The following is a 57,671-nucleotide window of genomic DNA, read 5'->3' on the forward strand; positions in this document are numbered from 1 at the left end:
GTAAGGAAGTACACTTGAATTTCTTGTCATGATGCGTAGGATCACAATAGTAACTAAAGGCTATTTTCGCATTGATTATTGTTCATCTTACTAATAAACGCAATACCACTATAGTTTTGCAGCATCTTTTTTTAAAAATAATGAAAATAATCACATAAGAGTTCTTTTTCTATAGGTATAAATAACAACTAAGAAGTTAGCATGTCATAGTTTCCTCTTACAATATATTAATTATCTTATTGATAGCTTAATGGTGATAATACGACAAGTGCCATTTCTGAAAATTATTCTATTGCTTTTTCTGTGCTGCTACTTTTCGTTCATTCGTTGTAGCGGTGTCCTGTAAATCTTTTCATCCTACCTATCCTATCCCAATTAATCTTCCCCTTAAATATCTTCGAACTGTTTCACTAAGTGGATTTTTTCAAGCCTTGCACTCATTCAATAATAAGTCCTTTTATCATTACTATGAGTTCAGATTAACGTTGTTATCTCTTGCACAAAGATCAAATGATACACTAGCTATTTATAATAAAACCTCCTGAATATGTATCCGCACTTCATAAACATAACGTAGAGTATGTATGACATTTTCAAGAAATTTTATACTTATAATGAAATTAGGTGGAATAAAGGGTAAATTTACCCAGTTTTAAAACGACAAAAAATAGTATATTCGACTTTTATCGCCATTTTTATGGGGGTAATTTGTCGTTTTTTTAGACATTCCGTATAGACATGCAATACAAAGCTGTTATAATGAAATCATGTTATTTATTTGGTAATTTATCCTACAAATTTTAAATAGGATTTTCCAGATTAACCAATAAACTATGTGCGTTACTACATTATTCAACACAGAATAGAGGGGTTAAAATGAAGCTATTTTCTAATACGGTTAATGCTTTAGAGTCGGGGTTGAATTATTCATCTTTAAAAGAAAAAGCAATTTCAACTAATATTGCTAACGTTGACACTCCGTATTATAAAGCTAAATCTGTTAGTTTTAAACTGAATCTAGAAAATGCGATGGAGGAGTTTCAAGGCAACGCAACAAATGCTAGACACTTTAATATCTCCTCGTCTTCTGGACAACATCCAATGTCAGTTTCAAGCCGGGGTGATTTAATCTTTAACCACAATGAGAATAACGTAGATATAGACAAAGAAATGACCCTGTTAGCTGAAAATCAAATCTATTTTTATGCTTTATCAGATTTAATTAACGGAAAGTTTGCATCATTAAAATCGGTTATAAAAGGGGGTAGGTAATACATGTCTATTTTTCAAAGTATGAATACAACTGCTTCAGCACTGACTGTACAACGGCTTAGGATGGATGTCATTTCATCGAATATGGCAAATGTAGATACGACACGCGGGAAATTAGTAGATGGTGAATGGCAACCCTATAAAAGAAAAATGGTTTATATAGAAGAAAATGGTGGTCAATTCTCATCATTTTTAAATAAGGCGATGAATAATGAAGATATTAGCAGTGGTGTAAAAGCTACAAAGATTATTGAAGACGAGACGCCGTTTCGATTGGTTTATGACCCTGAACATCCAGATGCAAATACTGAAGGCTATGTTGAGCTACCAAATGTTGACCCGTTGAAGGAAATGGTCGATTTAATGAGCGCAACTAGATCTTATGAAGCAAATGTTACTGTTATGAATGCTTCTAAAGGGATGCTAATGAAGGCATTAGAAATAGGAAAGTAGGTGAATAATAATGATTAGTGCAACCCCAATTGTAAGTACTGCTGTCACACCTGAACAAAACATGAAGACAACCATCACACCTGCTCAAGCACAACAAAACTTCTCTACTATGTTGAAAAGTGCTATTAATCGGGTAAATGATGCTCAAATTGCTTCAAATAATGCAATTGAAAGCCTTGTAAACGGTGAAAATGTTGATTTGCATACAGTAATGATTACAGCTGAAAAAGCGAGCATAACTTTACAAACGTCTCTCGAAATACGAAATAAAGCAGTAGAAGCATATCAGGAAATTATGCGAATGCAAGTGTAAAATACAAATACATAATATTCTTAACCGTTAAATGGATAGAAGACTGATGATGTAAAACAATAACGGTTATTTACTCAACCGAGAATTCGCTAGAATAACCGGAGGAAAATGATGAACGAGACAATGAATAAATATAAAGAGAAATTATCACAATTTTGGAATGCAAGATCAAAAACCCAAAAGGGTGGTATGATCGGAGCCATTGCTCTTTTTGGAATAGTAATTGTAATTATATTATTTTTAGCTAATAACACAAGTCTTCAACCGCTGTATGTAAACTTGTCACCACAAGAGACTGGGCAGATTAAAGCAACATTAGACTCTAGAGGGATAGAATCAACAGTTGCTGACAATGGAACATCAATATTGGTACCTACAGAGATTGTCGATACGCTAATGGTTGAATTAGCAGCAGAGGGAATCCCTGAAAGTGGCAGCTTTGACTATGGTGATTTCGGTAATAATTCAGGTTTAGGAACAACTGAAAACGAATTTAATATGTTGAAGCTAGATGCTACTCAAAATGAATTGGCAAGGTTAATTGAAGGCATCGATGGTGTAGATGACGCCAAAGTGATGATTAATCTTCCACAACCAACATTATTTGTGAATGAGGTTGGAGAGGAAGCATCTGCATCTATTGTACTACAAACAAAACTAGGATATAAGTTCGATCAGGAAAACGTGAGAGCGCTTTATCACTTAGTTTCAAAAAGTGTACCAAACCTTCCTACTGATAATATCGTCATAATGAACCAAAATTTTGAGTATTTTGACCTAAATAAAGAAAATAATTTTTCTGATGGTGCAATTATCGCTAATCAATTGGAGATTAAACGGGAAGTTGAGCGTGATATTCAACGGCAAGTTCAGCAAATGCTAGGCATGATGATGGGGCAAGATAAAGTAGTTGTTTCTGTGACAGCTGACCTAGACTTTACTAAAGAAAATCGGATAGAAAACAGGGTTGAAGCTACGACAGATGATAATGAAGGAATTGCAATCAGTGCAAAAACCATTAGAGAAACGTATTCTGGAGAAGGTGCTCAAGCTGGGGGGATACCGGCTGGTGATAATGACCTTACTACCTTACAAAGTTCAGCTAATAATGAGAATGCCGGTGAATATGAACGTATTGAAGAAACAATTAACAGTGAAGTAGACCGAATAACTAAAGAAATAGTTGAAAGTCCGTATAAGGTAAGAGATCTTGGTATTCAAGTAATGGTTGAGCCCCCAGTAGCTAGTGGTGATACTACTGCTGTGCCAAAAGATGACATTCAAGATATACTAAGCTCAATCGTACGTACTTCAATCGTATTAGATGACGGTGACAAATTGACAGTTGATGATGCGAAAGATAAAGTAGTCGTTCACATTGCTCAATTTAATGGTAAACCTGTATTTAGTGCGCCATCTAAACCGTTAATTCCGCCTTGGATTTACATCGTTGGAGCGATATTATTAGCAATCATTATCTTACTTGTCGCTTTATTACTATATAACAGATCACGAGCTACAGAGGAAATTGATATGACGGACCAATCAAAGATTTTCCTTCCAGATGTTAATGATGAGAAAGAAACTGAAACGAATGTGAGAAGAAAACAGTTAGAAAAGATGGCAAAAGACAAACCAGATGATTTTGCAAAGCTATTAAGATCTTGGTTAGCTGAAGATTAGGAGGAAAAAAGATGGCTAATAAAGAAGGAAAAACAATACTAACAGGAAAACAAAAGGCTGCCATTCTTTTAATCTCTCTTGGTCCAGATGTATCAGCATCTATTTACAAGCATTTATCAGAAGAAGAAATTGAGAGGCTAACATTAGAGATTTCTAATGTGAAAAAGGTCGATTCTAAAGCCAAAGAGAAAATTATGGAGGAATTTCATAACATCGCCCTTGCGCAAGATTATATAGCACAAGGGGGAATTGGCTATGCAAAGACAATCCTTGAGAAAGCATTAGGGAGTGAGCAAGCAGCGATTATTATTAATCGCTTAACATCCTCCTTACAAGTTAGACCTTTTGATTTTGTCAGGAAAGCCGATCCTAGTCAAATATTGAATTATATTCAGGAAGAGCATCCGCAAACAATTGCGTTAGTCTTATCCTACTTAGATCCTGCACAAGCAGGACTAATATTGTCAGAATTACCACAAGAGTTACAAACAGAGGTGGCAAGAAGAATTGCATTAATGGAAGGTACATCTCCTGAGATTATAAATGAAGTTGAACAAGTATTGGAAAGGAAGCTTTCGGCAACCGTTACACAAGACTATAATCAAACCGGTGGGATTGAGTCTGTAGTTGATGTATTGAATGGTGTTGATAGAAGCACTGAGAGAACGATACTTGATGCATTAGAAATACAGGACCCAGAGCTAGCAGAAGAAATTAAAAAGAGAATGTTTGTCTTTGAAGATATTGTTACTCTTGATAACCGTGCAATACAGAGAGTAATCAGAGAGGTTCAAAATGATGATCTCATTCTTGCTCTTAAAGTATCTAGTGAAGAGGTCAAAGACGTTGTATTTAGAAATATGTCTAAACGTATGGTTGAATCCTTTAAGGAAGATATGGAATATATGGGACCTGTTCGCTTACGTGATGTTGAGGAAGCCCAAACCAAAATTGTTGAAGTTATTCGTAGACTAGAAGAAACAGGAGAAATCATTGTGGCTCGTGGTGGAGGAGATGATATTATTGTCTAACGTCATAAAAGCACCATTTACTTCAGTCACTTCTAGAGACAAAAAGGTGATAGGACTCCAAACTTTTTCAAATGAAGGAGGAGCCGACAATGTTAGCAATGATTCGGAAAAACAGCTAGCTCAACACCTGATAACTGATGCGAAACAAGAAGCGAAAGAATTGCTGGAGAATGCCAATAAACAACTTAAGCAAGTAAATGAAGAAATTGAACAAACAAAACAAGCATGGCTAAAAGAAAAACAACAGCTAGAAGCTGAGGCGAAAGAGACTGGCTATAAGGCAGGTTTTCAGTCTGGTGAAGAAGCTGGCTACACCGAGTATAGTGAAAAATTGAGTGAAGCAAAACACATAGTCAGTTTAACAAAAAAAGATTACCATGAAATCTTGGATTCAGCTGAGGAAAAAATGCTGCTTATCGGCATAAAAGTAGCTGAACGGATCCTGGGAGAAACTCTAGACGGAGACGAAGGGCAATTCGTACATATTGTTAAGCGAGCCTTAAAAGAAGTAAAGGAACATACTGATATTAAAATATATGTTCACCCATCACAATATGACCTTGTTATAAGTCGCAAAAATGAGTTGCTCGATCTTTTAAACCATATGACTGAATTATATATCTACCCAGACGAGGATAGAAAAGAAACTGGCTGTATTATAGAATCATCATTTGGCAAAATTGATGCAAGTGTAGATAGCCAGTTAGAAGAAATAAAGGCTAAACTAATTGAACTTTTAGTAGAGGAATGATAGTAGTTGAAATTAGCTAGCTTAATGAATGACATCCATTCAATAGACACATATAAACGATATGGGAAAGTAACAAGAGTTGTAGGTTTAATGATCGAGTCTAAAGGTCCCGAAAGCTCAATAGGGGACGTATGTTACATATACGTTGATTCAAACAAGAACAATAAAATCATGGCAGAGGTTGTTGGGTTTCGGGATGAATTTGTAATACTAATGCCTTATATGGGTGTTAGTAGTATATCGTCAGGCAGTGTTGTAGAAACAACGAAAAATCCACTACAAATAAAAGTAGGTTCAGCATTAATAGGGAAGGTGCTAAATTCGTTAGGACATCCTTTAAATGGTGGGGAGCTACCAAAAGGATTAGCGACGGTTAAGACGGAAAAGGCTCCTCCAAACCCAATGGAGAGACCGCCTATTGACGAAGAAATAGAAGTCGGTGTTCGCATGATAGATGGCCTGTTAACAGTTGGGAAAGGGCAACGTGTTGGCATTTTCGCTGGATCAGGTGTTGGGAAAAGTACATTGATGGGCATGACTGCCCGATATACTAGCGCAGATTTAAACATCATCGCGTTGATTGGTGAACGTGGAAGAGAGGTTCGTGAATTCATCGAAAGAGATCTTGGAGAAGAGGGTCTAAAGCGATCAATCGTTATTGTAGCAACTTCCGATCAGCCTGCCTTAATGAGAATAAAAGGCGCTTATACAGCTACAACGATTGCCGAATATTTTCGAGATCAAGGGCTAAATGTTATGTTAATGATGGATTCAGTTACTAGAGTCGCGATGGCACAAAGAGAAGTTGGCTTAGCTACTGGTGAGCCACCAACGACTAAGGGGTATACCCCGTCCGTATTTGCAATACTTCCAAAGTTATTAGAGAGAACTGGTACAAATCAACTCGGTTCTATTACATCCTTTTATTCTGTATTAGTTGACGGAGATGATATGAACGAGCCAATTGCGGATGCGGTCAGAGGAATCTTGGATGGCCACTTCGTGTTAGATCGTAATCTTGCGAATAAAGGACAATTTCCTGCTATTAACTTATTAAAAAGCGTAAGTCGTGTGATGAACCAGATAGCACCAAACGAACAAATAGTAGCTGCAGAAAAATTTAGAGAACTTCTATCAACATATATGAATTCCGAAGATTTAATTAATATTGGAGCATATAAAAGGGGTTCATCAAAGAATATAGATGAAGCCATTCGTTTTTATCCGAAACTTGTTGATTACTTGAAGCAGAATACAAATGATAAGATTAATAGCAAGGATAGTGTATCGTCATTACTTCGTTTAATAGAGACAGGTGAATAAAAATACAATGACATATTCTTATAAATTTCATCAAATATTATCGCTTAAGGAACATGAGAAAGAGGCTGTTCTTGTTGAGTATAATAAATCAATTGAGAATTTTGAAATAGTAGGTAAGAAATTATATGAATTGTTAAAGCAAAAGGAAGAACGTCAGGCTGGGCAATCTGAAAAAATAACGAGAGGATCGTCCATTGAGGATATCCAAAAATATCAACGCTTCATGTTAAAAATCGATCAAGATATTAACAATTTGCAACAGTTAGTTGCTGAAGCACGTGCCCAAATGCAAGCAAAAGAAAAGTTGCTCCTTGAGGCTAATATTGAAATGAAAAAATATGAAAGAATGAAAGAAATTGACTATGAAAACTTCGTTATGACTAATAAATGTAACGAAAATAAATTAATGAATGAAATTTCGGTGCAGCAATTTTTAAGAACGAGGGTGAATACAGAGTGAAAAAGAAAAAAGAACTCAGTAAGTTCCGAAGGTTTCTATTCATAATAGTTATCCCGTTCGCATTAGCTTTTAGCATTGTGCTCATCATCATCAGTTTGAAGGGCGGTAATGTCTTTGAAGATACAAAGCAATACGCTGCACAAATACCATTCATTGCTAATGTTGTAAGCACAACGGGTACAACGGATCCTGATATGAATGAGAACCAAGATACAATTATAGAACAAAAAGCCACTATAGCTGATTTGGAAGCGAAAATTGAAAACCATCAGGCTGAGGTAGATGATCATATAGCTACAATCGCAAAACAAGAAGATCAGATAAATGAGTTAAAAGCAGAATTAAACAATTTAAATGTGAAAAAGAATGATGAGAAAAAAGATGATTTAATCGTCAGTCCATATGAGAATATGACAGCAAAAAACGCTGCCGCAATTATGCAAAAGATGGATGATGGCTATGTGATAGACATATTGGCGTCAATGGAAATGGAAAAAAGAGCAGCAGTCTTAGAAAAAATGGAGCCTAAATCTGCAGCGGAGTTTACACAGCTACTAGCAGAAGAATTTAATGGTGAGTAAAAATTCAGTCATTACATGAGAGGAGGTGAAAACGATGAGTGTACAACTATTACAGCCAGTTTCTGTTAGTCAAAAGAAGGCTAAAGACAATTTTCTGGATACAACACCAAACGACTCTGGTTTTAAAGAAAAACTATCAGGAGCGATGTCAAGTAAAGATCAAGGCAATAGTACTAACGTAACAAAAGAGGATCAAGACAAAGGTGTTAACGTTAACGGAAATAATAATAGTGTAGTTCAACATAATGAAAAAGCTCATGTTGCCCAGGAAATGAAAGAGCAGGACATTGATTATATTAATGAACAACTTGATCAGTTATTAGCAGCAGATGTAAGCGAATTATCTAATGAAGAACTTCTATTATTAATTGATAATATGGCCAATAATTTAACCATCCGCCAAGATTTATTACTAACTCTTCAAGGACAAGGTAAATTATCGGAGGATATTCTTACAGCTATAGAACGTGTTGCTAATTCGCTGAAAAATGATGGTACAGTATCCCAACAATTACTCATGAAAGTTGTAGAGAATTTGAAGAATTTAACAAATCAACTACAGGGCGCGTCAGGTCGTAACAATGATAGTTTATCGACCTTGAAGCAACTATTAAATTCACTAGTAAATGCATCTTCTGAAATGGTGAAGGAACAAAACAAAACGAGTAATCATGACGTGAAAACAAATGGCCGTCAGCAATTTTTTATCGGTGCAGATAATCGATTAAATATTGAGCTCACGAAGGGTAATTCGACCGTCCCTGCTTCACAAAACAATAATCTATTATTATCTGGAATGACCTTGAAGCAACCGATAGAAGCTATAACACAACCTGTAGTGAATGTTGACATTCCACAAGGGCAAATGGATAAAATTCAACAATTTGTCTTATTTGTCGGGCAACCAGATAAAGGTGCTAATCAAGAGCAATTTATTAAAGATTTTCAGAACATATTAGCAAAAGGTAATCTATCATTTTTAAATGGGAATAAAACATTACAAATTAAACTATTCCCAGAGCATCTCGGTTCATTAAGAATTGAATTACAACAGACCGAAGCTGGTATGCTAGCTAGAATTATTACGTCTTCAACTGCTGCTAAAGAATTAATAGAGTCTCAATTATTTAACTTAAAGCAATCGTTTCAGGCTCAAAATATTCAAGTAGATAAACTAGTCATTTCTGATCAACTAGAACAACAATTTATGAGATTCCTTAACCGTGATCAAAATGACCAACAGAGACAAAATCAAAGCGAGCAAGATGACCAAAATGATAATCAAGCAAATGATGAACCATTATCTTTTGAAGAAGTTTTACTTAATCTACAAGTATAGGTAAAGGTGATGAATATGGCTACTACAATTCCAGCAGATTATTATTTATCCTCATATCAAAATGAAGAGAGAAATACAGGGTCTGATATATTAGGAAAAGACGATTTTCTAAAAATTTTAATGACACAATTGCAAAATCAAGACCCACTTAATCCAATGCAGGATAAGGATTTTATTGCCCAAATGGCAACGTTTTCTTCATTAGAGCAAATGATGGCTATGTCAGAATCGATGGAACTTATGCTACAACAGAGCATACAATCCAATCTTGTTAGTTACAATCAATTTGTCGGTAAAGATGTAACGTATCATAAAGAAGTGATAGATGAGGATGGTTCAACGATTGTTGAAGGGACAGGAGTTATTAGTTCAATTCAATATATTAACGGTGAAGTTTATTTTGAGCTAGAAGATGGTTCAACTTTGGAATTAGGTAATATTTCTGGAATTAACCATACTACTACAGACAATCACATATTACAAGGTAGTGAATTAATAGGGAAGTCAGTTATGTGGCAAAGAGATGATGGGACTGAAATGTCAGCGACAGTTCTTTCTGTTTTGTTTAACAATGGACAAACGACATACCAGCTTGATGATGCAGATGGAACTACTATTTCTGCTTCACAAATTCTCAAAATTTCTGCATAAACGTGAAAATTTGTCCCTCTTAATAATCGGAGGTGAATAATTGACACAACGTATCATTCATGCTTATCAACAGCATCAAATTAGTCCTAAAAATAACCATGTTTCAACAACTAAGCAACCAGCTTCAGCTGATTTTAAAACACAATTCGGTCTTGCACTAGCATCTACTAATGAACTCAAAATTAGTAAACATGCGAGCCAGCGAATAATGGAGCGCAATATTACGATTGATAATCGGCAATGGAACAAGATAAGTGAAAAAGTTGCCGAAGCGAAACAAATGGGTATCCAAGATTCACTCGTATTATTAAATAATGCTGCATTAATTGTCAGTGCAAAAAATAACACAGTAGTTACAGCGATGGATAGAAAAGAAGCAACAACGCAAATATTTTCGAATATAAACGGAACAATCATTATTGATTGATTGGCTGGACCATATGGAGGCCAAGGTTACGGAATGACAGATGTAACCGCATAGAAAGGAGATCGTATATATGCTACGTTCGATGTATTCAGGAATTTCAGGAATGAAAAACTTCCAAACGAAGCTAGATGTAATCGGTAATAATATCGCAAATGTTAACACTTTCGGCTTTAAAAAAGGTCGTGCCATGTTTAAAGACCTCGTCAGCCAGCAAGTAGCTGGTGCTTCAGCACCATCAGGTGGACGAGGAGGAACAAACCCTAAACAAGTAGGCTTAGGTGCGCAATTGGCATCCATTGATACGATTCATACGCAAGGAAGTCTACAAACAACAAATCGAACTTTGGATTTGTCGATATCTGGGGATGGTTATTTTGTCGTAACAGATGGTACAAATAACTATTTTACGCGCGCCGGTAATTTTTATTTAGATGTAAATGGAGATATTGTTAATGGTGATGGGCTATATTTAGTAGCTACAGGAACAGGTACAAATTCTAACCTAAATATCCCTGATGATGCTTCTGAATTTAGTATTGGTCAGGATGGAACTGTTTCCTACACAGATTCAACCGGGTTAAACACAGCTGGAACCATCCAAATAGCGAAATTCTCTAATAATGGTGGGCTTCAAAAGGTAGGTAATAACTTATTTACTGAAACAATTAATTCAGGTGCCGCTGCTATAGACGTGCCTGGAGTGAACGGTACGGGAACTATCGAACCTGGTACGCTAGAAATGTCCAATGTTGATCTTTCTGAGGAATTTACAGAAATGATCGTTGCTCAGCGTGGATTCCAAGCGAACACTCGAATTATTACAACATCTGATGAAATTTTACAAGAACTTGTTAACCTAAAACGTTAAATTTAAAAAAGGGGAAAGGGCAAATAGAATTCTGCATATCTAGTTAATGCATAGCTTGCTGTTAATCTTGAAGGTGAATTCTATTTGCCCATATTTGAAAATATGATTGCACTCACCAGGCTAAATGGAAAAACATATATGTTAAATGCGATTTACATTGAGCAGGTTGAAGCATTTCCTGATACGACGATTACTTTAACAAATGGGAAAAAATTTGTTGTTAAAGAAGACGTAGATGATGTTGTACAACAAATTGAACAGTATTATACAAAGATAAATATAATTGGGACTCATCGAGAGACGGAAGGTGAGGAAAGTGAATAAAAATAGATTATATACACTTATGATAATAATGCTTGCAACCTTTACGATCGTAGGTTTAATATTGCTAATCGTTTTGCTTGATATAGGAGATAAAGATGTAGAAGCAGCTCCTACTATTGATGAAATAATAGATAACTCTATGGATATGGATGACATTACCACCAATCTACTTGATGAAGGCTTTATCCGTGTCTCCTTTAAAATAGAAACTGATAGTAAAGGTTCGAAAAAAGAACTGCAGAAACGCGATTTTCAAGTGCGTAATATTATAATCCAAGAGATTTCTGAAATGAAAGCGGAGCAATTCAGTGGTAAAGAAGGCAAAATATATCTTGAGGAGAAATTAATGAACAAAATCAATGAGTTAATGCAAGATGGAAATGTAAATAGAGTTTACATTACCTCCTTTCTTCTTCAATAACTCTTTATCAATTGGTGGAGTCAGATCGAAGATGGAGGTGAACAAATTTGTCAAGTGAAGTGTTATCCCAAAGTGAAATTGATGCTTTATTGTCTGCAATATCAACAGGCGAGATGAATGCGGAGGAGTTAAAAAAGGAAGAATCCGAAAAGAAAGTAAAAGTTTATGATTTTAAAAGAGCTTTACGCTTCTCCAAAGATCAAATTCGTAGTTTAACCCGAATTCACGAAAATCTAGCAAGATTATTTACAAATTATTTTTCAGCACAGTTACGTACATATATTCAAATTACAGTCGCGTCTGCAGATCAAGTCCCATATGAGGAGTTTATCCGTTCAATACCTAAGATGACTGTGTTGAACGTGTTTGAGGTACCTCCTTTAGAAGGTAGAATCTTGATGGAAGTGAACCCGAATATCGCATACTCGATGTTAGATCGCGTGTTAGGTGGAAGTGGACATAATTTTAATAAGGTAGATCGATTAACCGAAATTGAGACAACGATCATGTCTAACCTTTTTGAAAAATCTGTAGATAATTTAAAGGAAGCATGGAGTAATATTGTTGAAATGGAGCCTGCATTAGTTAATTTTGAAGTGAATCCTCAATTTTTACAAATGGTTTCACCAAATGAAACAGTAGTGGTCATTTCGATGAATACCCAAATTGGCGATACGACTGGAATGATAAATATTTGTATTCCACACGTCGTCTTAGAACCGATCATCCGGAAATTATCTGTTCATTACTGGATGCAAAAAGGTGAGAAAGAACGAGAGCCTCAAGAGATTGAAGCACTAAAAGAGCGGATTAAATTGACTGAGGTTCCTATTACCGCTGAGCTTGGTACTTCAGAAATTCCAATAGAAGACTTCTTGCATCTTGATGTTGGTGATGTCATTCAATTAAATCAAAAGATAGATCAACCTTTAACTATAAAAGTGAATGATTTGCCAAAATTCACTGGACAACCTGGAAAAGTTGGTAAAACACAAGCAGTCCAGTTGATAGATCATGTGAGAGGGGGAAATGAATATGTTAAATGATGATATGCTATCACAAGACGAAATAGATGCACTGCTAGGTGGGACTGATGATGAGAGCAGTGACAGCCAGAACCAAGGTCATGCAGCAGAGGAGTTTTTGTCTGATTTTGAAAAAGACGCGTTAGGTGAAATAGGAAATATTTCCTTTGGTAGTTCAGCGACTGTACTCTCCACCTTATTAAATCAAAAGGTGGAAATTACAACACCTTTAGTATCCGTTGTATTAAAAAGTAGATTAAAAGATGAATTTCCTCACCCATATGTAGCGGTACAAGTTAATTATACAGAAGGATTTTCTGGCTCGAATTTATTAGTAATTAGACAAAGTGATGCGGCGATTATTGCTGATATTATGCTCGGAGGAGATGGAAAGAACCCTCCTGAAGGTAAGCTTGGAGAGATCCAAATAAGTGCTGTACAAGAAGCTATGAATCAAATGATGGGTTCAGCAGCTACATCCATGTCGACAGTATTTAACAAAAAAGTCGATATTTCTCCACCGAGTATTGATATACTTGATATTAAGGAAGGTGAAGGAACAGAAAGAATTCCCGAAGTTGATAGCTTAATAAAAGTATCATTTAGATTAAAAGTAGGGGATTTAATCGATTCCAATATTATGCAACTTTTACCGAAAACTTTTGGAAAAGATTTAGCGGAAGATTTACTTTTCTCAGAAGATAGTAATCAGATGGCAGTGGAAGGCTCTCATAAGGAACTAGCTATGAATTCAAAGGAAGAGATACCAGTTCAACATGCTATGGATGAAGTTGCAGCTACTTCATTGTTAGAAAGAGAAGTAGGTCATGAAGTAAACCATGGCTCAGCCCCACAATATATAGGAACAGGTGTAAGTAAATCATCAAGAATGGCAACACCTAATATTCAACCAGCCGAATTTTCTAACTTTGAAAGGACACCTATGACCACAGTTGAATCAAACAATCTTGATATGTTATTAGATATTCCTTTAAAAGTCACTGTTGAGTTAGGGCGCACAAAACAAAATGTAAAAGATGTTTTAGAGCTATCATCTGGTTCAATTATTGAACTTGATAAATTAGCGGGAGAGCCAGTTGATATTTTAGTAAATAATAAGAAAATTGCCCAAGGTGAAGTAGTCGTAATAGAAGAAAACTTCGGGGTTAGGGTAACAGATATTATAAGTCAATCAGATCGTGTCAAAAAATTGCGTTAAGAAGCATGGAGGTATTATAAAATATGAGTCATAAGATTTTGATCGTAGATGATGCGGCATTTATGAGAATGATGATTAAAGATATATTAACGAAAAATGGATTTGATGTTGTTGGCGAAGCTGCCGATGGTGTTCAAGCAATTGAAAAATATAAAGAATTCCAACCAGATTTAGTCACTTTAGATATTACTATGCCTGAATTGGATGGGATTTCAGTGTTGAAAGAAATTCGTAAAATAAACCCAAATGCAAAAATAGTGATGTGTTCAGCAATGGGACAACAGGCGATGGTCATAGATGCTATTCAAGCTGGAGCGAAAGATTTTATCGTTAAACCATTCCAAGCAGAACGTGTTATTGAAGCAATTAATAAAACGTTAAATTAAAATGAGGTTTCCATCTTGCAAGCAAAAAAAATATTATTAATAGCAATTTTATATACCATTATCTTTGCTCCGCTACAATCTTTGATTGTTTATGCGGAGCAGTCATCACCAATGAGTGTAACAGATTATTTTGACGAAGATAGTAATTTAGAAGACGGTAACAATGAAGATGAGGTAGGTCCACTTGTAGAAAATCAAAATACGGTGGGCTTATGGGATGTTACAAAAATGATTTTTGCCACCATTTTTGTGATTCTACTTATCTATTTGTTAATTAAATTTGTCAATAAAAAAAGTAGTGCTCAAAGCAATTTTAAATATGTCGAGAATTTAGGTGGAACTGGCTTAGGTTCTAATCGCTCCGTTCAGCTCATTAAAGTCGGTAAGCGTATTTTAGTTGTTGGCGTAGGTGAAGATATTCAATTATTACGAGAAATTGACAATGAGCATGAAGTACAACAAATCGTAGATGATCATCATAATAAGCTAAATCAAATGGTGCAGCCAGCACATTTAGTGAAGAAGCTTTTATCGTCTCGCGATAAAAAGCAACATCATAATGATGAAAATTTCGCTAGTGTGCTCAAATCACAGTTGGATGAGCTTTCTGAAGAAAGAAAACATCTTCTACATGAGCAAGATAAAGAAAGGGACTAGTTTGAATGAATGAGATTGCAGAGCTTTTTAATACGAGTGATCCCCAAAATGTATCAACGACAGTCAAACTATTACTATTATTGACGGTCCTTTCTTTAGCTCCAAGTATTTTAATATTAATGACGAGCTTTACTAGAGTAGTAGTTGTGTTATCGTTTGTTAGGACATCGTTAGGGACACAACAAATGCCCCCAAACCAAGTAATAGTAGGGTTGTCTCTATTTTTAACCTTTTTTATTATGGCGCCAACTTTTCAAGAGGTAAATGAACAAGCCTTGACACCTTTATTTAACGAAGAAATTAACATAGAAGAAGCTTATGAACGAGCGAGTATACCTATGAAAGAATATATGAGTAATCATACGCGACAAAAAGATTTAGCGCTATTTTTACAATATGGAGAATATGAGAGCCCATCATCAATTGAAGACATTCCGATGACAGCACTTGTCCCGGCATTTGCGATCAGTGAATTGAAAACAGCATTTCAAATTGGCTTTATGATTTTTGTACCTTTTTTAGTTATTGATATGGTAGTCGCTAGTGTTTTAATGTCCATGGGGATGATGATGCTACCACCAGTTATGATTGCCTTACCATTTAAAATACTATTGTTTGTACTAGTTGATGGCTGGAATCTTGTTATTAAATCACTATTAACAAGCTTTGGTTAGGAGACAAGTTATGGATGCTCAAACTGTTATATCACTTGCCCAATCAGGTGTTTACACTGTACTGATAGTAAGTGGTCCTCTGCTATTATTAGCTTTAGGTGTAGGCTTGGCTGTTAGTATTTTTCAGGCTACTACACAAATACAAGAACAAACATTGGCGTTTATTCCGAAGATTGTTGCTGTTTTTATAGGGTTGGTTGTATTTGGTCCCTGGATGTTATCTAGGATGATCAGTTATACATATGAAATCTTTAATAATTTGCATAAGTTTGTGGGTTAGTTATGAATGATATGATTGCTTTATTTCCAATGTTCTTATTAATATTTATTAGAATTTCAGCCTTTTTTGTAACGATACCCATTTTTTCTTATCGAAATATACCAAATACGCTAAAAATTGGATTATCTTTTTTTTTAGCGTGGATCATGGTATTTACAATAGATCCATATACCATTCCAATAGATGTATTGTTTATTGCTATGATTCTAAAAGAGGCTTTAATAGGTATACTAATAGGATTTACAGCTTATATTATATTCTCTGCTATCCAGACGGCTGGAGGTTTTATTGATTTTCAGATGGGTTTTGCGATTGCCAACGTTATTGATCCCCAAACTGGAGCTCAAAGCCCTCTCATGGGGCAGTATTTATATACATTTGCGTTACTGTTCTTACTTTCAGTAGATGCCCATCATTTATTACTTGACGGGATTTTCAATAGCTATCAATTTATACCAATCGATCAAACGTGGGTTTCTTTTGGGGACAGTAGATTCAGTGCATTTTTGATTCAAACGATGAGTTATATGTTTATTATAGCTTTTCAAATGGCCCTACCTATCGTTGGCTCACTTTTTCTAGTAGATATTGCATTAGGAATTATGGCAAGAACGATGCCTCAGCTAAATATTTTTGTCGTTGGTATTCCTATCAAAATTATCGTGAGCTTTGTGATGCTAATTGTCATAATGGCATCTTTTATTTATTTAGTAAGGGACTTATTCGAGAATGTATTGGTCACTTTGAGAACCTTGATGAGAATTTTAGGAGGCGTGTAATTTGTCTTTTTTACGATTAGATCTTCAGTTTTTTGCTGGGGAAAAAACAGAAAAAGCGACTCCAAAAAAGCGTCAAGAGTCAAGAAAGAAAGGTCAAGTAGCGAAAAGTCAAGATGTTAATACAGCGATTGTGTTATTCGTCGTATTTCTCTTTTTTTGGTTTAGTGGCCCTTATATGCTGGACAAATTAGTAGATATATTTATTACTACTTTTCAAGATTATTTATTAGTAGATGTCACGGAAAGTAACGTGTTTGACATCTTTCTAGTGTTAGTAAAAGATATGGCATTAATCATAGCACCTATAATGCTTGCAGCAATGGTTGGAGGAGTTGCAGCAAATTATTCACAAGTAGGTTTTTTATTCTCAACTGAACCTATTAAATTTAAGCTAGAAAAAATAGATCCAATCAAAGGTGCAAAACGAATTTTTTCAATTCGAGCGCTTGTTGAATTTTTAAAATCCATCTTAAAAATATCGTTTGTTGCAGCAGTTACTTTTTTTATACTATGGGTCAATTGGGGTCAAGTGGAAATGCTGTCACAAATAAGCATTGGTGCTGCGCTGTCTTTTCTCGCAAAGTTAGTTTTTCAAATGGGTTTAGCAGCATCCATTGTTCTTGTTTTCTTAGCAATTATCGATTACCTGTACCAAAAATATGACTTTGAGAAAAGTATTCGAATGTCAAAACAAGATATAAAAGATGAATATAAAAATGTCGAAGGTGATCCTCAAATAAAGTCAAAAATAAAACAAAAGCAACGAGAAATGGCGATGCAGCGAATGATGCAAGAGGTTCCTAATGCGGACGTAATCATTACAAATCCAACACACTTCGCAGTCGCATTGAAGTATGACGAATCAAAAATGGATGCTCCTTTTGTAGTAGCTAGTGGAGTGGACTTTATAGCTCAAAAAATCAAGTCAATTGCAAAGAAAAACAATGTAGTAACTATAGAAAATCGGCCATTAGCAAGGGCTCTATATGATCAAACAGAGATTGGTCAAGCCATACCAGAAGAATATTTTAAAGCAGTTGCCGAAATTTTAGCTTATGTTTATAGCTTGAAAAATAAAGTATAGATGTTGTGTATAAATGAATGTTCAGTGAGATTGTTAAACAAGATTGAAGATCAGGGTAGAAAACCTAAGAGTAAAATTTTGAACAGCATATGTAAGGAGAGAATGTCATATGAGAGCAAGAGATTTACCTGTTATAGTCGGTGTTGTACTTATTATTATTATGTTAGTCATTCCATTACCTACGTGGTTATTGAGCGTGTTAATCATGTTAAATATTTCTCTTGCCTTATTAGTCCTCCTCGTATCCATGAATATGAAAGAGGCCCTGCAGCTTTCTGTATTTCCTTCACTATTATTAGTATTAACACTCTTTCGCCTCGGCTTAAACGTATCCACGACGCGCTCTATATTAGGTAATGCCGATGCAGGTCAAGTAGTTGAAACGTTCGGAAATTTTGTTATTGGTGGAAATGTGTTAGTTGGTTTTGTCGTTTTTGTTATTCTTATTATAATTCAATTTATAGTTATTACAAAAGGGGCTGAGCGGGTTTCAGAGGTTGCAGCTCGTTTTACATTAGATGCAATGCCCGGTAAACAAATGAGTATTGATGCTGATTTAAATGCTGGCCTTATATCTGAAAAAGATGCGATTGTACGCCGTGAAAAAATTCAACGAGAAGCTGATTTTTATGGTGCGATGGATGGAGCAAGTAAATTTGTAAAAGGGGATGCAATTGCAGGTATTGTTATTACGTTGATCAATATTATTTTTGGCATGATTATTGGAGTTCTACAAATGGATATGGATCTTGCTGAAGCCTCAAGTACATACATGCTATTGTCTGTAGGTGACGGTTTAGTCAGTCAAATTCCAGCTTTAATGATCTCAACAGCAACAGGTATTATCGTTACAAGGGCTGCATCAAAAGGAAATTTAAGTGAGGATATAACGGGTCAGTTATTTGCATTTCCTAAAATGTTATATGTGGTCGGTGCAACGATTGCATGTTTCGGTTTTTTTACAACGATGTCTTTAACATTAACATTACCAATTGCAGCATTGCTCATCACTGGTGGTTATTTGATTAGTAACTCTCAAAAAGCTTCTATTGAAGATAAAGAAGAGCTTGAAGAAGAAATAGAAACAGAGGAAATGAAAAGTCCTGACAGTGTTGTAAGTCTGCTCAATGTTGATCCGATTGAATTTGAGTTCGGTTACGGCTTAATTCCTCTAGCTGATACTAAGCAAGGTGGAGACTTATTAGAGCGCATTGTGATGATTAGAAGGCAGTTGGCGATAGAGTTAGGTCTTGTTATTCCGGTCGTTAGAATTCGTGACAACATTCAGCTACAACCGAATGAGTATAGATTTAAAATAAAAGGGAACGAAGTAGCTAAAGGGGAGCTTCTGTTAGATCACTTTTTAGCTATGAGTCCTGGTGTTGATGATCCAGCTGTTGAAGGAATTGATACGGTAGAACCTTCCTTTGGGTTGCCAGCAAAATGGATCTCTGAAGACATGAGAGAAAAAGCAGAAATGCTTGGGTATACAGTTGTAGATCCAGCTTCAGTAGTGTCTACACATATTACTGAATTAATTAAAACAAATGCGCATGAATTATTAGGCCGCCAAGAAACGAACCAGCTAGTTGAACATTTGAAGGAATCTTATCCAATACTTATTGAAGAAGTAACACCTAATCCGCTAGCAATTGGAGATATCCAGAAAGTGTTATCCAAGTTATTAAAAGAAAATGTTTCAATCCGAAATTTACCGGTCATATTTGAAACATTAGCTGATTTTTGTAAGATAACATCTGACACAGATTTGTTAACAGAGTATGTAAGACAATCACTCGCTCGCCAAATTACGTCACAATTTATTAATAACCGAGACAGTTTAAAAGTGATTACATTATCAGGTGCTGTTGAAAAAATGATTGCAGATAGTATTCAACAAACAGAACACGGGAACTATTTATCTATCGCTCCTGATTCATCTGAAGTGATAACGAATAGTGTAATACAGAATATTGAACAGCAACAGTTCCAGGATCAAGCCCCAATATTGTTATGTTCACCTGCCGTAAGAATGTATATGAAGCAAATTATCGAAAGATTACTTCCACACGTGCCAGTGTTATCCTATAATGAACTTGATGGAAGTGTAGAAGTTCAAAGTGTTGGAGTGGTGAACATACAATGAAAATAAAAAAATATATCGCACCTTCTATGTCTGAAGCAATGAAAAAAATACGACAAGAATTAGGAAATGATGCAGTCATTCTTAGTTCTAAGGTCGTTCAGAAGAGAGGGTTACTCGGTTTTCTTTCAAGGAAACAGTTTGAGGTTATTGCTGTACAAGACCCAGAACCGTTTTCTCCCGAACAACAAGCATTGAGCATGAAAAATAGTATGCCAGTTGTAAAAGGAAGTGAAAAACCTCATGACGTCCTTCATTTGAAGGATGAGACAGCAGCTACTGAAAAATCTGACGATGTTTTAACTGAATTAAAAGGTATAAAATCATTAATGGAAAATTTGAACGTTGATATACATACAAATTTTGATAAATACCCAAAACCTTTAAGGCAAATTAACGAAATACTAATCGTTCAAGAGATATCTGATTCATTAAGAATGAAGCTTATGGATGCACTATTGGTGAAATATTCGACGGAAAATAAAGATAACAATTTGGACTTATTGAGGTGGACGAAGCAACTAATCGTCGACAGTATAGCTTCATTTAACTATGGAGGAGTGAGCTTTACGAAGAAATTTGTCAATGTAGTAGGACCAACAGGAGTTGGAAAAACAACTACATTGGCAAAACTAGCTGCTCAATGTGTGTTAAATGATAAGAAAAGGGTTGCCTTTATTACAACTGATACGTATAGAATTGCAGCAATTGAACAATTAAAAACATATGCCAAAATTTTAGATATCCCAATTGAAGTTTGTTACAATATTGAAGATTTTCAACGTGCTAAGGAAAAATTTGTTGATTATGATGTAGTACTAGTAGATACAGCTGGCAGGAATTTTTTGAATCAACAATACGTGGAGGATCTCAAAGAAATTATAGATTTTAATGAGGATGTTGAAACGTTTCTTGTTCTATCCCTCACATCAAAATTTACTGACATGAAGCAAATTTATAAGCAATTTTCAATGATTCATATCGATCAGTTTATTTTTACTAAAGAAGATGAGACATCAACATACGGTTCTATGCTTAATCTAATCGATCATTTTCAAGTTGGTGTAGCTTATATTACGAATGGTCAAAATGTACCAGATGATATTAAAGCAGCTTCTCCTCAGTTAATCGGCCAAATTATACTTGGAGAAGATGCCAATGGTTAAGGATCAAGCAGCAAGCTTACGTGAACAAATGGAACTTCAAGGAACCAACACCTCAGCTAAAACGATCGCTGTTATAAGTGGTAAGGGAGGTGTTGGTAAATCTAATATTTCATTAAATTTTGCTTTGACGTTAGCTAGGCAGAAAAAAAAGGTACTTATTTTTGATATGGATATTGGTATGGGGAATATCGATATTTTAATGGGCGTATCTTCAAAATATACAATCTTGGATGTCTTTAACAATGAGATTTCCATCGATCAGATTATTACTAAAGGACCTGAAAACCTATCATATATTGCAGGGGGCTCTGGTTTTAATCATGTTTTTAAGCTGGATTCTACTAAAGTCCATTTGATTATTCAACATATGCAAAGGTTAATAGATAAATATGATTATGTCATATTTGATATGGGTGCTGGCATGACTGAAGAAAATCTATTGCTGTTAAAAGCAGTAAACGAAGTATTTGTCGTTACTACACCAGAACCTACTTCGATTATGGATGCATATGCAGCGATAAAGTATATCATTTTAAAAGATCCTGCAAAGCCGCTATTTTTAATAATTAATAAAACCCAGTCACAACTAGAAGGAAATCATACAACTCACAGAATTTCAACTGTCATGAAACAGTTCTTAAATAAAGAAATAAAGGTTTTAGGTCAAATACCTGAAGACAAACATATTGTTAAGGCAGTCAGCCGACAAACTCCATTTTTGTTATATGCACCAAAATCTAGTGCAAGTAAAAATATTCAAGTTATAGCTAATACATATTTGTTAAACTCAAATGATATGAGACAACAAAAACCAACAACTCATTCATTTATGTCAAGATTACGAAAATATTTAATTGAAAGGTAGGTACCACCGTGAAACAAGTAAAAGTTCTTATCGTAGATGACTCAGCATTCATGAGAAAGTTGATTTCACAATTTTTAAAAGAAGATCATCAGATTGAAGTTGTAGGAACTGCTAGAAACGGTGAGGATGCACTGACCAAAATTAAACAACTTAATCCTGACGTAATAACCATGGACGTGGAAATGCCTACAATGGATGGGATAGAAGCTCTGAAAAAAATTATGACTCACAATCCCATACCCGTCATCATGTTATCTAGTACCACAAAGGAAGGAACTGAAAATACAATAGTTGCGATGCAATATGGTGCTATTGACTTTATCGCGAAACCTTCTGGTGGTATTTCTTTAGACCTTCATAAAGTAAAGGACGAAATAGTCTCTAAAGTTTTGCTAGCTAGTAAAGTAAATATGAATAATTTTCAAATTCCTACCGGAAAAGCAAAATCTATTACTTCATCATTAGCAAAATATAGTAAAATAGAACTAAGATCTATGTCCCAGTTATCTCATAACAGTTCAAAACAAGCGAATAAAAAAATATTATGCATAGGTACGTCTACTGGAGGACCGAGAGCATTACAAAAAGTGTTGCAAGGATTTCCTAAATCAATTAATGTACCGATAATTATCGTGCAGCATATGCCAGCAGGGTTTACGAAATCACTAGCATCACGTCTCAATTCTCTATGTGATATATGTGTAAAGGAAGGCGAGAATGGAGAAATTATTCAAAATGGCACCGCCTATATTGCTCCAGGTGGCTCTCATTTAAAAGTGAAGAAGGTAGGTACATCGTTAGTTTTACAAATAGATCAGTCATCAATTAAGAATGGCCATCGACCATCTGTAGATGTGATGCTAGAATCAGTCAGTGAAATATCTGGATATATGAAAATCGCAATCATTATGACAGGGATGGGCTCAGATGGTACTGAAGGTTTAAAAACATTAAAATCTAAAGGCAATGCGAAAGCAATTGCAGAATCTCAAGACACATCAATTGTTTTTGGTATGCCTAAGTCTGCAATAGCTGCAAATGTTATTGACGATGTTGCAGACCTTGGTGATATTACACCAACAGCTTTAAAATATATTTATCAGTAAATTCTATAACGTGTTAAATGTACATTTTCGATGAGCTAATAAAAAACAAGCTCAAACGAAGAAAGGAGAGGTTTAAACCCTTCAAGTACGTGTTCACAAGGAGAACAAAAAGAGGAGAGAAAAGCAATTTGAGTGCTTCTCATATAGTTGTCACGTTTTTGTCACTATGGGATAAGCCTATCCTTTGCCAAGTCATTTTTCTCGGACTTTTTGAACATCCTTTTCTAAAATCCGAATAAGGGGTGTGTATGTTATGGATATGAATCAGTATTTAGATGTATTTATTGATGAAAGTAAAGAACATTTACAAACAGTAAATGAACAATTATTAGAATTAGAAAAAAATCCAAACAATTTAATGATAATTAATGAGATTTTTCGTTCTGCTCATACACTAAAAGGAATGTCAGCGACAATGGGTTTTGAAGATTTAGCTAGCTTAACACATCAAATGGAGAACGTCCTTGATGGAATGAGAAATGAAAAAATTATCTTTACACCTGACGTGTTAGATGTTGTTTTTGCAGCGGTCGATGACCTTGAAACGATGGTGATCTCTATAGCTGAAGGCGGAGATGGTAAACATGATGTTACAGCGGTGGTGAAACAATTAAAACAAATTGAAGAGGGGCATCCTTTAACGCAATCGCTAGCTGAAGCAGCTGTATCGGTACAAAATGCTGAAGTGAATGACAATCAGACTCTTGTGGATTATGACGAATTTGAGTATACGGTGATCCAGCAGTCAAAGGAACAGGGTTTTGAAAGCTTTGAGATAAACATCACACTTCGAGAAGATTGTCTACTGAAAGCAGCTCGTGTATTTATGATATTCGAAGTTTTGGAGCAAATTGGAGAAATCATAAAATCTATTCCTAGCGTAGAGCTATTAGAAGATGAAAAGTTTGACAATGAATTTACTATAGCCTTCGTATCCAAGGAACCGAAGGAAACCATACATAAACGTATAATGAAAGTATCCGAAATAGCAAATATTGAAATTAAAGCTCTTAATTTAGCAAGCATGAGACACGCGGAAGTAGAAAAAGAGCTAACTCCAATAAATCATGAAAAAGAGATTACTATAGACGAATCAATGGAAAGTCAACTACATAATGATGACAAGGTAGTAGCTAATAAAAAGAGAGCAACAGCATCAAACAAAACGATTCGTGTCAATATTGAACGTCTAGATATACTTATGAATTTGTTTGAGGAACTTGTCATTGATAGAGGTCGACTTGAGCAAATTTCACAAGATTTAAATAACAGTGAACTTCATGAAACTGTAGAACGCATGTCAAGAATATCTGGCGATTTACAAAACATCATCTTAAACATGAGGATGGTTCCTGTAGAGACAGTATTTAACCGCTTTCCTAGAATGGTTAGGCAATTAGCGCGAGATTTAGGAAAATCTATTAACTTAGAGATCATAGGTGCTGAAACAGAATTAGATAGAACTGTCATTGATGAAATTGGTGACCCCCTCGTTCATCTTATTCGCAATGCTATAGATCATGGAATTGAATTACCTGCTGAACGAACTCAACATGACAAGAACGAAGAAGGTACAGTGAAATTAAAGGCATACCATAGTGGTAACCATGTGTTTATTGAAATTGAAGATGATGGTGCTGGAATCAGTCGTGACAAAGTATTAAATAAAGCGATTAAAAATGGCATCATTACTAAGCAAAATGCTGCTACCTTAACAGATAAACAAGTATATGAACTTATCTTTTCATCTGGTTTTTCTACAGCAGAAAAAATTTCTGATGTTTCAGGGCGAGGAGTAGGGCTAGATGTAGTAAAGAATACAATTGAGTCTCTCGGTGGATCTGTTTCAATTGATTCAGTTGAAGGAGAAGGGTCTATATTTTCGATCCAATTACCTTTAACATTATCTATCATTTCTGTCATGTTAGTAGAAATTCAACAAGAGAAATATGCTATACCTCTTTCTTCAATCATTGAAACTGCAATTGCTAAAAAAGATGATATTTTGAATGCTCATAACCAAAAGGTCATTGATTTTCGTGGGAAAGTAGTCCCGTTGTTATTTTTGAATGATATCTTTCAAGTACCAGCAGCCTCAACTGAGGAGGATGAGTATTTGTCAATCGTCATTGTTAGGAAAGGCGAAAAACTAGCTGGCTTAGTAGTTGATTCTTTTATTGGACAGCAAGAGGTTGTGTTGAAATCTTTAGGCAATTATTTAACAAACGTATTTGCTATATCAGGTGCGACCATCTTAGGAGATGGCCAGGTTGCTCTAATTGTTGATTGTAATGCACTTATAAAATAGATGACAAAGGGAGGTTATGATCGTGATAGGAGGAACAGCTACAGAACAAAAAGTCATCGTTTTTCAGTTGGAAGATGAGGAATATGGAATTCCAGTGGACCAAGTACGTTCAATAGAAAAGGTTCAACACATAACCCGAGTTCCTGGAACGAGTGAAGATGTGAAAGGTGTAATTAACCTGCGAGGTGTTGTAACGCCAATAATAGATTTACGCAATAGATTTGGGCTAATGACAACTGACTATTCTGATAGCACGAGAATTATTATCGTTGCAATTGAAGATGTTGAAGTAGGTCTAATTGTAGATTCTGCTAATGATGTCATTGATATTCCTGACGATTCTATTGAACCACCACCTGAAGTAGTTGGTGTCATAAAAGCAGAATATTTAAAAGGAATATCAAAGGTTGGTAATAGATTACTAATTTTACTTGACCTTTCTGAAGTACTCAATATTAATTTGATCGATTCGGAAAAACTGGAAAGGTGAATATATGACTTTCATTGAAAGGTTTAATCATACACACCTTGATATCTTGAAGGAAATTGGAAACATTGGTGCTGGTCATTCTGCTACAGCCCTTTCTAAGATACTAAATAAGAAAATCGAGATGAATATACCTGAGGTAAGAATTGTTTCTTTTGATGAAATGATGGACTTAGCTGGGGGAGCAGATAATGTTGTTGTCAGTGTCTTTTTACAGATTGAAGGTGACGCACCCGGTAGCATGTTTCTCCTTTTGCCACTTGAACAAGCATCATTGTTAGTTCAACAATGGACGGGCTTGAGCAATTTTGCGTTCGAAGGCCCTCCATATGATCAACTAGCTATGTCTGCTTTAGAAGAATTAGGTAATATTTTATCAAGTTCTTACCTCTCTTCTTTATCTGATTTTACGAAGTTGAATATGTATCCTTCTGTGCCGCAAATTAGCGTTGATCTCGTTGGAGCAATTATAAGTATGGGCTTAATCCAATTATCCCAAGTAAGTGACTATGCGACTGTCATAGACACAAGTGTCATAGAGTCAGATCAATCGATTCTTGAAGGTGTGAAGGGACATATATTTTTACTTCCTGATCCAAATTCTTTTACGAAGCTTTTTCAGGCCCTGGGGGTAACGGGGCATGAATGAAGCGATATCTGTTGTAAAAGTAGGTATTGCAGATATGGATATTGTTAGAGGCCCGAATATCATACGCACATCTGGATTAGGCTCTTGTGTTGGGGTAGTTATATACGACAGGTTCAAAGATATTGCTGGCTTAGCACATGTGATGCTACCTGATTCTTCCTTAGCTAAGGCAGGATCACTTAATAAAGCTAAATATGCTGATACGGCAATTGAAGTACTCATTAACCAACTCGTTCTGCATGGTGCGTCTAAAAATCATTTGCTTGCAAAAATAGCTGGTGGTGCACAAATGTTCCAGTTTACTAAAGGCAATGACCTTATGAGGATTGGAAACCGCAATGTTGAAGCTGTGAAGCAATATTTATACACGGCAAAGATTAATATTGAATCAGAAGATGTAGGTGGAAATAGTGGCAGGACAATAGAATTTAGTCCTCTAAATCGTCTATTAACAATAAGAACAGTTAATCAAGGTATTATTGTAATATAAATGCTATTTTTGTGATCAAACAGTCATATTATCACGATTTGTATATCTTTATAGCTGTAAAAACAAAAGAATCACAAAATGCATATGTATCAGAGTTTCTTTAATAATATAGCAACAAAAATGTTTAAATCGAGTTAAAGAAATGGACTTGAGCACGAATGAGTCTATACATTTTATTCATTCGGTACAGGGGTATAGTTCCCCTCCTCGCTCGGTAGCGTTTCTAATTAGCTCTTTTCCATACTTTGTTGCTATATTTCGTAAGCTAGAAGAAAAATGTCGTTTTACACAATAGTCAATGTTTTATCGAAGAATAGATGCCACGAAAAATAGTAGACTATGTTTTTATTTTTGTTACAAAAACAACAATCTATGCGAAACCAACCTTTAAATAAATGGAGTTGACTCTCCATCTGGTTCATCGATGTTCAAGTATACTTGAACGAGTTCATTACAAGGAGGGTAATAATGGCGCTCAAGCTAGAAAGTGAGGATCAGCTACTTTGGGAAAAGTGGGTACATACTCGTGATGAGAATGCTGGGAATGCACTTGTAAAAAAATATATGCCACTCGTTATGTATCATGTTCAACGGATATCCGTAGGGTTACCCAAGACAGTAAATCTAGATGATGTGAAAAGTTATGGTCTATTTGGGCTTTTTGATGCATTAGAAAAATTTGACACTTCGCGAGATTTAAAATTCGATACGTATGCATCATTTCGAATTAAAGGTGCTATACTTGACGGTCTTAGAAAAGAAGATTGGATGTCACGAAGTGCAAGAGAAAAGGCTAAAAAGCTAGAAGCAACCACTCAACAACTTGAACAACAGTTATTAAGAAACGTTACAGCTGATGAAATTGCAAATGAATTGAATATTAACGTAGTTGAAGTGTATTCTACGATCCAGGAAGGCTTTTTTGCTAATGTATTATCCATGGATGAGCATAACAAAGAATCGGAAGAAAAAGATCCAATTGCGTATACGATCGTTGATAAAAAATCCATCATTCCTGAAGAACAATTATTAAAAAATGAGTTAGTTAGTCAACTAGTAGATGTTCTTAAGGAGTTAAATGAAAAAGAACAACTTGTTATTAGTTTGTTCTATAAAGAAGAACTAACATTAACCGAAATTGGAGAAGTGATGGGTTTATCAACTTCAAGAATTTCACAAATCCATTCAAAAGCACTGTTTAAGCTAAAAGGTATTTTAACAAAAATATTTCCGTAAAGATCTTTAAGTAAACTTTGTTGTTTTTTAATTACAATTGAGTAATTGTTGTGTATTATTCGATTTTTATATAAGATACCCAGACATCTAATTGTGTAGGTGTTCATTTCTTAATATTAAAAGCAGGTTTTTTGCTGCTGTTGTTTTACACCTACAACGTAAGGGTATTTATGCCATCTATTAAAGAACAGAGGTTGCGAATTCTATTTGCGTATGTCTATCTATTGGTAAGAACAACTAATTTAATGTAGAAACTGTTTTCATGGACATTCGAACCAATGATAAATCACAACAAATCATAATCCTTGGAGAAGGAAGTGGTAAAAAATGAGTTTAAAATTAGTTGAACTACAAGTTGCACTTCCTAGAACACAAGACATCGGAAAAATACAAGAACAGCTTGAGCAGCGAGGGCAACATATGCAAGATCAACTCGCTATTGGCATTCAAGAAGAAGAAAAGCGTAAAAGAAAGCAAGTAAATAGCAAGAGTAAAAATGAGAAGGCTGAACTTACAAATGACCATAATGACAAAGAATTTCAGCAGTCAACGACAAAAAAGAATCAGGAAGAAGAAATTACGGAAGATGAGCATCACCCATATAAAGGAAACATCATTGATTATAAAGGATAGGTTACGATGAATCCATTGTTAGCAATATTATATTTTTTATTATTAGCTGTCGCATTTTGGCTAATTATTATCCTCTATTTAAGATTATCGAGATTACACGAAGTCGAAAAGAAACAAGAAAGAATGATTAAGGACCTGGAAAGTGTTATAGCAAGCTTTGTCGTCGAGATGAAAGAACAAAATGATCAATTTCTAAACCGAGTCCAAGCAGTTAAGAAAGAACAATCTTCACCGCCAAATGGACATTCGACTTCCTCAATAAACGAAGTCCAGCAACCTCTTGACAAACAGACTAATACGAAAATAAGTAACGATAAAATAGAACAGAAAAATTCATCCAGCTATGATGTTGATACGTTATCAGATGAGGATATAAAAGGTTTACTTCCAGACTATCGTAATAATGACTATGAAAATATAAACCAACTTAACAGAAACGATATTAAACCTTATAATAAAGAGCATGTAATGAGTGGCGAAAAGAACCAAACTTTTAAGGACAAAGTATTGGGTTTAAGAAGTCAAGGATATGATATTGAAGACATTGCCAAACAATTAAATAAGGGTAAAACTGAAATAGAACTTCTTCTTAAATTTAACAAAACTAATATTTAAACTTGATTGTATGCTATGAATATGTTATATTTTTTTTTGGTGTTAATACACACGGTTGCTGATTTAAACAATGGTGCTGTTATTATGAAGTGATAACAGATTTGTTTAAAAATGAAGCAAGCGGAGGCAAAAACCATTTTAGGAGGAAAACACATGTCAGTCATTTCAATGAAACAACTATTAGAAGCTGGTGTTCATTTCGGTCATCAAACACGCCGTTGGAACCCAAAAATGAAGCGTTACATCTTTACTGAGCGTAACGGAATTTATATTATCGATCTTCAAAAAACAGTTAAAAAGGTTGAAGAAGCGTACAACTTTGTTAAGGAAGTCGCTGGTAACGGTGGTAAAATCCTTTTCGTTGGAACGAAAAAGCAAGCCCAAGATTCAGTTAAAGACGAAGCTGAACGTTCAGGTATGTACTATGTAAACCAACGTTGGTTAGGTGGAACGTTGACTAACTTCTCAACAATTCAAAAGCGTGTTAATCGTTTAAAGGATATCGAAAGAATGGAAGAAGACGGTACTTTCGATGTATTACCTAAAAAAGAAGTTGTACAACTTAAAAAAGAACAAGAACGCTTAGAGAAATTCCTAGGCGGTATTAAAGAAATGAAGGGTCTTCCGGATGCTATTTTTGTTATCGACCCACGTAAAGAGCGTATCGCAGTTGCAGAAGCTCATAAATTAAACATTCCTCTTGTTGGAATCGTTGATACAAACTGTGATCCAGACGAAATTGATTACGTAATCCCAGCAAACGATGATGCAATTCGTGCTGTTAAATTGTTAACATCTAAAATGGCTGATGCGATTTTAGAAGCAAAACAAGGTGAAGAAACTTCAGCTTAAGTGAAATTTTTACAAAAGGTGATAAGAGGGATTTGCCTTCTATCACCTTTTTTTGAGAAAATACACAAGTTATCTACATCTTTGAGTTAATACTATAAGCGAGTAGAACATCTTATTAATAATTATACTATGATACATATATAAGGAGGAATTTTCATAATGGCTATTACTGCACAAATGGTAAAAGAACTTCGTCAAAAAACTGGCGCAGGAATGATGGATTGTAAAAAAGCGTTAACAGAAACTGATGGTGATATGGAAAAAGCAATTGACTTTTTACGTGAAAAAGGTATTGCTAAAGCTGCGAAAAAGGCAGATCGCATTGCTGCAGAAGGTTCTGCATATATTGAAGTATCAGGAAATGAAGCTGTGATACTAGAAGTAAATTCAGAGACTGATTTTGTTGCGAAGAATGAAGGGTTTCAAATATTAATCAAAGAATTAGCTCAACACTTATTGACTAACAAGCCAAGCACAATTGAAGAAGCTCATGAACAAAAAATGGACAATGGAACGACTGTTCAAGAATACATCAATGCTGCAATTGCAAAAATTGGTGAAAAACTGACTTTACGTCGTTTTGAAATTGTTACAAAAACTGATAATGATGCTTTTGGTGCATACCTTCATATGGGAGGCAGAATTGGAGTTTTGACTTTATTAGAAGGAACTAATGATGAAGCGACGGCTAAAGATGTTTCTATGCATATTGCTGCGATCAAACCGAAATATGTTTCACGTGATCAAGTTTCTCAAGATGAAGTTGAACGTGAGCGTGAAGTACTGACTCAACAAGCATTAAACGAAGGAAAGCCTGAAAAAATCGTTGCAAAAATGGTTGAAGGCCGCTTAAGCAAATACTTTGAAGATATTTGCTTAGTAGATCAATCATTCGTTAAAAACCCTGATTTAAAAGTAAAACAGTTTGTTGAAGCTAAAGGAGCTACTGTAAAAAGTTTTGTACGCTTTGAAGTTGGAGAAGGAATTGAGAAGCGTCAAGAAAACTTCGCTGAAGAAGTTATGAGCCAAGTGAAAAAGTAAGTACCAAATCTTAGCTAAAATAGTGGGAACACAAGTGTGTTCCCTTTTTTTAAAGTCATTTAGCTTAAAGAACTTCTAGTGGAGGTTAGTATGAATAATCCAAAGTATAAACGAGTTGTATTAAAACTAAGCGGAGAAGCATTAGCAGGTGAACAGGGATTTGGTATTAACCCAGCTGTGATCTCCTCAGTAACTGATCAAGTAAAGGAAATTGCCGAACTAGGTGTTGAAGTTGCTGTTGTAGTAGGTGGAGGAAATATATGGCGAGGAAAAATAGGTAGTGAAATGGGCATGGACCGGGCTACAGCCGATTATATGGGTATGTTAGCTACTGTCATGAATTCATTAGCGCTTCAAGATAGTCTTGAAAATTCCGGTGTACAAACTCGTGTACAAACCTCTATAGAAATGAGACAAGTTGCTGAGCCATATATTCGTCGTAGAGCAATACGCCACCTTGAAAAAAAACGTGTAGTCATATTTGCTGCTGGAACGGGTAATCCATATTTTTCAACAGACACAACTGCAGCACTTCGAGCAGCGGAAATTGAAGCAGATGTTATACTTATGGCAAAAAATAATGTTGATGGTGTATATAGTGCAGACCCAACAATTGATCAAACTGCAAAAAAATATGATACACTTTCATATTTGGATGTACTAAAAGAGGGATTAGGTGTCATGGACTCAACAGCATCTTCTCTTTGTATGGATAATGACATACCACTTATCGTTTTCTCTATTATGGAGCAAGGAAATATTAAACGAGCGGTATTAGGTGATAATATCGGAACATTAGTAAGGGGGAAAAAATAATGTCAAAAGAAGTTATTAATAGTGTGAAATCTAAAATGGAAAAAGCTATTCAAGCATTCTCAAGAGAGTTAGCGACAGTAAGAGCTGGTCGTGCAAACCCTTCATTATTAGATAAAGTGACAGTAGATTATTATGGTGCACCAACTCCGGTAAATCAACTAGCATCAGTTACTGTACCTGAAGCACGTATGTTAACTATTCAACCTTATGATAAATCATCTTTAGGTGATATCGAAAAAGCAATCTTAAAGGCTGACCTCGGATTAACACCATCTAATGATGGTTCAATTATTCGAATTACGATACCAGCATTAACTGAAGAGCGCCGTAGAGAATTAACAAAAGTAGTAAGAAAATACGGTGAAGATGCGAAAGTGGCAGTGCGTAATGTACGTCGTGATGGAAATGACGAATTAAAAAAGCTTGAAAAAAATAGTGAAATCACTGAGGATGAGCTTCGCGGACTAACCGAGGATATTCAAAAAATAACGGATGATCATATTAAAAAAATTGATCAGGTTGCAAAAGAAAAAGAAGCAGAAATTATGGAAGTATAAGCATAATCATTGTACAATATGTAAAGTACCCTCTATTTTAAACAGGGGGTTTTTTTGTTAAACTAGAGACAATATAGATTGTTAAGGGTGACGGAGGAAACCTGTATGCTACATAAATTAAACTTTTGGAAGAATCGTAAACCAAATTCTTCAGAGCAAGTATATACAATAGATACGATAAAAAAGAATCCAATACCTGAGCATATTGCAATTATTATGGATGGCAATGGAAGGTGGGCACAAAAAAGAGCATTACCACGCATTGCAGGACACCATGAAGGAACGAAGGTTGTCCGAAAGATAACGAAGCTAGCAAATTCTCTAGGTGTAAAAGTACTAACGTTATATGCATTTTCAACAGAAAATTGGAAGCGACCAAAAAGTGAAGTTGATTACTTAATGAAGCTACCAGAAGAATTTCTCCAAACTTTCTTACCTGAATTAATTAAGGAAAATGTACAAGTTCGAGTAATGGGGATGAAAGATAGCTTACCAGAACACACTTTCCGTGCTGTGCAAAATGCTATTAACAAAACAAGCGATAATGATGGAATGATTTTAAATTTTGCATTAAATTATGGCAGCCGCAATGAAATAGTTCAAGCGGTAAATTCGATTATAGCGGACCAAAAATCAGGTGTATTAACAGAAGAAGAGGTCACAGAGGATATATTTTCAAATTATTTAATGACACAAGAATTATCAGATCCTGACCTATTAATTAGAACGAGCGGTGTTGTTCGTCTAAGTAACTTCATGCTTTGGCAGCTATCGTATGCAGAGTTTTGGTTTACTGAAACGTTATGGCCGGATTTCTCAGAGGAACATTTTCTAGAGGCGATTGACGAGTTTCAAAAAAGAGCTCGACGCTTTGGCGGCGTGTAAAGGATGATATTAATATGAAGCAAAGAATTATAACAGCTACTATTGCGCTAGCAGTTTTTTTGCCTATCGTCATTTATGGTGGCCTTCCATTTATTGCGGTGATGTATTTAATAGCTACGATAGGGCTATATGAACTTTTACGTATGAAACACATCTCAATTTTGTCATTTCCAGGGGTAATTAGCATACTTATGTTATGGGTAATACTCGTACCAGATCACCCCATGTTACTAGACAGAATACCATTTATGAAAGTTGAGTTTTTGTTATTCGCAGTTTTACTTTTTTTATCGTATACTGTGTTGACAAATAACAAGTTTTCGTTTGACGATGTTGGATTTATCATAGTTGCTACATTATATGTTGGAATTGGATTTTATTATTTTATTGAAACGAGACAAGTTGGTTTAACTTATATATTCTTTGCCTTTGCAGTTATTTTCTCAACAGATTCTGGTGCATACTTTGTAGGTCGCAAATTTGGTAAGCATAAGCTGTGGCCTGAAATTAGTCCAAATAAAACGATTGAAGGATCAATAGGTGGTATTGCTTGTGCAATTATTGCTGCGATTTTGTTTAAACTGTTTGCCCCTATCGATGATTTTACAATGATTAGCATCTTAGGCATTGCTATCGTTTTATCTATTTTTGGACAAATAGGTGATTTAGTTGAATCAGCGTTTAAACGTCATTATGCGGTTAAGGATTCTGGACGTATCTTACCAGGGCATGGGGGGATATTAGACCGTTTTGATAGCTTGATTTTCGTTTTACCGATATTATATTTTTTAATCAAGTTGTAGCGCACTAGTGTATAGCAAGGATAGGATTTAACAGAAAAAAAGACGGTTGTCAATTTTGAATGGATATGGGGAGTGTATCGTTTGAAGCACATTAGTTTATTAGGGGCTACTGGCTCTATAGGGAAGCAGACGCTTGATATCATTAAGCTGCACCAAGACCAATTTAGCCTTGTAGCAATTTCTGTTGGACAGAATATACCAGAAGCGAGGAAAATCATTCATGAATTTTCACCTAAGCTCGTATCTGTTAAATATAAAGAAGATGCTGATCGATTAAAGAGTGAATTTACTAATGATATATCATTTGTTTATGGTGATGATGGATTAGTTCATGCCGCGACTCATGACCAAGCATCCATAGTCGTCAATGCGGTGGTTGGAAGTGTAGGTCTTACACCAACGATTGAAGCGATTAAAGCCAAAAAAACAATTGCTCTTGCCAACAAAGAAACACTTGTAACAGCAGGACATATAGTTATGGAAATGGCAAGAAATAACGGAGTTTCAATTCTACCAGTTGACAGTGAGCATTCTGCTATTTTTCAATGTTTACAGGGAGAACAAGAAAAAACGATTGAAAAGCTCATTTTAACAGCTTCTGGTGGCAGCTTTCGTGAGAAAAAGAGAAATGAACTGCAGCATGTTACTGTTGAGCAAGCACTAAATCACCCTAACTGGTCAATGGGAGCAAAAATAACGATAGACTCTGCTACGATGATGAATAAAGGTCTTGAAGTTATCGAAGCGCACTGGCTTTTTCAAATTCCTTATACTCATATTGATGTCGTCCTCCATAAAGAGAGCATTATACACTCAATGGTCCAATTTCATGACAGTAGCATTATTGCCCAGTTAGGAAATCCTGATATGCGTGTTCCGATTCAATATGCGCTATCATACCCTGATAGGCTTGTGTTTAACAATACAAAGAGATTGGATCTCGTGGAGATTGGAGCTCTGCATTTTATGAAGGCAGATGTTAATCGATACCAGTGTTTACGCTTTGCCTACGATGCGGGAGTAGAAGGGGGAACGATGCCAACAGTGCTAAATGCTGCAAATGAAGAAGCAGTTGCTGCTTTTCTTAGAAAGGAAATTACCTTCCTTCAAATTGAGGAACTTATTGAAAGATCACTTGAGCAACACCGTACAATTAAAAACCCTAATTTAGAGTGTATACGCACAGTAGATACGGACACTCGTAAGTACATAAAAACACTAATAAATTAAAGGTGGTTGGATATGTGGAGACGCTAAATACGGTAATTGCTTTTGTAATTATTTTTGGAGCGTTAGTTTTTGTTCATGAATTAGGTCATCTAGTTTTTGCAAAACGAGCTGGAATTTTATGTAGAGAATTTGCGATTGGATTTGGACCTAAAGTGTTTACTTTCAAAAAGAAAGAAACGCTATATACGATTAGGCTTCTTCCTATCGGTGGTTTTGTAAGGATGGCTGGTGAAGACCCTGAAATGATTGAAATTAAACCAGGCCACAGCATCGGTCTGCTGTTTGATCAACATGGAAAAGTAACGAACATCGTTCTAAACAATAAGGACAAATACCCTGATGCAAAAATCGTAGAAGTAGAGTTTGCTGATTTAGAGCACGAACTGTATATAACAGGCTATGAAGAAGATAATGATGAAAAACTTGTACGTTTTGAAGTGAGTGAAACGGCACATTTTATTCAGGATGATCAACACATCCAAATTGCCCCATACTCAAGACAATTTAGTTCGAAGACGTTGTGGCAACGAACACTAGCTATTTTTGCAGGCCCGCTTATGAATTTCGTCTTAGCTGCCGTTCTTTTTATGGTTATTGCTTTCATTCAAGGCTATCCGTCTGATGATCCACAACTAGGGGAGGTCATTGAAGGCGGTGCAGCAGTTGAAGCTGGCTTACAGGAAGGTGATATTGTATTAGCAATTAATAACAAACAATTATCTTCTTGGGATGAAGTCGTTCAAATGATTCAAAATAACCCTGAAAAGCAGCTATTATTCACAATTGAACGTGATGGACAATCAGAAACGATTACTGTAACTCCGAAGTTAAATGAAGTTCAAGGGATGAAAATTGGACAAATTGGTGTATACCCTTCGGTGAATCAATCGATATTCGGTTCAATTGCATTCGGAGCTGAAGAAACTTTTGTTTGGACAAAAGAGATCATCATTTTACTTGGGAAATTAATAACTGGTCAATTTTCATTTGATATGCTATCAGGTCCAGTTGGCATTTACAAAACAACAGAGGAAGTAGCTCAATCTGGTGTGCTATATTTAATGAGATGGGCAGCTTTATTGAGTATTAACTTAGGTATTATGAATTTACTACCACTACCGGCATTAGATGGAGGCCGATTAATGTTTTTTGCCATTGAGGCTGTTAGAGGAAAACCGATTGATCGTCAAAAGGAAGGTATGGTCCACTTTATTGGTTTTGCTTTATTAATGCTATTAATGTTAGTAGTTACGTGGAACGATATCCAAAGGTTCTTCCTATAAGGTGTTGCTGTATTATCTCTTCTAGTTATTCTAATTTAGTAGAGAAATCAAAAAGAAGAGCTTGCCAATAATTTTTAAGCTATAAAAAGTCCGTTAAGAAATAAGAGGTGTAATTTAAATGAAGCAAAGTCAAACATTTATTCCAACATTGCGGGAAGTGCCTGCTGATGCTGAAGTAAAAAGCCATCAGCTCTTGCTAAGAGCAGGATTTATCCGTTCAAATGCCAGTGGTGTTTATAGTTTTCTACCATTGGGCAAGCGAGTGTTACACAAAATTGAGACAATTGTTCGTGAAGAACTCGACCGCATAGGCGCAGTGGAGTTATTAATGCCAGCACTTCAACAAGCAGAGCTGTGGCAAGAGTCTGGACGCTGGTACTCATATGGTCCTGAACTAGTAAGACTAAAAGATCGTCACAACCGAGATTTTGCTTTAGGGCCAACTCATGAAGAAGTAATTACGAACCTATTAAGAGATGAAGTAAAGAGTTATAAGAGACTCCCACTAACTCTATATCAAATTCAAACTAAATTCCGTGATGAAAAAAGGCCGCGCTTTGGTTTGTTGCGTGGTAGAGAGTTTATTATGAAAGATGCATACTCCTTTCATTCTTCGCAAGAGTCATTAGATGAAGTGTATAACAAGATGTATGAAGCATATGGAAACATCTTCAGAAGGTGTGGCTTGGATTACAGGGCTGTTATTGCTGATTCTGGTGCAATGGGTGGTAAAGATACGCATGAGTTTATGGTGTTATCAGATGTAGGAGAGGATACTATTGCATACTCCGATAGCTCTGATTATGCTGCAAATATTGAGATGGCACCTGTAGTTTCTACATACGTTAAGAGTGATGAAGCTGCGGCAGACCTAGAAAAGGTAGAAACAATCGATAAAAAGTCGATACAAGAGGTTGCTCATCATTTACAAGTTGATGATCATAAATGTATTAAATCACTATTATTCAAAGCTGATGAGAAGTTTGTACTAGTGTTAGTTCGTGGTGATCATGAAGTAAATGATATTAAAGTGAAAAACCTGTACAGTGCATCAAACGTTGAATTAGCAACTGCTGAAGAAACTAAACAAGTGATGAATTGTACTGTTGGGTCGTTAGGTCCTATTCAAGTACAAGGTGATATAGAAATTATTGCAGACCATGCCGTAAAAGCGATAGTAAATGGAGTTTGTGGCGCGAATGTTGAAAACTATCATTATACAGGAGTAAATCCTGATCGTGATTTTTCCGTATCAGCATACGAAGATTTACGCTTTATTCAAGAAGGAGACCCTTCCCCAGATGGTAATGGCACAATTGTGTTTGCTAAAGGAATTGAAGTAGGACATATATTTAAATTAGGCACGAGATATAGTGAAGCGATGGATGGTATGTATTTAGATGAAAATGGTAGAAATCAACCGATGATTATGGGTTGTTACGGTATCGGGGTATCAAGAATCCTTGCATCTGTCGCTGAGCAATTTCATGATGATAATGGTTTGGTTTGGCCAGCTGCTCTCTCACCTTATGATGTTCATCTTATTCCAGTAAACATAAAAAATGATGAACAACGACAATTAGCTGAAGAATTATATGAGACTCTCCAAGAAACTGGTATTAACGTCCTATTTGATAATCGCCAAGAACGTCCAGGAGTGAAGTTTTCAGATTCAGATTTAATAGGCCTGCCTGTTCGTATAACAATCGGTAAAAAAGCTGCTGAGGAAATTGTTGAAGTGAAGTTTAGGAATTCTGGAGAAACAGTTGAAGTTCATAAGACTGACCTAATAAATACAATTCAAAAAAACATAGCAAAATAATACATAGAAAACTCGGCTTGTGCCGAGTTTTCTATATGGTAGATAGGAGGGGGATAGAATGGAACAATTATCACAAGAGCAAAAAGAACGGTTTCAACTCCTGCTCCAACAGATTAATTGTACAGACGATGTATTTGTTAAGCATTTTCATCAAGCAGGAATAATAAAGCTTATTATCGATAAAGAAAAGAAGTCTTGGCATTTTCTATTTCAATTAGCAACCATCCTACCGATAGACATCTATAATTCCTTTAGCCTAGCCTTGCAAAAATCCTTTGCTCACATAGCAAATGTAACTTTTTCAATATTAACTCGGGACAAGCAGTTCACAGAAGAGGACTTTCAGGCTTATTGGACGGTTTGTTTACTTGAATTTGAAGGTATTCAATCACCCTTGCTGAACCTACTACATGACCAGACTCCTCACTTGAATGGAATTAATGCAATTGTCAAAGTTCGAAATGATACCGAAGCTGTTGCTTTAAAGAGAAAATTTGCTAAAGATATTGGGGAAGTGTATCAACAATTTGGGTTCCCATACCTACAGCTAGAAACAGAAGTGAACTACTCGGAAAAAGAATATGAAAAATTTGTTGAACAAAAGCAACAAGAAGATCAACAAAAAGTCATGACAGCCATTGCAGAAATGCAAAAGAAAGAGGATCAAAATACTGAACATGTAGAAAGAAAAGGACCGCTAACAATCGGTTATACGATTAAAGACGATGAGGATATTCGCAGGATTGAACAAATAGAAGACGAAGAGCGGAGAATAGCCATTCAGGGATATATTTTTCATGCTGAAACGAAAGAGCTCCGCAGTGGTCGAACATTGTTAACATTTAAAGTAACTGATTATACCAGCTCTATTTTAGTGAAAATGTTTTCTCGAGATAAAGAGGATGTTTCTCTTTTACAAGCGGTGCAAAAAGGCATGTGGGTTCGAGTGAGAGGTAGCGTTCAAAACGACACTTTTGTCCGTGATTTAGTCATGATTGCGAATGATATTAATGAAATCAGGGGTCAAGAGCGACTTGATAACGAACCAGCTGATGAGAAACGTGTGGAACTACATCTGCATACGCCGATGAGTCAAATGGATGCCGTAACCTCTGTTACTAAATTAGTTGAGCAAGCAAAAAAATGGGGTCATAAGGCAATAGCCGTTACTGATCATGCAATCGCACAGTCTTTCCCAGAGGCTTTCTCTGCAGGTAAAAAGCATGGGGTGAAAATACTATATGGCTTAGAAGTGAACTTGGTAGATGACGGGGTTCCTATAGCATACAATGAACAGGATAGACTACTATCAGATGATACTTATGTTGTATTTGACGTAGAAACAACGGGCTTGTCTGCTGTTTACGATACAATTATAGAGCTGGCAGCCGTAAAGATGAAGGATGGAGAAATCATTGATCGCTTTGAAGCATTTGTCAACCCACACCATCCATTATCAGCAACTACGATTGAATTGACAGGTATTACTGATGATATGGTTAAAGACGCACCTGACATTGATGTTGTCATAAAGCAATTTCATGATTGGGTGGAAGATGATATTTTAGTTGCTCACAACGCAAGCTTTGATATGGGTTTTTTAAATGTAGGATATAAAAAAGTTGACTATGATAAAGCCAAAAACCCAGTAATAGACACTCTAGAACTAGCACGTGCATTATATCCAGAACTAAAAAACCATCGGTTGAATACGTTATGTAAAAAGTTTGACATAGAACTAACGCAACATCACCGTGCTATTTACGATGCTGAAGCCACTGGATACCTTTTAGCTAAATTGTTAAAAGATGCTCATGATAAAGATATAGAAAACCATAATGAGCTTAATCATAAGATGGCTAGGAATGATTCATATAAACGATCGCGTCCATTTCATGCGACTATAATAGCACAAAACGATATTGGACTTAAAAATCTTTTTAAGATCGTATCACTTTCCCATCTGCAATATTTTTTCCGTGTACCGCGCGTTCCTAGGTCACTATTGCAAAAATACCGTGAAGGAATCATCGTCGGTTCTGCTTGCGATCGAGGAGAAGTTTTTGAAGGAATGATGCAAAAATCTCCAGAAGAGGTCGAGAGCATAGCACAGTTTTATGACTACTTAGAAGTTTTTCCACCTGATTTATATAAGCATTTAATTGAGCTTGAACTCGTTAGAAATGAAGATGCAATAAAAGATATTATTACAAAAATCGTTGATTTAAGTGAGAAATTAGCCATTCCTACTGTTGCTACAGGTAATGTCCACCATCTGGACCCAGAAGATAAGATTTATCGCAGAATTCTAATCGGTTCTCAAGGTGGTGCAAACCCGTTAAATCGACACAAACTACCTGATGCACATTTTAGAACTACTGATGATATGCTAGAAGCAATGGCATTCCTAGGTAAAGAACGGGCTAAGGAGATTGTTGTTACAAACACGGTAAACATTGCTGATCAAATTGATGAAATTAAACCTATTAGAGATGATTTGTACACACCAAAAATTGATGGGGCTGATGAAGAAGTCCGAGCGATGAGTTATAATCAAGCCCGTGATATTTATGGCAATGAGTTACCAGAAATTGTAGAAAAACGACTGGAGAAAGAATTAAAAAGCATCATTGGTCATGGTTTTGCAGTTATTTATTTAATCTCTCATAAATTAGTGAAAAAGTCATTAGATGATGGTTATCTTGTCGGCTCTCGTGGATCAGTGGGATCTTCCTTTGTAGCAACAATGACTGAAATAACTGAGGTAAATCCTTTACCTCCTCATTATGTTTGTCCTGAATGTAAACACTCGGAATTTTTTAATGATGGATCAGTTGGTTCAGGTTATGATTTACCTGACAAAGATTGCCCTCAGTGTGGCGCTAACTATAATAAAGACGGGCACGATATTCCTTTTGAAACGTTTTTAGGATTCAAAGGAGATAAAGTACCTGATATAGATTTGAATTTCTCGGGTGAATACCAGCCAATTGCTCATGATTACACGAAAGTTTTATTTGGAGAAGATAATGTATATCGCGCTGGTACAATCGGTACTGTTGCAGAAAAAACTGCATATGGCTTCGTAAGAGGATATACAAATGATCACAATTTGCATCTAAGGGGAGCGGAGATTGATCGATTAGTATCTGGGTGCACAGGGGTGAAGCGTACTACTGGACAACATCCAGGTGGTATTATTGTTGTACCAGATTATATGGATATTTATGACTTTTCACCAATTCAATATCCTGCTGATGATTCAAGCTCTGAGTGGAAAACGACTCATTTTGATTTCCACTCAATCCATGACAATCTACTGAAGTTAGATATACTCGGTCATGATGATCCAACAGTCATTCGGATGCTACAAGATTTAAGTGGGATTGACCCTAAGACGATACCTACAGATGATCCAGAGGTAATGAAAATATTTAGTGGAACAGAGACATTAGGTGTCACTGAGGAACAGATTATGTGTAAAACAGGAACACTCGGTATTCCTGAGTTTGGAACAAGATTTGTTAGGCAAATGCTAGAAGATACTAAGCCAACAACCTTTTCTGAGCTCGTGCAAATATCTGGTCTTTCACATGGGACAGATGTATGGCTTGGTAATGCACAAGAGTTAATCCATAATAAGATTTGTACATTGAGTGAAGTGATCGGTTGTCGAGATGATATTATGGTCTACTTAATATACAAGGGACTAGAACCTTCACTTGCATTTAAAATAATGGAGTCTGTTCGTAAAGGGAAAGGGTTAACAGATGAATTCATGCAAGAAATGAAAAAGAATGAGGTGCCTGATTGGTATATTGATTCTTGTCTTAAGATAAAATACATGTTCCCAAAAGCCCATGCAACTGCGTATGTATTAATGGGTGTTAGAATAGCTTACTTTAAAGTTCACCATCCTCTACTCTACTACGCAGCATATTTTACTGTACGCGCCGAAGACTTTGATATAGAAGCAATGGTGAGAGGGTCGAATGCAATTCGAGCCAAAATTGAAGAGATAAATGATAAAGGTTTAGAAGCTAGTACAAAGGAGAAAAATTTACTCACTGTATTAGAAATATCTATGGAAATGTGTGAACGTGGTTTTTCCTTCAAGAAGGTAGACTTATACAAATCAAGTGCGAATGAATTTATTATCGACGGAAATACGCTCATTCCGCCATTTAATTCTATACCTGGTTTGGGAACTAACGCTGCGATTAATATAGTGAAGTCACGAGGAGAAGGTGAATTCCTCTCAAAAGAGGATCTACAAAAGCGTGGAAAGATTTCAAAAACTATTCTTGAGTACTTAGACAACCACGGCTGTTTAGAATCCTTACCTGATAAAAATCAGTTATCACTATTTTAAAAAGGCTATTTTCGTAAACTTTGTAGTTATTATGTCCAAATACGAAAAGGCGAGAGAGGCACTATAGTTTATCAATGCCTATCCTCTCGAGGTCGCTTCGCCATATCAATCGAAGGCAAAAAGCGCCTTCAAGTGATATGCCTCCAGCGCTTGTCGGGAATGATCAGGGCACTTCCGCTTTTCTAAAGTATTTGCATTAATATGGTGATTATGATATAGTTTTTATGGAGATACTATCATAAACGGCAGAGAAAAGAGTGGGGAAACCCACTCTTTCGTTTGTAGTAAATGGGAATTTTTTGTAGTGTCACGTTAAGTTTAGGCTCTTTTCGTATATTTTGTTGCAATTGTCTCAAAAAATAAAACAGTTGAAAGAGGAATTATGACTGTCATCGTTTCTCAATTGAAGATAAGTGACGAGCTAATTTTTTGAGCATAACAACAAACATTGAGTAAACAGCCCAATAGCTGTCGACTTGTACTTAGGTAATTGATCAAATAATTTGGTATCAGCTTTGGTCATAAGTCATGCCATGGAAAAGATGAAAGATCAATCATCTAGCTGGCTTATCTTGACATATGCTTGTCATCTATATGTGTAGCACAAGTGGTGTGCATATCTCAAGTGGTAAGGTATATGAAAAGTACCTGCTGGTGATGTAACTAAAGTGCTTGTATGGATTAATCAAGTTACATGAATTTTGCTTTATGTAAAGCTAAGGCTTTGGTTCTCAAGTTAGGAGGAAGAAAATGAGTAAGAAGGTAACACAAATTGTTGAAGAATTAGTGATACCTATTTTATCAGAAATGCAGTTAGAATTAGTGGATATTGAATATGTGAAAGAAGGACAAAACTGGTTCCTTAGAGTTTTTATTGATTCAGAGAACGGAATTGATATAGAAGAATGCGGTATCGTTAGTGAAAAACTTGGAGAACAATTAGATGAAATTGATCCGATTCAACATAATTACTTTCTAGAAGTATCATCTCCAGGTGCCGAAAGACCACTGAAAAAAGAAAAGGATTTCGTTAATTCAATAGGTAAAAATGTATATATTAAAACCTATGAACCAGTAGATGGAGCAAAAGAGTTTGAAGGCGAGTTGACTGGTTTTAACGGTACAGTTGTTACAATATCAGTGAAGGTTAAAACAAGAACAAAAGTACTTGAAATACCTTATGATAAAGTTGCCAGTGCTAGACTTGCAATTGCATTCCACTAAAATAGAATTTAATGAAAAAGGATACTTAAGTTGTAGGAAGTTTTCATTGTGAGGGGGATTATTAGTAAATGGGTAGTGAACTTTTAGATGCCTTGACACAGCTGGAAAAGGAAAAGGGAGTTAGTAAGGATATCATCATTGATGCGATTGAAGCTGCTCTAATATCCGCGTACAAAAGGAATTTTAACCAAGCTCAAAACGTGCGTGTAGACCTAAATTTAGCTGTTGGATCTATGAAAGTATTTGCGCGTAAAGATGTCGTTGAGGAAGTGTTCGATCCTAGACTTGAAATTTCTGTTGAAGAGTCTAGACAAATCAATCCAAACTATCAAATCGGTGACGTAGTTGAATTAGAAGTAACACCAAAGGATTTCGGAAGAATTGCAGCTCAAACAGCAAAACAAGTCGTAACCCAACGTGTTCGCGAAGCGGAGCGAGGTGTCATTTATACTGAATTCATCGATCGTGAAGATGACATCATGACTGGTATTGTACAGCGCCTTGATCCTAAGTTTATTTACGTCGGATTAGGAAAAATCGAAGCGTTGTTACCGGTCAATGAACAGATGCCAAATGAAAGATTTCAGCCTCATGACCGAATCAAAGTTTATGTTACAAAAGTTGAAAAGACAACAAAGGGTCCACAAATTTTTGTTTCTAGAACACACCCAGGTCTTTTAAAACGTCTTTTTGAGCTTGAAGTACCAGAAATTTACGATGGGACCGTTGAAATTAAATCAGTTTCAAGAGAAGCTGGCGACCGTTCAAAAATATCAGTACATTGTGATAATCCTGAGGTTGATCCTGTTGGAGCATGTGTAGGCCCTAAAGGGCAACGTGTACAGGCGATTGTAGATGAATTAAAGGGTGAAAAAATTGATATCGTCCGTTGGTCGGAAGATACCATTGAATTTGTAGCAAATGCATTAAGTCCTTCAAAGGTATTGGAAGTTATCGTTAAAGAAGAAGAAAAGGCAACGACAGTGATCGTTCCTGATTATCAACTATCTTTAGCAATCGGAAAACGGGGTCAAAATGCTCGTTTAGCAGCAAAGCTGACAGGATGGAAAATAGATATTAAGAGTCAATCAGAAGCTGAACAGCTTGGAATATATCCAGTTGATGATGCACCACTGTTTGATAAGCTTCCTGATGACGAGACATTCGATTTATAAGGAAAAATCGAGTGAGGTAGGTGCAAAAATGAAACAAAAGAAAATACCAATGAGAAAGTGCGTGGCTAGCGGTGAAATGAGGCCAAAAAAAGAATTAATACGTATTGTCCGATCCAAAGAAGGTGAAGTATCTGTCGACCAAACTGGTAAAAAAGCTGGTCGTGGTGCCTACTTAACGAAAGATAAGGACATTATTCTTCTTGCAAGAAAAAATAACCAATTATCAAGACATTTGAATGCACAAATTGAAGACGCTATTTATGAACAGTTAATAGAGCTTGTCGAGAAGGAGAAACAGTCATCACATGAATAAATGGATGTCTTTGTTAGGGTTAGCGAATCGAGCGCGAAAAATTGTTTCAGGAGAAGAACTTGTTCTGAAAGAAATTCGTAATAATCGAGCAAAAGTAATTTTATTGTCTGATGATGCCTCTCCTAATACTACGAAAAAGATAAGTGACAAATGTAATTATTATGGTGTACCATTGCGCATTGTTGATGACAGATACACACTTGGGCAAGCGATTGGTAAAGAGGCGCGTGTCGTCATTGCTGTCACTGATGAAGGATTTGCTCGAAAGTTGATTTCATTGCTCGAAATCTAATTGGGGGTGACCATATGGGAAAAATGAGAGTTTATGAATATGCAAAAAAACAAAACATATCCAGTAAAGAGGTAATTAATAAACTTAAGTCTTTAAATATTGTAGTGTCTAACCATATGGCTATGATCGATCAAAATATGATTGATAAGCTAGACAATAGCTATAATAGCTCAAAGCAAAACGAAGCACCGAAAATGAATGAACAAAAGCCAAAACAGGAGCAGCAAAAAGTAAACACTAATAATTCAGCACCTGTAAACAAGGCTAATAATCAACGAGAAGGGAAAAAACAAAATTTGCAAGTCCAACATCAGGGTCAGAAAGTAACAAATAAAAATAAAAAGAACAAAAACAATAAAAAAAATAACAACAATAAAAATAAACAGCATCAACAGGCTCATCAGCCAGCAAAAAAAGTGGTAAAGGAACTACCATCAAAAATTACTTTTACAGGGTCTTTAACTGTTGGCGAACTTGCTAATAAATTAAACAAAGAGCCTTCTGAAATCATTAAAAAGCTATTGCTTTTAGGAGTAATGGCAACAATCAATCAAGACCTTGACAAGGATGCTATTGAGTTAGTTGCTAATGAATATGGTGTTGAGGTCGAAGAAGAAATCGTATTTGATGTGACAGAGTTTGAAAAATATGAAATGGAAGATTCAGAAGCTGACTTGAGCGAGCGTCCGCCAGTTGTAACAATTATGGGACATGTTGACCACGGTAAAACAACTTTGTTAGATTCAATACGAAATTCTAAAGTTACACAAAAAGAAGCTGGTGGGATTACACAGCATATCGGTGCGTATCAAATTGTTGCAAATGATAAGAAAATCACATTCCTAGATACTCCAGGACATGCTGCTTTTACAACAATGCGTGCACGTGGGGCCAAAATTACAGATATTACGATCTTAGTTGTTGCAGCCGATGATGGTGTTATGCCACAAACAGTTGAAGCAATTAACCATGCAAAAGCTGCAGAGGTACCAATCATTGTTGCCGTAAATAAAATGGATAAGCCATCAGCAAACCCTGAACGTGTCATGCAAGAGCTTACAGAACACGGCTTAGTCGCTGAAGATTGGGGCGGGGACACTATTTTTGTTCAGTTGTCTGCGATTACTGGTGAAGGGATAGACAATTTGTTAGAAATGATTCAGTTAGTTTCTGAAGTCGAAGAACTAAAAGCAAACCCTTCAAGAAAAGCAGTTGGAACAGTGATAGAGGCCCAATTAGATAAAGGTAGAGGGTCCGTTGCCACTTTGCTCGTTCAGAATGGAACGTTAAATGTCGGAGATCCTATTGTTGTTGGTAATACGTACGGACGTGTGAGAGCAATGGTCAATGATCTCGGTCGCCGAGTAAAACTAGCACAGCCTTCAACCCCAATTGAACTTACAGGTTTAAATGAAGTTCCACAGGCTGGAGATCAGTTCATGGTATTTAAAGATGAAAAAACTGCGCGACAAGTAGGAGAAGCGCGTTTACAGAAACAAATGCTTGAGCAGAGAAGTGCAAAAACTAAAGTTACGTTGGACGACTTGTTCGAACAAATTAAACAAGGGGAAATGAAAGACCTTAATATAATTGTCAAAGCAGACGTTCAAGGCTCTGTAGAAGCATTAGCGGCAGCATTACAAAAGATAGATGTTGAAGGCGTGAAAATTAAAATTATCCATACAGGTGTTGGGGCTATATCTGAGTCGGACATTATTCTTGCATCGGCTTCAGGTGCAATTGTTATTGGCTTTAACGTTAGACCTGATGTTAATGCGAAAAGAACTGCTGAAGCGGAAGATGTAGATATCCGCTTACACAGAATTATTTATAAAGTAATTGAAGAAATTGAAGCTGCGATGAAAGGATTACTTGACCCTGAATTTGAAGAAAAAGTGGTTGGTCAGGTCGAAGTTCGTCAAACATTTAAAGTTTCAAGAGTAGGAACAATTGCTGGTTGTTATGTAACAGACGGTAAGGTGACAAGAGATAGTGGAATTCGTCTTATTAGAGACGGCATTGTCATTTTTGAAGGTGAAATTGACACACTTAAACGATTTAAAGATGATGTGAAAGAAGTATCACAAGGTTACGAATGTGGTATTACGATTGAAAAGTTCAATGATATTAAGGATGGCGACATCATCGAAGCATATGTGATGGAAGAAGTAAGTAAATAATGATTGGTTATGTTGAATGTGAATGCATCATTTATGATGCATCTTCACTCAAAGAAAAGCGATCAGTATTACAACGTATCTTAACTCGACAAAAGCAACAATTTAATGTGTCAGTTTCTGAAATTGATTTTCATGATGTTTGGCAACGGACAAAGATCGCCATTGTAACTGTATCGAACAACAAAAAAACGAGTGAAATTGAACTTCAACATGCTTTAAAATTGCTTGATTCGTTTCCTGAAATCGAAAGAACGATTACAACGTATGAGTGGTTTTGAAAAAGAGGTGATTATCATGAGTCATAGATCAACTAGAATAGCTGAACAAATGAAAAAAGAGCTAGGCCAAATTATCGGTCAAAAAATGAAGGACCCACGTATTGGATTCGTAACTGTCACAGATGTACGTGTAACAGGCGATTTACAACAAGCAAAAGTATATATATCTGTTCTTGGTAATGACGAAGAGAAACAGAATACGTTGTTGGGATTAGAGAAAGCGAAGGGCTTCATTCGTTCAGAAATCGGTTCGCGGATTAGATTACGCAAAACACCAGAACTTTTATTCGAATTTGACGAGTCAATTGACTATGGGTATCGAATAGAATCTATATTGCATGATATTAACAAAGACGATAAAAACGAACAGCAAGATAATGAAAGAGGATAGGCGAATAGTCTATCCTTTTTTTAAAGAGACTGTTGCGGCAATGATTGTTGATTCAGGCTAGTTTCGCAAAAATTGTTAGAGCTAGACATGAAAATAATTATTGTAAGTGACGTCTTTTCTTCTCTAATCAATAGCAAAAATTTATAAAATCAAGCTACCGAGTATACGAAAGTAGTAATAAAGAGATCGTTAACATGCAATTTTCTTTGTACCAAGAAACGAGAATTTGATTGCAAGTAGGAAAGGTTTTGGACACTAGCTTCAACACACACCCCCTCGAGGTCACTTCACCATTATCATTTATGGCTAGCAGCGCCAATAAATCAAATGCTTCCATTGCTTGATGTGGATAATATCCCTGCGTTACGTACAGTGTATGATTCCAGTCATCTTTTTCATGAAAGCAAAGGTTCTAGGACTTACGAAAGGTGATCATTAAGCTAGCACATGTCTAAGTTAAGAGGTGATAAGTTTGAATGGAATACTATTACTAAATAAACCAAAGGGATTAACATCCCATGATTGTGTATTTAAATTAAGAAAGATGTTAAAAACAAAAAAAATAGGCCATACAGGCACTTTAGACCCGGATGTAACCGGTGTTTTGCCATTATGTGTTGGTCAAGCTACAAAAGTTGTTGAGTTTCTCACAGCCGAAAATAAAGTGTATGAAGGCGAGGTTACACTCGGCTTTTCCACAACTACTGAAGACGCTTCTGGGGAGGTTGTAGCAGAAAAAAAGGTAGATCGAGTGATTAGTCGACAAGAAGTTTTACAAGTGTTTAACCAGTTAACTGGACAAATCGAACAGACTCCACCTATGTACTCAGCAGTAAAAGTAAATGGCAAAAGGTTATATGAGTATGCCCGTCAAGGCATTGAGGTAGAGCGGCCAACAAGGACGATTACTATCCACGAGCTGTCTTTATTAGATGACCGGGAGTTATATACTAATGATACAGTTTCTTTTCGATTTAGAATTTCGTGTAGCAAAGGTACATACGTCCGTACAGTAGCAGTCATGATTGGTGAACTGTTAGGGTTTCCGGCTCATATGTCCAACCTTATTCGAACTGAGTCGGGCAGCTTCTCACTACAACAATGCTTATCTTTTGATGAAATCGAGCAGTTGGTCAATGATGGTGAAGTAGAGGAGAAATTATTAACGATTGAAAGCGCACTTACTCATTTGCCGAAATTACAAATAAATGATAAAGTAGCAGAGAAAGTGAAAAATGGTGCAGTTTTGCCTATGGCGGAAGAACTATCAGATATAGAAGTTAATGTGCCTTTTTGTATGGTGGATCGTTTTAATCAATGTTTAGCATTATATATAAAACATCCAGAAAAAATGCATTTGATGAAGCCAAAAAAAGTGTTAGTTACGGTATAGCTTTAATGTGCGATCATATTTCCTATTTCTACAAGGCTACCTTCTCATAGCTAGTTGTTAATAGTACCTAGAAATAAACGATGATACAGCTAGATTTCATGGGATTTTTTCTTCATTAAAACGATGCCTGCTGCGTAAAATGACATTTCTATCATATAGGAACGATAGCAGCAAAGCGAATGAAAAGAGCCTTCTACAAAAAGGTAACAAACGAGTAAGAATAAGAAAAGGTGAGCAATAAATGAAAGTTATAAATATATCTCATCCTCATCAAATGAAAAAGGAATTAATCCCAGAAACAGTTTTGGCATTAGGCTTTTTTGATGGAGTGCACTTAGGTCATCAAAAAGTGATAAAAACTGCGAAAGAAATTGCTAATCAACTCGGTATGAAAAGTGCAGTGATGACTTTTTTTCCTCATCCTTCAGTTGTCCTAGCAAGTAAAGAAAAACATGTTGAGTATATTACTACACAAGCAGCTAAGGAGCAATATATTGCCAATTTGGGTGTAGACATGTTGTATGTTGTGAAATTCACGAGCGAGTTTGCAAATTTATTACCTCAGCAATTCGTTGACGATTATATTATTAATTTGCATGCTAAGCACGTTGTTGCTGGCTTTGATTTCACTTATGGTAAATTAGGTAAGGGTACGATGGAAACGTTGCCGTTTCATTCAAGAAATCAATTCGCGCAAACGACAGTTGATAAATTGACAGAAGGCAATGAGAAGATTAGTTCTACAGCTATACGTACGATGATAAAGAACGGTAATATGAAATCACTTCCTAGCTTTTTAGGCCGTAACTATCATGTAACTGGTATCGTGATTGATGGGGATAAAAGAGGAAGAACGATTGGGTTTCCAACTGCTAATGTCAAACTAGAAGACAATCATATATATCCTGCTGTAGGAGTATATGCTGTTCGAATCAAAGTAAAATCAACGTGGTATCAGGGTGTTTGTAATGTAGGTTTTAAACCAACATTTAATAAGAAAGAAGACCTGAAGCCTTCTGTAGAAGTTCATATTTTCCATTTCGATGAAATGATATACGGTGAACAAGTCGTAATAGAATGGCATGACAGAATTCGTAACGAGCAAAAATTTTCAAGCATTGAAGACTTAGTACAGCAAATTGAAGTGGATAAACAAGAAGCAATCAAGTACTTTGAAAAAAATAAGGAACAGACTTGCTTTTTGTCATAAAAAGGTGTAACCTATTATACGTATTATGAAAAGAACCGTTGCTTGGCAAGACGATTCACCAACGTTTGCTCGGTAACTGGGGATTATTTTGAGGAGGTGAAATGGATGGCTATCACACAAGAACGTAAAAATGAACTAATTGGTCAATACAAGACTCATGAAAGTGATACTGGTTCTCCAGAAGTTCAAATTGCTGTCCTAACTGAGGAAATTAATAATTTGAACGATCATTTACGTGTTCACAAAAAAGATCATCATTCACGTAGAGGTCTTTTAAAAATGGTAGGTAAACGCCGTAACCTATTAAATTACTTACGTAATAAAGATGTTACACGTTACCGCGAACTAATTAATAAACTTGGCTTACGTCGATAATCAACAGAAAGCGGGAGAGGATTCCCGCTTTTTTGTTAGCAAAAAATATACATAAAACTTGTAAAATAAAGTTCATACTAAAGTAACAATATAAAGAATAGAGAGGGGCATGAATATGGGACAAGATAAGCAAATCTTTTCTACGGAATGGGCCGGTAGGAAGCTAACCGTAGAAGTAGGTCAATTAGCGAAACAAGCTAATGGTGCAGTGTTGGTACGTTATGGAGATACAGTTGTTCTTAGTACTGCTACAGCTTCGAAAGAACCTAAAAAAGTTGACTTCTTTCCTCTAACAGTCAATTATGAAGAGCGATTATATGCTGTTGGGAAAATTCCAGGAGGCTTTATTAAAAGAGAAGGGAGACCAAGTGAAAAGGCGATTTTAGCTAGTCGACTAATCGATAGACCAATTCGCCCATTATTCCCTGATGGATTTAGAAATGAAGTCCAAGTGGTAAGTATGGTCATGAGTGTGGATCAAGATTGTTCATCTGAGCAAGCAGCTATGTTCGGATCTTCGTTGGCGTTATCGGTATCAGATATTCCGTTTAGCGGTCCTATCGCTGGTGTTGTTGTTGGTAGAATTGATGGTGAGTTTATCATTAATCCATCGGTTTCACAAATGGAGGAAAGCGATATTCATTTAGTAGTCGCTGGTACAATAGATGCCGTTAACATGGTTGAAGCTGGTGCAGAAGAAGTTCCAGAAGAAACGATGCTTGAAGCAATTATGTTTGGACATGAAGAGATTAAAAGGCTTATTTCATTCCAGCAACAAATTGTTCAGGAAATTGGTAAAGAAAAAATGGAAGTAACACTTTATGAAGTTGATGAAGTACTTGAGAACGAAATTAGAGCACTCGCAGAGGAAGATATTAACAAGGCAGTACAAGTCTTTGAAAAAAAAGCTAGAGAGCAAGCAATTAACCAAGTTAAAGCATCTGTAATTGAAAAGTATGAAGAGCAAGATGCAAGCGAAGACACTTTAAAGCAAGTAAATGAAATTTTAGCTAAATTAGTTAAAAAAGAAGTTCGTCGCCTCATTACAGTAGAGAAGGTTAGGCCTGATGGACGTAAAGGTGATGAAATACGACCTCTTTCATCAACTATTGGAATTTTACCAAGAACTCATGGATCAGGTTTATTTACACGTGGACAAACCCAAGCATTGAGTATTTGTACATTAGGAGCTTTAGGGGATGTACAAATTTTAGATGGGCTTGGCATTGAAGAGTCGAAAAGATTTATGCATCATTATAACTTCCCTTCTTTTAGTGTTGGAGAAACGGGTCCAATGCGTGGTCCAGGACGTCGTGAAATTGGACACGGTGCCTTAGGTGAACGTGCACTTGAACAAGTAATCCCATCTGAGAAGGAATTTCCTTATACAATTAGGCTCGTATCCGAAGTGTTAGAGTCTAACGGTTCAACATCACAAGCTAGTATATGTGCTAGTACATTAGCTATGATGGATGCCGGTGTTCCAATTAAAGCACCTGTAGCGGGTATTGCAATGGGACTAGTAAAATCGGATGAGCATTATACAGTATTAACAGATATTCAAGGAATGGAAGATCATCTAGGTGACATGGACTTCAAAGTAGCTGGTACTGAAAAAGGCGTAACAGCATTGCAAATGGATATTAAAATTGAAGGTTTATCACGTGAAATTTTAGAAGAAGCATTACTGCAGGCTAAAAAAGGTCGGATAGAAATATTAAATAGTATGCTTGCAACAATTAGCGAGCCACGCCAAGTTCTGTCTGAGTATGCACCAAAAATATTCACTATGTCGATTAATCCGGATAAAATAAGAGATGTAATTGGCCCAAGTGGTAAACAAATTAATAAAATTATTGAAGAGACTGGGGTAAAAATCGATATCGAGCAAGATGGAACTGTCTTTATTTCTCATATGGATGAAGAAATGAATCAAAAGGCGAAGAAAATTATTGAAGATATCGTTCGTGAAATTGAAGTCGGCCAACTTTATCTAGGTAAAGTAAAAAGAATTGAAAAATTTGGTGCTTTTGTTGAGTTATTTAGTGGAAAAGATGGCCTTGTTCATATATCTGCACTTGCTGAAGAACGTGTTGGCAAAGTAGAGGATGTTGTCAAAATTGGCGATGAAATTTTAGTGAAAGTAATAGAAATTGATAAGCAAGGAAGAGTTAACTTATCAAGAAAAGCAGTTTTACGAGAGCAAAAGGAACAAGAACAAAAATCTTAAGCTTTTTCGTAAACTTTGTTGTATATTTTCAAAAAATGGACAGCAAGGTGAAGGTTTATCGATTATAAAAAATAGTAAAGATGTCACAAACGCTAGAGTTTACGTGTATTCTCTAGTTCAACAAGCTGTGCGAACGCATCAAAACTTTAAAAATTTGTTTCCATTATTTATAGCATAGACAGCTCGGCATTAAAGCCGAGTTTTTCTTAAGGCTTTCTTTTAGCAACTTTATTGCTACAAACCTACAGCAGCAAAACGAAGCTATATGTGATTTGAAGAGAAGATGGCATTTACAATCTAAATGTAGTCTTATTTATTTGTTAGAACGACATATAATTTTAGTGATCATGTATGTTAAAAGAACCCTATAGAGGGAGAAGACTTAAACGTGCGACCAACACATCATCTGCATTTTGAATAACATCTTCAATGTTAGTTGTTCTACCTTGTCCTCATTATACATATTTTTTAGTATAAAGGGGGAAAACTAATGAGAAAGTTATCAGTGCAGATTCTTGCTTTTATAACAATATTAATTATTACTATTGGTGCAGTCCAAAATCCGTTTACAACTAGTTACGTAAAAGGGTTAAAAAACAGTACGATGACTGTAGCAAAGCAAATGGATTCACTTTACATAGAAATAAAGGAGAAAGCTCCTCAATATAAGATTCCTGCACAGAATGCTGAGGTTCATAAAGTGTGGAAAGCAACACCTGGGTATAATGGTTTACAAGTTGATATAGAGGCTTCTTATGAGAATATGAAAAAAGAGGGTAATTTTGATGAGAAAAAACTTGTATTTCAACAAGTTAAGCCTAATATCCACTTATCGGATTTACCTCCTTCGCCAATATATAGAGGACATCCAGATAAACCGATGGTTGCTTTCCTAATAAATGTTGCTTGGGGAACAGAGTACATCCCATCAATGTTAGAAATATTAAATAAACATAAAGTAAAAGCTACTTTTTTTCTGGAAGGTCGCTGGGTAAAAGAGAACCCTGACCTTGCAAAAATGATAGTGGACGCTGGTTTTGAGGTTGGAAATCATTCGTACTCACATCCAAATTTAAGATTGATGGGTTCGGATGAAATCCGCGATCAATTAGTTAAGACAAACGACATCATTCAGGCAACGACAAATAAATCCTCAACTTTGTTTGCTCCACCTAGTGGAAGCATTCGAGATGAAGTTGTAGAAATTGCATCTGAGCTAAATATGGGGACGATTATGTGGAGTGTTGATACAATTGATTGGCAACGCCCAGAGCCTCATGTAATAGTAGACCGCGTAATGACTAAAGTACATAAAGGTGCAATGATCTTAATGCATCCAACTTCTTCAACAACCCAAGCACTTGAAACATTAATACTTTCAATTAAGCAAAAAAAATTACAAATAGTTGATGTTACTACATTACTAAGTGAAGAACGAATCTTACGATGAAGGTACGTTCGCTTAAAGACACCTTATTTTTACAATTTAATAGGTGAGAAACTAGTTAATAATGCAGTAACTAAGGAGGAACGAAGTTGATTAAGAAATATACATGCCAAAATGGTGCAAGAATTGTGTTAGAAAATATACCTTCTGTTCGTTCAGTTGCAATTGGTATTTGGATTAAAACTGGATCACGTAATGAAAATGAACAGAATAATGGAATTTCACATTTTTTAGAGCATATGTTCTTTAAAGGGACAACTAATCGTTCCGCTAAAGAGATTGCAGAAGCATTTGATAGTATCGGTGGACAAGTAAATGCCTTCACGTCCAAAGAATATACTTGTTACTATGCAAAAGTACTTGATGAGCATGCTACATACGCTTTGGATATACTGTCGGACATGTTTTTTAATTCTGTCTTTGATGAGGAAGAGCTACAGAAGGAAAAGAACGTTGTGCTTGAAGAAATTAAAATGTACGAAGACACTCCTGACGACATTGTACACGATTTATTAAGTAAAGCTACCTTTGGTCAGCATTCATTAGGCTATCCAATTTTGGGTACAGAAGAGACGCTTGAAACATTCAATGGAGAAGCTTTACGAGATTATATGAAAAATACATATACACCTGAAAATGTCGTGATTTCAGTAGCTGGTAACATTAATGAGAGCTTTATTAAAGATGTTGAGCAACAATTTGGGTCTTATGAATCTGAAGTAACGGTTGATGAATTAACGACGCCATCTTTCCATACGGACAAATTAGTACGTAAAAAAGAAACAGAACAGGCTCATCTATGTATGGGATTTAACGGGTTACCTGTAGGACATAAGGATATTTATAGTCTTATCGTGTTAAATAATATCTTAGGTGGAAGTATGAGTAGCCGCTTATTCCAAGAGGTTAGAGAAAAAAGGGGATTAGCCTATTCCATATTTTCTTATCATTCCTCTTATCAAGATAATGGTATGGTTACGATATATGGCGGAACAGGAAAACATCAGCTTGAAACATTATTTGATACCGTCCAAGAAACGTTATTAGACTTAAAAAATGACGGTATTAGTACAAAAGAGTTAAAAAATAATAAGGAACAAATGAAAGGAAATTTAACATTAAGTCTTGAAAGTACCAATAGTCGAATGAGTAGAAACGGTAAAAACGAACTGTTGTTAAAACGTCATCGGTCATTAGATGAGGTACTATTAGATATTGATTCAGTTAGTGAAGAGAGTGTCAATCGTTTAGCAAGAGAACTTTTTACTGAACAGTTCTCCACAGCTCTCATTAGTCCTGACGGTATATTGCCGGTAGGCAAATAAGCCATCTTCAACATGATCGTCCAAACGATTTTATGCCTATAGAAACTTGTAGGCATTTTTTTTATGTTTATCCCCTACAATGTAGTAGAGAGGAGGATAAAAAATGAGATTAAGTGAATTAAGTGGCAAGGAAATTGTTGATGTCAAAAGAGCAGAAAGATTAGGAGTACTAGGCCAAACTGACTTAGAGATCAATGAACAAACTGGACAGATAAATGCATTAATTATTCCAACATTAAAATGGTTTGGATTTCGAAAGCAAGGCACTGAAGTGCGTGTTCCTTGGAAGCATATTAAAAAAATTGGATCCGATATGGTGATTATAGACATACCAGAAACTGAAACAAACGAGTGAAACTTTAAAAATGAGATGTTAGAGGTTGTGATCAGGTGGAAATGATACTCCACCTGATTGAGTATCTCTATTTGTGATAATGTGCGTCTAACAGTCTTTTAGCCGAGCTATCAATCGGTGTCT

The 57,671-nt window shown here is 35.9% G+C and carries 58 protein-coding genes; all 58 read left to right on the forward strand.

Annotated elements, in window-relative coordinates; all coding sequences use genetic code 11:
* Positions 1-876: 876 nt before the first annotated feature.
* The 58 genes from flgB (at position 877) to JM172_RS12750 (ending at position 57,548) form a co-directional block, all read left to right on the forward strand.
* The gene (gene flgB, locus JM172_RS12465) at positions 877-1,272 is read left to right on the forward strand and encodes a flagellar basal body rod protein FlgB (protein WP_214482676.1); all 396 of its coding nucleotides are present in this window, start codon (positions 877-879) and stop codon (positions 1,270-1,272) included.
* A 3-nt stretch (positions 1,273-1,275) separates the two neighbouring features.
* On the forward strand, positions 1,276-1,725 hold the full coding sequence (flgC, locus tag JM172_RS12470; protein ID WP_214482677.1) for a flagellar basal body rod protein FlgC: 450 nt from the start codon (positions 1,276-1,278) through the stop codon (positions 1,723-1,725).
* A 10-nt stretch (positions 1,726-1,735) separates the two neighbouring features.
* A complete protein-coding gene (fliE, locus tag JM172_RS12475) occupies positions 1,736-2,038 on the forward strand; it encodes a flagellar hook-basal body complex protein FliE (RefSeq protein ID WP_214482678.1) in 303 nt (100 codons plus the stop codon).
* Between the two features lie 111 nt (positions 2,039-2,149).
* Positions 2,150-3,721, forward strand: coding sequence for a flagellar basal-body MS-ring/collar protein FliF (fliF, locus tag JM172_RS12480; RefSeq protein WP_214482679.1), 1,572 nt, complete (start codon positions 2,150-2,152; stop codon positions 3,719-3,721).
* A gap of 11 nt (positions 3,722-3,732) precedes the next feature.
* On the forward strand, positions 3,733-4,752 hold the full coding sequence (fliG, locus tag JM172_RS12485; protein ID WP_214482680.1) for a flagellar motor switch protein FliG: 1,020 nt from the start codon (positions 3,733-3,735) through the stop codon (positions 4,750-4,752).
* On the forward strand, positions 4,745-5,503 hold the full coding sequence (gene fliH / locus JM172_RS12490; protein WP_214482681.1) for a flagellar assembly protein FliH: 759 nt from the start codon (positions 4,745-4,747) through the stop codon (positions 5,501-5,503). Before fliG ends, fliH begins: the two co-directional genes overlap by 8 nt.
* Before the next feature lie 6 nt (positions 5,504-5,509).
* Positions 5,510-6,826 carry a flagellar protein export ATPase FliI gene (gene fliI / locus JM172_RS12495; RefSeq protein ID WP_214482682.1) on the forward strand — a complete coding sequence of 439 codons (1,317 nt, stop codon included), beginning with the start codon at positions 5,510-5,512 and terminating at the stop codon, positions 6,824-6,826.
* Between the two features lie 7 nt (positions 6,827-6,833).
* Positions 6,834-7,286 (forward strand): flagellar export protein FliJ, encoded by a 453-nt coding sequence (gene fliJ, locus JM172_RS12500; protein WP_214482683.1) that lies wholly within the window; start codon positions 6,834-6,836, stop codon positions 7,284-7,286.
* The gene (locus JM172_RS25445; RefSeq protein WP_214482684.1) at positions 7,283-7,867 is read left to right on the forward strand and encodes a MotE family protein; all 585 of its coding nucleotides are present in this window, start codon (positions 7,283-7,285) and stop codon (positions 7,865-7,867) included. The genes fliJ and JM172_RS25445 overlap by 4 nt, the downstream gene beginning before the upstream one ends.
* Positions 7,868-7,901: 34 nt before the next feature.
* Complete coding sequence (locus JM172_RS12510; RefSeq protein WP_214482685.1) at positions 7,902-9,206, forward strand: flagellar hook-length control protein FliK; 1,305 nt, start codon at positions 7,902-7,904, stop codon at positions 9,204-9,206.
* Positions 9,207-9,221: 15 nt separating this feature from the next.
* A complete protein-coding gene (gene flgD, locus JM172_RS12515; protein WP_214482686.1) occupies positions 9,222-9,857 on the forward strand; it encodes a flagellar hook assembly protein FlgD in 636 nt (211 codons plus the stop codon).
* A 40-nt stretch (positions 9,858-9,897) separates the two neighbouring features.
* Positions 9,898-10,284: a TIGR02530 family flagellar biosynthesis protein gene (locus tag JM172_RS12520; RefSeq protein WP_214482687.1), complete on the forward strand. Its 387-nt coding sequence runs from the start codon at positions 9,898-9,900 to the stop codon at positions 10,282-10,284.
* A gap of 70 nt (positions 10,285-10,354) precedes the next feature.
* A complete protein-coding gene (gene flgG / locus JM172_RS12525; RefSeq protein ID WP_214482688.1) occupies positions 10,355-11,152 on the forward strand; it encodes a flagellar basal body rod protein FlgG in 798 nt (265 codons plus the stop codon).
* A 102-nt stretch (positions 11,153-11,254) separates the two neighbouring features.
* The gene (locus JM172_RS12530; RefSeq protein WP_214482783.1) at positions 11,255-11,476 is read left to right on the forward strand and encodes a flagellar FlbD family protein; all 222 of its coding nucleotides are present in this window, start codon (positions 11,255-11,257) and stop codon (positions 11,474-11,476) included.
* The gene (gene fliL / locus JM172_RS12535) at positions 11,469-11,897 is read left to right on the forward strand and encodes a flagellar basal body-associated protein FliL (protein ID WP_214482689.1); all 429 of its coding nucleotides are present in this window, start codon (positions 11,469-11,471) and stop codon (positions 11,895-11,897) included. The genes JM172_RS12530 and fliL overlap by 8 nt, the downstream gene beginning before the upstream one ends.
* Before the next feature lie 47 nt (positions 11,898-11,944).
* Positions 11,945-12,943, forward strand: a complete 999-nt coding sequence (gene fliM, locus JM172_RS12540; RefSeq protein WP_214482690.1) for a flagellar motor switch protein FliM — start codon at positions 11,945-11,947, stop codon at positions 12,941-12,943.
* Complete coding sequence (gene fliY, locus JM172_RS12545) at positions 12,933-14,141, forward strand: flagellar motor switch phosphatase FliY (RefSeq protein ID WP_214482691.1); 1,209 nt, start codon at positions 12,933-12,935, stop codon at positions 14,139-14,141. The genes fliM and fliY overlap by 11 nt, the downstream gene beginning before the upstream one ends.
* Before the next feature lie 23 nt (positions 14,142-14,164).
* A complete protein-coding gene (locus tag JM172_RS12550) occupies positions 14,165-14,527 on the forward strand; it encodes a response regulator (RefSeq protein ID WP_214482692.1) in 363 nt (120 codons plus the stop codon).
* A gap of 15 nt (positions 14,528-14,542) precedes the next feature.
* The gene (locus tag JM172_RS12555; protein WP_214482693.1) at positions 14,543-15,184 is read left to right on the forward strand and encodes a flagellar biosynthetic protein FliO; all 642 of its coding nucleotides are present in this window, start codon (positions 14,543-14,545) and stop codon (positions 15,182-15,184) included.
* A gap of 5 nt (positions 15,185-15,189) precedes the next feature.
* Positions 15,190-15,858 carry a flagellar type III secretion system pore protein FliP gene (gene fliP / locus JM172_RS12560; RefSeq protein ID WP_214482694.1) on the forward strand — a complete coding sequence of 223 codons (669 nt, stop codon included), beginning with the start codon at positions 15,190-15,192 and terminating at the stop codon, positions 15,856-15,858.
* Positions 15,859-15,868: 10 nt separating this feature from the next.
* Positions 15,869-16,138 carry a flagellar biosynthesis protein FliQ gene (fliQ, locus tag JM172_RS12565; protein ID WP_214482695.1) on the forward strand — a complete coding sequence of 90 codons (270 nt, stop codon included), beginning with the start codon at positions 15,869-15,871 and terminating at the stop codon, positions 16,136-16,138.
* A 2-nt stretch (positions 16,139-16,140) separates the two neighbouring features.
* Positions 16,141-16,917: a flagellar biosynthetic protein FliR gene (fliR, locus tag JM172_RS12570; protein WP_214482696.1), complete on the forward strand. Its 777-nt coding sequence runs from the start codon at positions 16,141-16,143 to the stop codon at positions 16,915-16,917.
* A gap of 1 nt (position 16,918) precedes the next feature.
* On the forward strand, positions 16,919-18,001 hold the full coding sequence (gene flhB / locus JM172_RS12575) for a flagellar biosynthesis protein FlhB (protein ID WP_214482697.1): 1,083 nt from the start codon (positions 16,919-16,921) through the stop codon (positions 17,999-18,001).
* A 109-nt stretch (positions 18,002-18,110) separates the two neighbouring features.
* Entirely contained in the window at positions 18,111-20,147 is a 2,037-nt protein-coding gene (flhA, locus tag JM172_RS12580) for a flagellar biosynthesis protein FlhA (protein WP_214482698.1), read from the forward strand.
* Positions 20,144-21,310, forward strand: coding sequence for a flagellar biosynthesis GTPase FlhF (gene flhF / locus JM172_RS12585; RefSeq protein ID WP_214482699.1), 1,167 nt, complete (start codon positions 20,144-20,146; stop codon positions 21,308-21,310). The genes flhA and flhF overlap by 4 nt, the downstream gene beginning before the upstream one ends.
* On the forward strand, positions 21,303-22,175 hold the full coding sequence (locus tag JM172_RS12590) for a MinD/ParA family protein (RefSeq protein ID WP_214482700.1): 873 nt from the start codon (positions 21,303-21,305) through the stop codon (positions 22,173-22,175). The genes flhF and JM172_RS12590 overlap by 8 nt, the downstream gene beginning before the upstream one ends.
* An 8-nt stretch (positions 22,176-22,183) precedes the next feature.
* Positions 22,184-23,281 (forward strand): protein-glutamate methylesterase/protein-glutamine glutaminase, encoded by a 1,098-nt coding sequence (locus JM172_RS12595; protein ID WP_214482701.1) that lies wholly within the window; start codon positions 22,184-22,186, stop codon positions 23,279-23,281.
* A gap of 253 nt (positions 23,282-23,534) precedes the next feature.
* A complete protein-coding gene (locus tag JM172_RS12600; RefSeq protein ID WP_214482702.1) occupies positions 23,535-25,589 on the forward strand; it encodes a chemotaxis protein CheA in 2,055 nt (684 codons plus the stop codon).
* A 22-nt stretch (positions 25,590-25,611) separates the two neighbouring features.
* Positions 25,612-26,079, forward strand: a complete 468-nt coding sequence (locus JM172_RS12605) for a chemotaxis protein CheW (RefSeq protein ID WP_352223421.1) — start codon at positions 25,612-25,614, stop codon at positions 26,077-26,079.
* A 4-nt stretch (positions 26,080-26,083) separates the two neighbouring features.
* Positions 26,084-26,725 (forward strand): chemotaxis protein CheC, encoded by a 642-nt coding sequence (locus JM172_RS12610; protein WP_214482704.1) that lies wholly within the window; start codon positions 26,084-26,086, stop codon positions 26,723-26,725.
* Positions 26,718-27,215 (forward strand): chemotaxis protein CheD, encoded by a 498-nt coding sequence (locus JM172_RS12615; RefSeq protein WP_214482705.1) that lies wholly within the window; start codon positions 26,718-26,720, stop codon positions 27,213-27,215. Before JM172_RS12610 ends, JM172_RS12615 begins: the two co-directional genes overlap by 8 nt.
* A 468-nt stretch (positions 27,216-27,683) precedes the next feature.
* Positions 27,684-28,451: a FliA/WhiG family RNA polymerase sigma factor gene (locus JM172_RS12620; RefSeq protein WP_214482706.1), complete on the forward strand. Its 768-nt coding sequence runs from the start codon at positions 27,684-27,686 to the stop codon at positions 28,449-28,451.
* 327 nt (positions 28,452-28,778) lie between these two features.
* Complete coding sequence (locus tag JM172_RS12625; protein ID WP_214482707.1) at positions 28,779-29,084, forward strand: hypothetical protein; 306 nt, start codon at positions 28,779-28,781, stop codon at positions 29,082-29,084.
* A gap of 6 nt (positions 29,085-29,090) precedes the next feature.
* Entirely contained in the window at positions 29,091-29,699 is a 609-nt protein-coding gene (locus tag JM172_RS12630; protein WP_214482708.1) for a hypothetical protein, read from the forward strand.
* Between the two features lie 153 nt (positions 29,700-29,852).
* Positions 29,853-30,551 (forward strand): 30S ribosomal protein S2, encoded by a 699-nt coding sequence (gene rpsB / locus JM172_RS12635; protein WP_214482784.1) that lies wholly within the window; start codon positions 29,853-29,855, stop codon positions 30,549-30,551.
* 159 nt (positions 30,552-30,710) lie between these two features.
* Entirely contained in the window at positions 30,711-31,592 is an 882-nt protein-coding gene (tsf, locus tag JM172_RS12640; RefSeq protein WP_214482709.1) for a translation elongation factor Ts, read from the forward strand.
* A 90-nt stretch (positions 31,593-31,682) separates the two neighbouring features.
* Positions 31,683-32,408, forward strand: coding sequence for a UMP kinase (gene pyrH, locus JM172_RS12645; protein WP_214482710.1), 726 nt, complete (start codon positions 31,683-31,685; stop codon positions 32,406-32,408).
* Entirely contained in the window at positions 32,408-32,965 is a 558-nt protein-coding gene (gene frr / locus JM172_RS12650; RefSeq protein ID WP_214482711.1) for a ribosome recycling factor, read from the forward strand. Before pyrH ends, frr begins: the two co-directional genes overlap by 1 nt.
* Before the next feature lie 105 nt (positions 32,966-33,070).
* Positions 33,071-33,850 (forward strand): undecaprenyl pyrophosphate synthase, encoded by a 780-nt coding sequence (locus JM172_RS12655; RefSeq protein WP_214482712.1) that lies wholly within the window; start codon positions 33,071-33,073, stop codon positions 33,848-33,850.
* Positions 33,851-33,864: 14 nt separating this feature from the next.
* Entirely contained in the window at positions 33,865-34,653 is a 789-nt protein-coding gene (locus JM172_RS12660; protein ID WP_214482713.1) for a phosphatidate cytidylyltransferase, read from the forward strand.
* 81 nt (positions 34,654-34,734) lie between these two features.
* Positions 34,735-35,883 (forward strand): 1-deoxy-D-xylulose-5-phosphate reductoisomerase, encoded by a 1,149-nt coding sequence (locus JM172_RS12665; protein WP_214482714.1) that lies wholly within the window; start codon positions 34,735-34,737, stop codon positions 35,881-35,883.
* A gap of 14 nt (positions 35,884-35,897) precedes the next feature.
* Positions 35,898-37,166, forward strand: a complete 1,269-nt coding sequence (gene rseP, locus JM172_RS12670) for an RIP metalloprotease RseP (RefSeq protein ID WP_214482715.1) — start codon at positions 35,898-35,900, stop codon at positions 37,164-37,166.
* A gap of 118 nt (positions 37,167-37,284) precedes the next feature.
* Complete coding sequence (locus tag JM172_RS12675) at positions 37,285-38,988, forward strand: proline--tRNA ligase (RefSeq protein WP_214482716.1); 1,704 nt, start codon at positions 37,285-37,287, stop codon at positions 38,986-38,988.
* A gap of 58 nt (positions 38,989-39,046) precedes the next feature.
* A complete protein-coding gene (locus tag JM172_RS12680; protein ID WP_214482717.1) occupies positions 39,047-43,360 on the forward strand; it encodes a PolC-type DNA polymerase III in 4,314 nt (1,437 codons plus the stop codon).
* Positions 43,361-44,110: 750 nt separating this feature from the next.
* On the forward strand, positions 44,111-44,584 hold the full coding sequence (rimP, locus tag JM172_RS12685; protein WP_214482718.1) for a ribosome maturation factor RimP: 474 nt from the start codon (positions 44,111-44,113) through the stop codon (positions 44,582-44,584).
* 68 nt (positions 44,585-44,652) lie between these two features.
* On the forward strand, positions 44,653-45,759 hold the full coding sequence (nusA, locus tag JM172_RS12690; RefSeq protein WP_214482719.1) for a transcription termination factor NusA: 1,107 nt from the start codon (positions 44,653-44,655) through the stop codon (positions 45,757-45,759).
* 49 nt (positions 45,760-45,808) lie between these two features.
* On the forward strand, positions 45,809-46,072 hold the full coding sequence (gene rnpM, locus JM172_RS12695) for an RNase P modulator RnpM (RefSeq protein ID WP_284730455.1): 264 nt from the start codon (positions 45,809-45,811) through the stop codon (positions 46,070-46,072).
* Positions 46,065-46,364: a YlxQ family RNA-binding protein gene (locus tag JM172_RS12700; protein WP_214482721.1), complete on the forward strand. Its 300-nt coding sequence runs from the start codon at positions 46,065-46,067 to the stop codon at positions 46,362-46,364. Before rnpM ends, JM172_RS12700 begins: the two co-directional genes overlap by 8 nt.
* A gap of 14 nt (positions 46,365-46,378) precedes the next feature.
* A complete protein-coding gene (gene infB, locus JM172_RS12705; protein ID WP_214482722.1) occupies positions 46,379-48,544 on the forward strand; it encodes a translation initiation factor IF-2 in 2,166 nt (721 codons plus the stop codon).
* Positions 48,544-48,822: a DUF503 domain-containing protein gene (locus tag JM172_RS12710; protein WP_214482723.1), complete on the forward strand. Its 279-nt coding sequence runs from the start codon at positions 48,544-48,546 to the stop codon at positions 48,820-48,822. The genes infB and JM172_RS12710 overlap by 1 nt, the downstream gene beginning before the upstream one ends.
* 16 nt (positions 48,823-48,838) lie before the next feature.
* Positions 48,839-49,213, forward strand: a complete 375-nt coding sequence (rbfA, locus tag JM172_RS12715) for a 30S ribosome-binding factor RbfA (RefSeq protein ID WP_214482724.1) — start codon at positions 48,839-48,841, stop codon at positions 49,211-49,213.
* Between the two features lie 472 nt (positions 49,214-49,685).
* A complete protein-coding gene (gene truB / locus JM172_RS12720; RefSeq protein ID WP_214482725.1) occupies positions 49,686-50,606 on the forward strand; it encodes a tRNA pseudouridine(55) synthase TruB in 921 nt (306 codons plus the stop codon).
* Positions 50,607-50,847: 241 nt separating this feature from the next.
* Complete coding sequence (gene ribF, locus JM172_RS12725; protein WP_214482726.1) at positions 50,848-51,816, forward strand: bifunctional riboflavin kinase/FAD synthetase; 969 nt, start codon at positions 50,848-50,850, stop codon at positions 51,814-51,816.
* 105 nt (positions 51,817-51,921) lie between these two features.
* A complete protein-coding gene (rpsO, locus tag JM172_RS12730) occupies positions 51,922-52,191 on the forward strand; it encodes a 30S ribosomal protein S15 (protein ID WP_214482727.1) in 270 nt (89 codons plus the stop codon).
* Between the two features lie 115 nt (positions 52,192-52,306).
* Positions 52,307-54,421, forward strand: coding sequence for a polyribonucleotide nucleotidyltransferase (gene pnp / locus JM172_RS12735; protein WP_214482728.1), 2,115 nt, complete (start codon positions 52,307-52,309; stop codon positions 54,419-54,421).
* 490 nt (positions 54,422-54,911) lie between these two features.
* Positions 54,912-55,871 carry a polysaccharide deacetylase family protein gene (locus JM172_RS12740; RefSeq protein ID WP_214482729.1) on the forward strand — a complete coding sequence of 320 codons (960 nt, stop codon included), beginning with the start codon at positions 54,912-54,914 and terminating at the stop codon, positions 55,869-55,871.
* An 86-nt stretch (positions 55,872-55,957) separates the two neighbouring features.
* Positions 55,958-57,193, forward strand: coding sequence for a M16 family metallopeptidase (locus JM172_RS12745; protein WP_214482730.1), 1,236 nt, complete (start codon positions 55,958-55,960; stop codon positions 57,191-57,193).
* 103 nt (positions 57,194-57,296) lie between these two features.
* On the forward strand, positions 57,297-57,548 hold the full coding sequence (locus JM172_RS12750; RefSeq protein WP_214482731.1) for a YlmC/YmxH family sporulation protein: 252 nt from the start codon (positions 57,297-57,299) through the stop codon (positions 57,546-57,548).
* The last annotated feature ends 123 nt before the right edge of the window (positions 57,549-57,671 follow it).

This window comes from Bacillus sp. SM2101 (genome assembly GCF_018588585.1).
In the GTDB taxonomy this organism is placed as follows: Bacteria; Bacillota; Bacilli; order Bacillales; family SM2101; genus Nanhaiella; species Nanhaiella sioensis.

Excerpts from the sequence above, each read along its gene's own strand:
- fliP (WP_214482694.1), top strand. The coding sequence starts at position 15,190 with ATGAATGAGATTGCAGAGCTTTTTAATACGAGTGATCCCCAAAATGTA.
- infB (WP_214482722.1), top strand. The coding sequence starts at position 46,379 with ATGGGAAAAATGAGAGTTTATGAATATGCAAAAAAACAAAACATATCC.
- pyrH (WP_214482710.1), top strand. The coding sequence starts at position 31,683 with ATGAATAATCCAAAGTATAAACGAGTTGTATTAAAACTAAGCGGAGAA.
- pnp (WP_214482728.1), top strand. The coding sequence starts at position 52,307 with ATGGGACAAGATAAGCAAATCTTTTCTACGGAATGGGCCGGTAGGAAG.
- rpsB (WP_214482784.1), top strand. The coding sequence starts at position 29,853 with ATGTCAGTCATTTCAATGAAACAACTATTAGAAGCTGGTGTTCATTTC.
- JM172_RS12680 (WP_214482717.1), top strand. The coding sequence starts at position 39,047 with ATGGAACAATTATCACAAGAGCAAAAAGAACGGTTTCAACTCCTGCTC.
- JM172_RS12510 (WP_214482685.1), top strand. The coding sequence starts at position 7,902 with ATGAGTGTACAACTATTACAGCCAGTTTCTGTTAGTCAAAAGAAGGCT.
- JM172_RS12600 (WP_214482702.1), top strand. The coding sequence starts at position 23,535 with ATGGATATGAATCAGTATTTAGATGTATTTATTGATGAAAGTAAAGAA.
- JM172_RS12615 (WP_214482705.1), top strand. The coding sequence starts at position 26,718 with ATGAATGAAGCGATATCTGTTGTAAAAGTAGGTATTGCAGATATGGAT.
- JM172_RS12655 (WP_214482712.1), top strand. The coding sequence starts at position 33,071 with ATGCTACATAAATTAAACTTTTGGAAGAATCGTAAACCAAATTCTTCA.
- JM172_RS12590 (WP_214482700.1), top strand. The coding sequence starts at position 21,303 with ATGGTTAAGGATCAAGCAGCAAGCTTACGTGAACAAATGGAACTTCAA.
- frr (WP_214482711.1), top strand. The coding sequence starts at position 32,408 with ATGTCAAAAGAAGTTATTAATAGTGTGAAATCTAAAATGGAAAAAGCT.
- JM172_RS12675 (WP_214482716.1), top strand. The coding sequence starts at position 37,285 with ATGAAGCAAAGTCAAACATTTATTCCAACATTGCGGGAAGTGCCTGCT.
- JM172_RS12610 (WP_214482704.1), top strand. The coding sequence starts at position 26,084 with ATGACTTTCATTGAAAGGTTTAATCATACACACCTTGATATCTTGAAG.
- JM172_RS12710 (WP_214482723.1), top strand. The coding sequence starts at position 48,544 with ATGATTGGTTATGTTGAATGTGAATGCATCATTTATGATGCATCTTCA.
- fliF (WP_214482679.1), top strand. The coding sequence starts at position 2,150 with ATGAACGAGACAATGAATAAATATAAAGAGAAATTATCACAATTTTGG.
- JM172_RS12700 (WP_214482721.1), top strand. The coding sequence starts at position 46,065 with ATGAATAAATGGATGTCTTTGTTAGGGTTAGCGAATCGAGCGCGAAAA.
- flgD (WP_214482686.1), top strand. The coding sequence starts at position 9,222 with ATGGCTACTACAATTCCAGCAGATTATTATTTATCCTCATATCAAAAT.
- flhA (WP_214482698.1), top strand. The coding sequence starts at position 18,111 with ATGAGAGCAAGAGATTTACCTGTTATAGTCGGTGTTGTACTTATTATT.
- JM172_RS12740 (WP_214482729.1), top strand. The coding sequence starts at position 54,912 with ATGAGAAAGTTATCAGTGCAGATTCTTGCTTTTATAACAATATTAATT.
- JM172_RS12750 (WP_214482731.1), top strand. The coding sequence starts at position 57,297 with ATGAGATTAAGTGAATTAAGTGGCAAGGAAATTGTTGATGTCAAAAGA.
- flgB (WP_214482676.1), top strand. The coding sequence starts at position 877 with ATGAAGCTATTTTCTAATACGGTTAATGCTTTAGAGTCGGGGTTGAAT.
- JM172_RS12620 (WP_214482706.1), top strand. The coding sequence starts at position 27,684 with ATGGCGCTCAAGCTAGAAAGTGAGGATCAGCTACTTTGGGAAAAGTGG.
- rnpM (WP_284730455.1), top strand. The coding sequence starts at position 45,809 with ATGAGAAAGTGCGTGGCTAGCGGTGAAATGAGGCCAAAAAAAGAATTA.
- fliE (WP_214482678.1), top strand. The coding sequence starts at position 1,736 with ATGATTAGTGCAACCCCAATTGTAAGTACTGCTGTCACACCTGAACAA.
- rbfA (WP_214482724.1), top strand. The coding sequence starts at position 48,839 with ATGAGTCATAGATCAACTAGAATAGCTGAACAAATGAAAAAAGAGCTA.
- tsf (WP_214482709.1), top strand. The coding sequence starts at position 30,711 with ATGGCTATTACTGCACAAATGGTAAAAGAACTTCGTCAAAAAACTGGC.
- JM172_RS12630 (WP_214482708.1), top strand. The coding sequence starts at position 29,091 with ATGAATCCATTGTTAGCAATATTATATTTTTTATTATTAGCTGTCGCA.
- flhF (WP_214482699.1), top strand. The coding sequence starts at position 20,144 with ATGAAAATAAAAAAATATATCGCACCTTCTATGTCTGAAGCAATGAAA.
- fliQ (WP_214482695.1), top strand. The coding sequence starts at position 15,869 with ATGGATGCTCAAACTGTTATATCACTTGCCCAATCAGGTGTTTACACT.
- fliG (WP_214482680.1), top strand. The coding sequence starts at position 3,733 with ATGGCTAATAAAGAAGGAAAAACAATACTAACAGGAAAACAAAAGGCT.
- JM172_RS12660 (WP_214482713.1), top strand. The coding sequence starts at position 33,865 with ATGAAGCAAAGAATTATAACAGCTACTATTGCGCTAGCAGTTTTTTTG.
- fliJ (WP_214482683.1), top strand. The coding sequence starts at position 6,834 with ATGACATATTCTTATAAATTTCATCAAATATTATCGCTTAAGGAACAT.
- rpsO (WP_214482727.1), top strand. The coding sequence starts at position 51,922 with ATGGCTATCACACAAGAACGTAAAAATGAACTAATTGGTCAATACAAG.
- rimP (WP_214482718.1), top strand. The coding sequence starts at position 44,111 with ATGAGTAAGAAGGTAACACAAATTGTTGAAGAATTAGTGATACCTATT.
- JM172_RS12625 (WP_214482707.1), top strand. The coding sequence starts at position 28,779 with ATGAGTTTAAAATTAGTTGAACTACAAGTTGCACTTCCTAGAACACAA.
- nusA (WP_214482719.1), top strand. The coding sequence starts at position 44,653 with ATGGGTAGTGAACTTTTAGATGCCTTGACACAGCTGGAAAAGGAAAAG.
- flgC (WP_214482677.1), top strand. The coding sequence starts at position 1,276 with ATGTCTATTTTTCAAAGTATGAATACAACTGCTTCAGCACTGACTGTA.
- ribF (WP_214482726.1), top strand. The coding sequence starts at position 50,848 with ATGAAAGTTATAAATATATCTCATCCTCATCAAATGAAAAAGGAATTA.
- fliR (WP_214482696.1), top strand. The coding sequence starts at position 16,141 with ATGAATGATATGATTGCTTTATTTCCAATGTTCTTATTAATATTTATT.
- fliY (WP_214482691.1), top strand. The coding sequence starts at position 12,933 with ATGTTAAATGATGATATGCTATCACAAGACGAAATAGATGCACTGCTA.
- flgG (WP_214482688.1), top strand. The coding sequence starts at position 10,355 with ATGCTACGTTCGATGTATTCAGGAATTTCAGGAATGAAAAACTTCCAA.
- JM172_RS12550 (WP_214482692.1), top strand. The coding sequence starts at position 14,165 with ATGAGTCATAAGATTTTGATCGTAGATGATGCGGCATTTATGAGAATG.
- JM172_RS12530 (WP_214482783.1), top strand. The coding sequence starts at position 11,255 with ATGATTGCACTCACCAGGCTAAATGGAAAAACATATATGTTAAATGCG.